General features: G+C 71.5%; 51 protein-coding genes (2 of these 51 only partly in view). 24 read left to right on the top strand and 27 right to left on the bottom strand.

Annotated features, from left to right (window positions below; genetic code table 11):
- Positions 1-349: the 3' portion of a TMEM165/GDT1 family protein gene (locus tag ACZ69M_RS02945; protein WP_470046131.1), read on the top strand. 233 nt of this gene lie to the left of the window's left edge; the window shows 349 of its 582 coding nt (coding positions 234-582); the start codon falls outside the window, past its left edge; its stop codon occupies positions 347-349.
- A 242-nt stretch (positions 350-591) separates the two neighbouring features.
- Positions 592-1,251 carry an HAD family hydrolase gene (locus ACZ69M_RS02950; RefSeq protein WP_470046132.1) on the top strand — a complete coding sequence of 220 codons (660 nt, stop codon included), beginning with the start codon at positions 592-594 and terminating at the stop codon, positions 1,249-1,251.
- A 633-nt stretch (positions 1,252-1,884) separates the two neighbouring features.
- On the opposite strand, the gene ACZ69M_RS02955 is transcribed toward ACZ69M_RS02950, so the two are convergent.
- Complete coding sequence (locus tag ACZ69M_RS02955; protein WP_470046133.1) at positions 1,885-2,850, bottom strand: peptidoglycan-binding domain-containing protein; 966 nt, start codon at positions 2,848-2,850, stop codon at positions 1,885-1,887.
- A gap of 360 nt (positions 2,851-3,210) precedes the next feature.
- Between ACZ69M_RS02955 and ACZ69M_RS02960 the strand changes: the two genes are divergently transcribed.
- Complete coding sequence (locus ACZ69M_RS02960; protein WP_470046379.1) at positions 3,211-5,172, top strand: DHA2 family efflux MFS transporter permease subunit; 1,962 nt, start codon at positions 3,211-3,213, stop codon at positions 5,170-5,172.
- Between the two features lie 33 nt (positions 5,173-5,205).
- Here ACZ69M_RS02960 and ACZ69M_RS02965 read toward each other — a convergent pair whose 3' ends face one another.
- Complete coding sequence (locus ACZ69M_RS02965) at positions 5,206-5,700, bottom strand: GNAT family N-acetyltransferase (RefSeq protein WP_470046134.1); 495 nt, start codon at positions 5,698-5,700, stop codon at positions 5,206-5,208.
- Positions 5,701-5,842: 142 nt separating this feature from the next.
- Here ACZ69M_RS02965 and ACZ69M_RS02970 point away from each other — a divergent pair, with 142 nt between their 5' ends.
- Together ACZ69M_RS02970 and ACZ69M_RS02975 are read left to right on the top strand one after the other, a co-directional pair.
- A complete protein-coding gene (locus tag ACZ69M_RS02970) occupies positions 5,843-6,511 on the top strand; it encodes a hypothetical protein (protein WP_470046135.1) in 669 nt (222 codons plus the stop codon).
- Between the two features lie 13 nt (positions 6,512-6,524).
- Positions 6,525-7,265, top strand: coding sequence for a hypothetical protein (locus ACZ69M_RS02975; protein WP_470046136.1), 741 nt, complete (start codon positions 6,525-6,527; stop codon positions 7,263-7,265).
- 133 nt (positions 7,266-7,398) lie between these two features.
- On the opposite strand, the gene ACZ69M_RS02980 is transcribed toward ACZ69M_RS02975, so the two are convergent.
- Entirely contained in the window at positions 7,399-7,803 is a 405-nt protein-coding gene (locus tag ACZ69M_RS02980; protein WP_470046137.1) for a DnaJ family domain-containing protein, read from the bottom strand.
- Positions 7,804-7,940: 137 nt separating this feature from the next.
- On the opposite strand from ACZ69M_RS02980, the gene ACZ69M_RS02985 reads away from it, so the two are divergent.
- The gene (locus tag ACZ69M_RS02985; protein ID WP_470046138.1) at positions 7,941-8,336 is read left to right on the top strand and encodes a hypothetical protein; all 396 of its coding nucleotides are present in this window, start codon (positions 7,941-7,943) and stop codon (positions 8,334-8,336) included.
- A gap of 67 nt (positions 8,337-8,403) precedes the next feature.
- Here the strand turns inward: ACZ69M_RS02985 and ACZ69M_RS02990 are convergent, their stop codons facing one another.
- Both ACZ69M_RS02990 and proP read right to left on the bottom strand, forming a co-directional pair.
- The gene (locus ACZ69M_RS02990; protein ID WP_470046139.1) at positions 8,404-9,075 is read right to left on the bottom strand and encodes an O-methyltransferase; all 672 of its coding nucleotides are present in this window, start codon (positions 9,073-9,075) and stop codon (positions 8,404-8,406) included.
- A 55-nt stretch (positions 9,076-9,130) separates the two neighbouring features.
- Positions 9,131-10,510: a glycine betaine/L-proline transporter ProP gene (gene proP, locus ACZ69M_RS02995; RefSeq protein ID WP_470046140.1), complete on the bottom strand. Its 1,380-nt coding sequence runs from the start codon at positions 10,508-10,510 to the stop codon at positions 9,131-9,133.
- A 375-nt stretch (positions 10,511-10,885) separates the two neighbouring features.
- On the opposite strand from proP, the gene ACZ69M_RS03000 reads away from it, so the two are divergent.
- Positions 10,886-12,937 carry a bifunctional glycosyltransferase 87/phosphatase PAP2 family protein gene (locus tag ACZ69M_RS03000; RefSeq protein WP_470046141.1) on the top strand — a complete coding sequence of 684 codons (2,052 nt, stop codon included), beginning with the start codon at positions 10,886-10,888 and terminating at the stop codon, positions 12,935-12,937.
- Here ACZ69M_RS03000 and ACZ69M_RS03005 read toward each other — a convergent pair.
- Complete coding sequence (locus ACZ69M_RS03005) at positions 12,891-14,519, bottom strand: hypothetical protein (protein ID WP_470046142.1); 1,629 nt, start codon at positions 14,517-14,519, stop codon at positions 12,891-12,893. The genes ACZ69M_RS03000 and ACZ69M_RS03005 overlap by 47 nt on opposite strands.
- Before the next feature lie 206 nt (positions 14,520-14,725).
- Positions 14,726-15,961: a cytochrome P450 gene (locus ACZ69M_RS03010; protein ID WP_470046143.1), complete on the bottom strand. Its 1,236-nt coding sequence runs from the start codon at positions 15,959-15,961 to the stop codon at positions 14,726-14,728.
- Between the two features lie 292 nt (positions 15,962-16,253).
- Between ACZ69M_RS03010 and ACZ69M_RS03015 the strand changes: the two genes are divergently transcribed.
- On the top strand, positions 16,254-17,423 hold the full coding sequence (locus ACZ69M_RS03015) for a steroid 3-ketoacyl-CoA thiolase (protein WP_060895837.1): 1,170 nt from the start codon (positions 16,254-16,256) through the stop codon (positions 17,421-17,423).
- On the opposite strand, the gene ACZ69M_RS03020 is transcribed toward ACZ69M_RS03015, so the two are convergent.
- Together ACZ69M_RS03020 and ACZ69M_RS03025 are read right to left on the bottom strand one after the other, a co-directional pair.
- On the bottom strand, positions 17,407-17,682 hold the full coding sequence (locus tag ACZ69M_RS03020) for a DUF397 domain-containing protein (protein ID WP_470046144.1): 276 nt from the start codon (positions 17,680-17,682) through the stop codon (positions 17,407-17,409). The two genes, ACZ69M_RS03015 and ACZ69M_RS03020, sit on opposite strands and share 17 nt — an antisense overlap.
- The gene (locus ACZ69M_RS03025; protein ID WP_470046145.1) at positions 17,642-18,490 is read right to left on the bottom strand and encodes a helix-turn-helix domain-containing protein; all 849 of its coding nucleotides are present in this window, start codon (positions 18,488-18,490) and stop codon (positions 17,642-17,644) included. The genes ACZ69M_RS03020 and ACZ69M_RS03025 overlap by 41 nt, the downstream gene beginning before the upstream one ends.
- A gap of 93 nt (positions 18,491-18,583) precedes the next feature.
- Here ACZ69M_RS03025 and ACZ69M_RS03030 point away from each other — a divergent pair, with 93 nt between their 5' ends.
- Positions 18,584-19,045 (top strand): ATP-binding protein, encoded by a 462-nt coding sequence (locus ACZ69M_RS03030; RefSeq protein WP_470046146.1) that lies wholly within the window; start codon positions 18,584-18,586, stop codon positions 19,043-19,045.
- Positions 19,046-19,175: 130 nt separating this feature from the next.
- The gene (locus ACZ69M_RS03035) at positions 19,176-20,447 is read left to right on the top strand and encodes an esterase/lipase family protein (RefSeq protein WP_470046147.1); all 1,272 of its coding nucleotides are present in this window, start codon (positions 19,176-19,178) and stop codon (positions 20,445-20,447) included.
- 112 nt (positions 20,448-20,559) lie between these two features.
- Here ACZ69M_RS03035 and ACZ69M_RS03040 read toward each other — a convergent pair whose 3' ends face one another.
- Positions 20,560-21,279 carry a YoaK family protein gene (locus tag ACZ69M_RS03040; RefSeq protein ID WP_470046148.1) on the bottom strand — a complete coding sequence of 240 codons (720 nt, stop codon included), beginning with the start codon at positions 21,277-21,279 and terminating at the stop codon, positions 20,560-20,562.
- 412 nt (positions 21,280-21,691) lie between these two features.
- On the opposite strand from ACZ69M_RS03040, the gene ACZ69M_RS03045 reads away from it, so the two are divergent.
- Positions 21,692-23,290: a PE-PGRS family protein gene (locus tag ACZ69M_RS03045; RefSeq protein WP_470046149.1), complete on the top strand. Its 1,599-nt coding sequence runs from the start codon at positions 21,692-21,694 to the stop codon at positions 23,288-23,290.
- 117 nt (positions 23,291-23,407) lie between these two features.
- Here ACZ69M_RS03045 and ACZ69M_RS03050 read toward each other — a convergent pair whose 3' ends face one another.
- The 8 genes from ACZ69M_RS03050 to ACZ69M_RS03085 all read right to left on the bottom strand — a co-directional run bounded on the left by ACZ69M_RS03050 (position 23,408) and on the right by ACZ69M_RS03085 (position 32,441).
- Positions 23,408-23,824 (bottom strand): aggregation-promoting factor C-terminal-like domain-containing protein, encoded by a 417-nt coding sequence (locus tag ACZ69M_RS03050; protein WP_470046150.1) that lies wholly within the window; start codon positions 23,822-23,824, stop codon positions 23,408-23,410.
- A 376-nt stretch (positions 23,825-24,200) separates the two neighbouring features.
- Positions 24,201-25,022, bottom strand: a complete 822-nt coding sequence (locus tag ACZ69M_RS03055; RefSeq protein WP_470046151.1) for an ECF transporter S component — start codon at positions 25,020-25,022, stop codon at positions 24,201-24,203.
- A complete protein-coding gene (locus tag ACZ69M_RS03060) occupies positions 25,019-26,722 on the bottom strand; it encodes an ABC transporter ATP-binding protein (RefSeq protein ID WP_470046152.1) in 1,704 nt (567 codons plus the stop codon). Before ACZ69M_RS03060 ends, ACZ69M_RS03055 begins: the two co-directional genes overlap by 4 nt.
- Positions 26,719-27,834, bottom strand: coding sequence for a CbiQ family ECF transporter T component (locus ACZ69M_RS03065; RefSeq protein ID WP_470046153.1), 1,116 nt, complete (start codon positions 27,832-27,834; stop codon positions 26,719-26,721). The genes ACZ69M_RS03060 and ACZ69M_RS03065 overlap by 4 nt, the downstream gene beginning before the upstream one ends.
- A gap of 15 nt (positions 27,835-27,849) precedes the next feature.
- Positions 27,850-28,521 carry an SCO2322 family protein gene (locus ACZ69M_RS03070; protein WP_470046154.1) on the bottom strand — a complete coding sequence of 224 codons (672 nt, stop codon included), beginning with the start codon at positions 28,519-28,521 and terminating at the stop codon, positions 27,850-27,852.
- Entirely contained in the window at positions 28,518-29,759 is a 1,242-nt protein-coding gene (locus ACZ69M_RS03075) for a prenyltransferase/squalene oxidase repeat-containing protein (RefSeq protein WP_470046155.1), read from the bottom strand. The genes ACZ69M_RS03070 and ACZ69M_RS03075 overlap by 4 nt, the downstream gene beginning before the upstream one ends.
- A 402-nt stretch (positions 29,760-30,161) precedes the next feature.
- Positions 30,162-31,346, bottom strand: a complete 1,185-nt coding sequence (locus tag ACZ69M_RS03080; RefSeq protein ID WP_470046156.1) for a serine hydrolase domain-containing protein — start codon at positions 31,344-31,346, stop codon at positions 30,162-30,164.
- A 66-nt stretch (positions 31,347-31,412) separates the two neighbouring features.
- Entirely contained in the window at positions 31,413-32,441 is a 1,029-nt protein-coding gene (locus ACZ69M_RS03085) for a PP2C family protein-serine/threonine phosphatase (RefSeq protein ID WP_470046157.1), read from the bottom strand.
- A gap of 259 nt (positions 32,442-32,700) precedes the next feature.
- Between ACZ69M_RS03085 and ACZ69M_RS03090 the strand changes: the two genes are divergently transcribed.
- Positions 32,701-34,794, top strand: coding sequence for an ATP-binding protein (locus tag ACZ69M_RS03090; protein WP_470046158.1), 2,094 nt, complete (start codon positions 32,701-32,703; stop codon positions 34,792-34,794).
- On the opposite strand, the gene ACZ69M_RS03095 is transcribed toward ACZ69M_RS03090, so the two are convergent.
- Both ACZ69M_RS03095 and ACZ69M_RS03100 read right to left on the bottom strand, forming a co-directional pair.
- A complete protein-coding gene (locus tag ACZ69M_RS03095) occupies positions 34,773-35,228 on the bottom strand; it encodes a nuclear transport factor 2 family protein (RefSeq protein WP_470046159.1) in 456 nt (151 codons plus the stop codon). The two genes, ACZ69M_RS03090 and ACZ69M_RS03095, sit on opposite strands and share 22 nt — an antisense overlap.
- Positions 35,229-35,269: 41 nt before the next feature.
- A complete protein-coding gene (locus tag ACZ69M_RS03100; protein ID WP_470046160.1) occupies positions 35,270-36,307 on the bottom strand; it encodes an MBL fold metallo-hydrolase in 1,038 nt (345 codons plus the stop codon).
- Between the two features lie 192 nt (positions 36,308-36,499).
- Between ACZ69M_RS03100 and ACZ69M_RS03105 the strand changes: the two genes are divergently transcribed.
- Positions 36,500-37,957 carry an aldehyde dehydrogenase gene (locus ACZ69M_RS03105; RefSeq protein WP_054230942.1) on the top strand — a complete coding sequence of 486 codons (1,458 nt, stop codon included), beginning with the start codon at positions 36,500-36,502 and terminating at the stop codon, positions 37,955-37,957.
- A gap of 2 nt (positions 37,958-37,959) precedes the next feature.
- Positions 37,960-38,193, top strand: a complete 234-nt coding sequence (locus tag ACZ69M_RS03110) for a ferredoxin (protein ID WP_099941092.1) — start codon at positions 37,960-37,962, stop codon at positions 38,191-38,193.
- Positions 38,194-38,486: 293 nt separating this feature from the next.
- Here ACZ69M_RS03110 and ACZ69M_RS03115 read toward each other — a convergent pair whose 3' ends face one another.
- Complete coding sequence (locus ACZ69M_RS03115; RefSeq protein WP_470046161.1) at positions 38,487-39,131, bottom strand: TetR family transcriptional regulator; 645 nt, start codon at positions 39,129-39,131, stop codon at positions 38,487-38,489.
- Positions 39,132-39,381: 250 nt separating this feature from the next.
- Between ACZ69M_RS03115 and ACZ69M_RS03120 the strand changes: the two genes are divergently transcribed.
- From ACZ69M_RS03120 to ACZ69M_RS03130, 3 genes are read left to right on the top strand one after another with little or no spacing between them, the layout of a single operon-like run.
- Entirely contained in the window at positions 39,382-40,983 is a 1,602-nt protein-coding gene (locus tag ACZ69M_RS03120) for a glycosyltransferase family 4 protein (protein ID WP_470046162.1), read from the top strand.
- A complete protein-coding gene (locus tag ACZ69M_RS03125; protein WP_403687670.1) occupies positions 40,977-41,723 on the top strand; it encodes a class I SAM-dependent methyltransferase in 747 nt (248 codons plus the stop codon). Before ACZ69M_RS03120 ends, ACZ69M_RS03125 begins: the two co-directional genes overlap by 7 nt.
- Entirely contained in the window at positions 41,720-42,796 is a 1,077-nt protein-coding gene (locus ACZ69M_RS03130; RefSeq protein WP_470046163.1) for a prenyltransferase/squalene oxidase repeat-containing protein, read from the top strand. The genes ACZ69M_RS03125 and ACZ69M_RS03130 overlap by 4 nt, the downstream gene beginning before the upstream one ends.
- 82 nt (positions 42,797-42,878) lie before the next feature.
- Here the strand turns inward: ACZ69M_RS03130 and ACZ69M_RS03135 are convergent, their stop codons facing one another.
- Positions 42,879-43,172 carry a hypothetical protein gene (locus tag ACZ69M_RS03135; protein WP_352045653.1) on the bottom strand — a complete coding sequence of 98 codons (294 nt, stop codon included), beginning with the start codon at positions 43,170-43,172 and terminating at the stop codon, positions 42,879-42,881.
- 156 nt (positions 43,173-43,328) lie between these two features.
- Here ACZ69M_RS03135 and ACZ69M_RS03140 point away from each other — a divergent pair, with 156 nt between their 5' ends.
- The 4 genes from ACZ69M_RS03140 (at position 43,329) to ACZ69M_RS03155 (ending at position 47,708) form a co-directional block, all read left to right on the top strand.
- On the top strand, positions 43,329-43,892 hold the full coding sequence (locus ACZ69M_RS03140; RefSeq protein WP_470046164.1) for a hypothetical protein: 564 nt from the start codon (positions 43,329-43,331) through the stop codon (positions 43,890-43,892).
- A 162-nt stretch (positions 43,893-44,054) separates the two neighbouring features.
- Complete coding sequence (locus ACZ69M_RS03145; protein ID WP_470046165.1) at positions 44,055-45,362, top strand: hypothetical protein; 1,308 nt, start codon at positions 44,055-44,057, stop codon at positions 45,360-45,362.
- A complete protein-coding gene (locus ACZ69M_RS03150) occupies positions 45,359-46,945 on the top strand; it encodes a substrate-binding domain-containing protein (RefSeq protein WP_470046166.1) in 1,587 nt (528 codons plus the stop codon). Before ACZ69M_RS03145 ends, ACZ69M_RS03150 begins: the two co-directional genes overlap by 4 nt.
- Positions 46,932-47,708, top strand: coding sequence for a hypothetical protein (locus ACZ69M_RS03155; RefSeq protein ID WP_470046167.1), 777 nt, complete (start codon positions 46,932-46,934; stop codon positions 47,706-47,708). The genes ACZ69M_RS03150 and ACZ69M_RS03155 overlap by 14 nt, the downstream gene beginning before the upstream one ends.
- A gap of 11 nt (positions 47,709-47,719) precedes the next feature.
- On the opposite strand, the gene ACZ69M_RS03160 is transcribed toward ACZ69M_RS03155, so the two are convergent.
- The 5 genes from ACZ69M_RS03160 to ACZ69M_RS03180 form a co-directional block, all read right to left on the bottom strand.
- A complete protein-coding gene (locus ACZ69M_RS03160; protein ID WP_470046168.1) occupies positions 47,720-48,730 on the bottom strand; it encodes an LLM class F420-dependent oxidoreductase in 1,011 nt (336 codons plus the stop codon).
- Between the two features lie 127 nt (positions 48,731-48,857).
- Positions 48,858-49,694, bottom strand: coding sequence for a hypothetical protein (locus ACZ69M_RS03165; RefSeq protein WP_470046169.1), 837 nt, complete (start codon positions 49,692-49,694; stop codon positions 48,858-48,860).
- 158 nt (positions 49,695-49,852) lie between these two features.
- Positions 49,853-50,854, bottom strand: coding sequence for an N-acetylmuramoyl-L-alanine amidase (locus ACZ69M_RS03170; protein WP_470046170.1), 1,002 nt, complete (start codon positions 50,852-50,854; stop codon positions 49,853-49,855).
- A 22-nt stretch (positions 50,855-50,876) separates the two neighbouring features.
- Complete coding sequence (locus ACZ69M_RS03175) at positions 50,877-51,527, bottom strand: class I SAM-dependent methyltransferase (protein ID WP_470046381.1); 651 nt, start codon at positions 51,525-51,527, stop codon at positions 50,877-50,879.
- Positions 51,528-51,710: 183 nt separating this feature from the next.
- Positions 51,711-53,456 (bottom strand): MFS transporter, encoded by a 1,746-nt coding sequence (locus ACZ69M_RS03180; protein ID WP_470046171.1) that lies wholly within the window; start codon positions 53,454-53,456, stop codon positions 51,711-51,713.
- A gap of 235 nt (positions 53,457-53,691) precedes the next feature.
- Between ACZ69M_RS03180 and ACZ69M_RS03185 the strand changes: the two genes are divergently transcribed.
- The 3 genes from ACZ69M_RS03185 to ACZ69M_RS03195 all read left to right on the top strand — a co-directional run.
- Positions 53,692-54,894: a lipid-transfer protein gene (locus ACZ69M_RS03185; RefSeq protein ID WP_470046172.1), complete on the top strand. Its 1,203-nt coding sequence runs from the start codon at positions 53,692-53,694 to the stop codon at positions 54,892-54,894.
- A 63-nt stretch (positions 54,895-54,957) separates the two neighbouring features.
- A complete protein-coding gene (locus tag ACZ69M_RS03190) occupies positions 54,958-56,385 on the top strand; it encodes an MFS transporter (protein WP_470046173.1) in 1,428 nt (475 codons plus the stop codon).
- A gap of 76 nt (positions 56,386-56,461) precedes the next feature.
- Positions 56,462-56,759 carry the 5' portion of a SigE family RNA polymerase sigma factor gene (locus ACZ69M_RS03195; protein ID WP_054230928.1) on the top strand. Its footprint extends 242 nt past the window's final position, so only the first 298 of its 540 coding nucleotides appear in the window; it begins with the start codon at positions 56,462-56,464; its stop codon lies beyond the right edge, outside the window.

A 56,759-nucleotide genomic window follows, 5' to 3' on the forward strand; every position in this document is an offset into this window, starting at 1 on the left:
CGCCGGTGCCGCCGTGCTGCTCCTGAAGAAGGGCGAGGACGAGGAGGAGATCCGCGACCCCGCGAACCAGAGCTTCTGGAAGGTCTCGGGGGCGGGCTTCATGCTCATCCTGGTCGCCGAGTTCGGTGACCTCACGCAGATCATGACGGCGAACCTCGCGGCCCGGTACGACGACCCGCTCTCGGTCGGCCTCGGCGCGGTGCTCGCGCTCTGGGCGGTGGCCGGACTCGGCATCGTCGGCGGCAAGGCCCTGATGAAGCGGGTTCCGCTGGAGCTCATCACCAAGGTCGCGGCCATGCTGATGCTGGCGCTGGGCGTCTGGAGTCTGTACGAGGCGGTGGCGGCCTGAGCCACTGGTGCCCCGCTCGCCGGGGCGTCGTCGGGGCCTCGGTCGGGGCGTCGCCGAAGGGCCCGGCGGTCGTCCCGGTCGAAGGTGGTGGCGCCGGCCCCTCTCGTTTTGTATCGTAGAGAAACAAAGTGGCTCCCGTCCGCACTCCCTGACCGGCGGGCGGGGCCGCCTTGTCCCCGGGGGACCCGGTGCTGATCCAATGGACGCCCCCGGCCCCTTCCCCCATGCTCTGGAGCCTGCCGATGACGGCCACCACCGTTCTGACCGCCCGCGCCCTCCTGCTCGACATGGACGGCACCCTCGTCAACTCGGACGCCGTGGTCGAGCGCTGCTGGCGCCGCTGGGCCGAGCGGCACGGGCTGGACGGGGACGAGGTCATGAAGGTCGTCCACGGGCGGCAGGGGTACGCGTCGATGGCGGTGCTGCTGCCGAACCGGCCCATGGAGCAGAACTACGCCGACAACGCGCGCATGCTCGCCGAGGAGACCGCGGACATGGACGGGGTCGTCGCGATTCCGGGTGCCGCGGAGTTTCTTGCCTCGCTGGACGGGGTGCCGCATGCCCTTGTCACTTCCGCGGATGTGGGGCTGTCCACGGCGCGGATGGCTGCCGCCGGGCTGGGGCTGCCGGATGTGCGGGTCACCGCGGAGTCCGTCGGTGCGAGCAAGCCTGATCCGGAGGGTTTTCTGAAGGGTGCTGCCGAGTTAGGTGTGGCGCCTGAGGAGTGTGTTGTCTTCGAGGATTCGGGGGCCGGGATTTCCGCTGGGCGGGGGGCCGGGATGCGGGTGGTCGGGGTGGGGCCCCGGGCCGGCTTTCATCGGCCGGATGTCGTGGTGCGGGATCTGACGCAGGTGCGGGTGGAGGTTGGCGGGGGCGGGACGATACGCCTGCACATCGCCTGACACCGACTTTCCTCGCCCCCGCCGCCCCTACCCGTCCCATCCCAGGGGCTCCGCCCCCAGACCCCCCATCGGCCTGAACGGCCTCGTCCTCAAACGCCGGACAGGCTGAAAGACACGCGCCACCGCCCTCAAGAGACACGAGGAACTACGCACCCGCCCCCGCCGGGGCCGCAACGGAAGAGCTCCAGGCGACCGGGAATCGCGGGGTGAAGCCCCCGCCTCAGGGGCGCGGGGAACTGCGCGATCGGCCCCCGCCGGGCCGCAGTCGAAGAACTCCGAGCGGCCGGGGAATCGCGGGGTGAAGCCCCCGCCTCAGGGGCGCGGGGAACTGCGCGATCGGCCCCCGCCGGGCCGCAGTCGAAGAACTCCGGGCGGGTGGGGAATCGCGGGGTGAAGCCCCGCCTCAGGGGCGCGGGGAACTGCGCGATCGGCCCCCGCCGGGCCGCAGTCGAAGAACTCCGAGCGGCCGGGGAATCGCGGGGCGAAGCCCCCGCCTCAGGGGCGCGGGGAACTGCGCGATCGACCCCCGCCGGGCCGCAGCCGAAGAGCTCCGGGTGGGTGGGGGGCGTGGGGGACTGCGTGAACGGTCCCCGGTGGGGTGCGGCCGGTGAATCAACCGGATCCGCCGGACGCCTACGGCGTCCGCGTCTCGCCCTCGAGGCTCGCACGCGTCGCCGCCCCGTACTCCCCGGACTTGTCGCCCGTGATGCCACGGGCCCACTGGTAGCGGCGTACCGCGTCCTCGACCTGGCCGGAGTACCTGCCGTCGGCCTTACCGGTGTAGAGGGACAGCTGGCGCAGGCGCAGTTGGAGTTCCGTGACCTCGGAGCCCTGGTCACCGCGGCGCAGGGTCTGGACGGGCTGATCGCCCGTGGAGCCCTGGCCCGGCGCCAACGAGGCAGCCGTGGTGGGCGTGGGTGTGGATGACGGTGAGGGTGCGGGCGGCTGCGATCGCGTCGCCGACGCCGAGGGGGACGGACTGCCGCTGGGCGATGGGGACGGAGGCGTCGCTGTCGTTGCCGTCGTCGTGGGGGATGCGGCGATTCCGGGGGCCGTCCCCGAGCCCGATCGCGGCGACGGTGACGACGTCGGCGTCGACGTCGGCGTCGGTGACGGGTCCGGCACGCTCGCCCGTACGTCGTCCGGCAGCGCCCGGTCCCGCGCGGGGGCGTCGTACGAGAACAGCCCGCTCGCGAACCCCGCCGCCGCCACGACCGCCACCGCGGCCCCGGTCACGGCCAGCAGGGCCGTACGCCGTCGCCGCCGGGGAGGTTCCTCCGAGAGGGGGAGTGGGGGTGGGGGTGGTTCCAGGAGTTCGTTCCCGGAGTCGACGTGTCGTGCGGCACCGAGGGCCTCCGACGGCACCGTACGCAGGCGCATGGTGGCCGGGGCGGACTCGTTCGCCGTCAGGTCCACGGCCGGCAGATCCACGTAGGGGCGGATGCGCAGGGGATCGAAGTCCTCCGCCGCTGCCGCCTCCGCGGTGCGCGCGTCGCGCAGGGCGTCGGACGCGCGCCGGGTGCAGGCGCAGGACGGGGTGCCGTCCGGCGTCCGGGGCGCGGCGCACTCGGGGCAGACATGCCCGTTCGGATCAGTCACGCGTTGGGTCCCTCCCCCTGAGACTCGCCCCCTCGGAACTCCCGAGGTTAGCCACATCCACCACACCCTCTCCCAGGAGCCCCCGGAATCCCTCCTTCCGCACCCGTTACAAGCTTCAACAGGCCATAACCCGCCATACCGACCACCATGGAGGGTGACCGAGACCCCAGGGGCTCATGGGAGGTCCGCATGACGGGCGAGATACCCGGTGATGTGCACGACCCGGACGCACCGCCGCACGACCCCCCGTACGGTGTGAACGAGTCGGCCGTGCGGAGGCGCTCGGCGGCAGCCGTCGACGCCAAGGAGGCGCCGGTGCACGGCAGCGTCGTCGTCTCGATCGGCGCGCTGCTGCTCGGCATGCTGCTGGCGGCCCTCGACCAGACGATCGTGTCGACCGCGCTGCCCACCATCGTCAGCGACCTGGGCGGCCTCGAACATCTGTCGTGGGTGGTCACCGCGTATCTGCTCGCGTCGACCGCGGCCACTCCGCTGTGGGGCAAACTCGGCGACCAGTATGGCCGGAAGAAGCTGTTCCAGGCCGCGATCGTGATCTTCCTCGTCGGGTCCGCATTGTGCGGAATGGCGCAGAACATGGGCGAGTTGATCGGCTTCCGGGCCCTTCAGGGCCTCGGCGGCGGTGGGCTCATCGTGCTGTCCATGGCGATCGTCGGCGACATCGTCTCGCCGCGCGAACGGGGCAAGTACCAGGGGCTGTTCGGGGCCGTCTTCGGTGCGACGAGCGTGCTCGGGCCGCTGCTCGGCGGGCTGTTCACCGAGCACCTCAGCTGGCGCTGGGTCTTCTACATCAACCTGCCGGTCGGCGTGGTCGCGCTCATCGTGATCGCGGCCGTCCTGCACATCCCGAGGAAGTCCGCCCGGCACGTCATCGACTACCTCGGCACGTTCCTCATCGCCGCGGTCGCCACCTGTCTCGTTCTCGTGGCCTCGCTCGGCGGTACCACCTGGGGGTGGAGCTCGCCGCAGATCATCGGTCTCGCGGTGCTCGGTGTCCTGCTCGCCGTGGCCTTCGTGGCGGTGGAGCAGCGGGCGGCCGAACCCGTCCTGCCCCTGCGGCTCTTCAGTATCCGCACCTTCACCCTCTCCGCCGTCATCAGCTTCATCGTCGGTTTCGCGATGTTCGGCGCGATGACCTATCTGCCGACCTTCCTCCAGGTCGTCCGGGGCGTGAGCCCCACCCTGTCCGGCGTGTACATGCTGCCGATGGTGTTCGGGCTGTTGCTGTCCTCGACCGTCTCCGGGCAGATCGTCAGCCGTACCGGACGCTGGAAGGTCTTCCCCGTCGCGGGCACCGGTGTCACGGCGATCGGTCTGCTCCTGCTCCACAAGCTCGACGAGCACAGCAGCACCGGCGAGGTGAGCGTGTACTTCCTCGTCTTCGGCCTGGGCCTCGGCCTGGTCATGCAGGTCCTGGTCCTGATCGTGCAGAACGCGGTCTCGTACGAGGATCTGGGCGTCGCCACCTCCGGCGCCACCTTCTTCCGCTCTATCGGCGCCTCGTTCGGCGTGGCCATCTTCGGCACCGTCTTCGCGAGCCGCCTCGGCGACAACCTGGTGGCCGTGCTGAGCGGAAGGCACCTGCCCGCCGGCATCACGCCGGACAGTCTCAAGGCCGACCCGAAGGGCATCGCCGACCTGCCGTTCGCGCTCCGCCAGCCCGTCCTGCACGCGTACGCCTCGTCGATCACCGACGTCTTCCTGTACGCCGCCCCGGTCGCCCTGCTCGGCTTCGTCCTGGCCTGGTTCCTGCGCGAGGACAAGCTGCGGGGTTCGGTCACGGCACCCGACATCACCGAGACGCTCGCCACCAATCCGGTGGAGCGGTCGTCGTACGACGAGGTGTGCCGCGCGCTGTCCGTGCTCGGCACCAGGGAGGGGCAGCGGGAGATCTACGTGAAGATCACCGAGCGGGCCGGGTACGACCTGCTGCCCGCCGCGAGCTGGCTGCTGCTGCGGATCAAGAAGTACGGCTGGGCGGAGCCCGCGCTGCTGGCCGAGCGCAGCACCGTACCGCTGCCCGTCGTGCTGGCCGCGGCCCGGCAGTTGGAGGAGCGCCGTCTCGCCGCCCGCGAAGGGCTCGACCTCGTCCTCACGGACGAGGGCCGCGAGGTCGCCGGGAAGCTGGCCGAGGCCCGTGAGGAGTCCCTGGCGGAGCTGCTCGGCGACTGGTGGGGACCGGACCGCCCGACCGATCTGACCAAGCTGGTCAAGGAGCTGAACGGCGAGCTGTGCGGGTCCGACGCGGAGCGGCCGCACGACGGGACGGTGCCGCGTACGCATCCGCGCGGGACACCGGCGTGAGTCCGGACACCGGCGTGAGTCCTGCGTCGGACTTCACGGCGTCAGCTTCTTCGTGAACCAGTGGTCGGCGTAGGTCTCGTCGTTGTGCGGCTCGGTCTCCTCGTAGCCGTGCCGCGCGTACAGGGCACGTGCCTCCACCAGGTCGCCCCGGGTGTCGAGGATCAGCCGCTCGGCGCCGAGGCCGCGCGCCGCCTCCTCGGCCGCCGTGAGCAGCAGCGCCGCACCACCTTTTCCGCGCAACCGCTCGCGCACGAACACGCGCTTCAGCTCACCCGTCGTGGCGTCGAGCATCCGTACTCCGGCCATGCCGCCGGGGTCGCCGCCGTACCGCGCGACCAGCAGTACCCCGCCGGGCGCCCGGAACTCGGCACCCGGGGTCGCCGCGATCTCCCGCTCCAGTTCCCCGGGGTCGGTCGGGTGCCCCTCGTGCAGCAGGTACCAGCGGTCGCTGACCTCCGTGTAGTACGCGCGCCACAGCGCGGCGGCGACGGGCGAGTCGAAGGGCTCGGGGGCGATGATCCAGGTCATGGCGGTCATTGTCGGGAGGCGCGGCCCCCTGTTCGCAAGCGGATTTCGGCGGGGCGCCGGTGAGGGGTTCGTTTGAGTGCGGGGTTCCGGGCAACCCGGTCCTCGAACCGGCCCGTCGGGTCGAGAACCCGGGAAGGCACCCATGTCCACAGGCCTCATCATCGCTTTGATCGTGATCGTGGCGGTCGCCGTCGTCGCGGCCGCGCTGATTCTTTTGGCCCGCAGGCCGCAGGGCGGGCGCACACTGCGGCGGCGCTTCGGGCCCGAGTACGACCGGGCCGTCGCCCAGCACGACGGCGACGCCAGGGCCGCCGAGCGTGACCTCGCCGAGCGGGTGAAGCGACACGGCTCGCTGCGTGAACGGCCTCTGGAGCCCGCGGCCCGCGACGAGTACGCGGCCCGCTGGGGGGCCGTTCAGGAACGCTTCGTCGACTCGCCCCAGGAGGCGGTGGCCGAGGCGGACCGGCTGGTCGCCGAGCTGGCCGGCGCACGCGGCTTCCCCGACGGCGAGCGCTATGAGGAGCAGCTCGACGCGCTCTCCGTCCACCACGGACACCATCTGCACGGCTACCGGCGCGTCCACCAGGCCAGGTACGCCCGCACCGCGGGCGCCGGCGGCAGCACGGAGGAGCTCCGCTCGTCCATGGTGGAGGCCCGCGGTCTCTTCGAGGAGCTGCTGGCCCCGGTGCGCGAGGACGCCCGCCAGAACACCGCCGACACCGCCCCTGCCGCGGCATCCGTCCCGGACGGGCGCTCCCAGCGAGCCCATGTTCCGTCGGTACTGACCAGGCGTCATGCGAAGGGGAGTTGAGGAAGTGAAGAAGATGACTTCGGACAACGGAAATGAGAACACTCCGCGTCGTGAGGCGATGACGGATCGCGGCGACGTCGACCCCCTCGTCCACCGGCACGCCCAGGACGCCCAGGTCGCTCCGCAGCCCGGACCCGGCACCCCCGCCGACCCGGCGGTCCGCGACACCCGCGCCGGACAGGACGCCGACATGCGGGCCGGACAGGACGCCGACACCCGCGCCGGACAGGACGCCGACATGCGGGCCGGGCAGCGGGAAGACATGCGCTTCGCGCGGCCGGATTCCGCCCGCTCCGGGCAGGAGGGTGACCCCACCCGGGCCGGGCAGCGGGAATCCATGCCCGCCGAGGAAGCGGAGTTCGCCCGCGGTGGTGCGCGGGATGAACGCACTCGTGCCGGGCGGCAGGAATCGGCTGTCGGGCAGAGCGGCCCCACCCCCGCGGAGCAGCGCGGTGCCGCTCCGCGGGGGGACGGCGACGGGGCGTTGCTGCCGCACGACGAGTGCGACAAGTACGCGTTGCGGATGCAGCACGCCGTCGGTGGGTTCGTGGACGGCCCGCGGGCGTCCGTCGAGGAGGCGGACCACGTCCTGGAGGAGCTGACCACCGAGTTCACGGACGCCATGACCCGGCGCCGCCGCAGTCTGCGGACGACCTGGCAGGCGGCCGGTGAGAGCGACACGGCCGACACCGAGAAGCTGCGGCTCGCCCTGCGCGACTACCGCGAGGTGACCGAGCGACTCCTGCACCTGTAGGTGACCGAGCGACTCCTGCACCTGTGGAAGACCGAGCGCCTCCCGCACCGGTCGGGAGGCCGAACCGTCGAGTACCACCGAGAGGCCGCGCCCCGGACCATGTTCCGGGGCGCGGCCTCACCCGTTGACGGGGTCATCCGGCCCGGCGCTCGCGCCACTCCCGGACGATCTCGTCCACGTCGTACGGCTTGAGGCCGAGGGGCGGTCCCGGCGGCGGCTTGAACATGACCTCGCGGATCTTGGCGTTGATGTCCTCGACGATCCGGCGCACGACGCGCTCCGAGGGCGCCACCGAGGCCGCCGCGAGCGCGTCCTCTGCCTCCTTGCGCAGGGCCAGCGTCGGCGGCAGCACCGACAGCCCCTCGCGGGCCATCTTCCGCTTGATCCACCACAGTTCGTCGTACGGAGCATCGGACACGGCGGGCATGGGTTTGCCCGCACCGGGCAGGTCCGCGAACTCGCCGCGGGCCTCCGCCTCACGGATCTGTCGGTCGACCCAGGTCTCGAAGCTGACCCCGGGTGGCTTCCGTTCGGTCATGCGTCCATTGTGCCGTACGACACACGATCGGACGATCGGGAGATTTATCATGCGGCGGCGGCGCGTCAACCACACTCGGTACCAGGAGGGTTGAGGCGCCGCGGCCCGGATGAACGCTGGAACTCGAAGGAGCGCACGTGCTCGAACTCACCATGGCCTCGGTCACCGGGGCGGACGCTGGTGCGACGGCCGGAATGCTGATGGCCGACGCGCCGAGCGACCCCGGAGCCGTGCTGCGGGTGGGCCGGGACCGGGCCGTGTGCCGGCTCGCGACCCCCGACGACTGGCTGTTCGTCTCCCGGGTCCACCTGGAGTTTCTCTGCGGCCCGGACGGTACCTGGCAGGTCACCTGGCTGCACGGATCACGCCCGGAGCCTTCCGCCGAGGTACGGCTGACGCTGGCCGGACTGGCGACCCAGGCCGTCCCGTACGGCGGGACGGCGAAGCTCCCCGCGGGCGGTTCGGGGGAGATCGTCATCCTCGACCGCACAGGACCGAACAGCGTGAACGTGGGTTTCTATCACGAGACCTGAGCCCCCTGGAGCGCGAGCCTGAGCCCCCGGAGCGCGAGCCTGAGCGCCCCGGAGGGAGAAGCGGGCGTCAGGCCAGCACGCGCGCCAGCGCGAACCCGTCGTACCCCTTGCTGCCGACCGTCTGGATCGCCGTACCGCTCAACTTCGGGTGGGCGGCGATCAGTTCGAGAGCGGCTCGGGTGCCCCGCACGCTCGGTTCGGTGCTGCCCACCTCGGTGACCCGCCCGCTGCGCACGACGTTGTCGACGACGATCAGGCTGCCGGGGCGGGTGAGCTTGAGGGCCCACTCGACGTAGTGCGGGTTGTTCACCTTGTCGGCGTCGATGAACACGAAGTCGAACGGCTCCGGGTTCTCCTCGGCCAGCTTCGGCAGCGACTCCAGCGCGGGTCCGACCCGCACCTCGGCGATCTTGTCGAGGCCCGCGCGGGCGAGGTTGCGGCGGGCGACCTCGGCGTGCGTGGCGTCGTACTCGAAGGTGATCAGCCGGCCGTCGGACGGGAGCGCGCGGCCCAGCCAGATGGTGCTGTAGCCGCCGAGGGTGCCGATCTCCAGGATGCGGCGGGCGCCCTGGATCTCGGCGAGCAACTGGAGCAGCTTGCCCTGGTTCGGCGCGACAGCGATCTGCGGCAGCCCCGCGGCGTCGCTGTCGCGCAGGGCCGCCGTCAGTGACTCGTCGGCGGGGGCGAGGAGGGTGGCGAAATAGTCGTCGACTTCGTTCCAGAGCTGCGACTCGCTCATGAACCATGCCTTTCGTATGCCTAGTTAGATCTCCTAACTAGTCCCGCGGCCCAACCTACACGGCGGGTGCGGAGCCCGGCAGCGGGCGACCCGCGGACTCGGTCATGAACCACACGGCCACGCCACCGACGACGGCCGCGGCCATCATGTAGTAGGCGGGCATCATCATGTTCCCGGTCGCCCCGATGAGCGCCGTCGTCACCAGCGGGGTCGTACCGCCGAAGAGCGAGACGGAGACGTTGAAGCCGATGGACAGCGAGCCGTAGCGGACCTTCGTCGGGAAGAGCGCCGGGAGTGCGGCGGGCATCGCGGAGGTGAAGCAGACCAGCAGCAGGCCCAGTGCGCCCATGCCGAGCGCGACCGCGAGCAGACTGCCCTGGCGGATCAGCAGGAGTGCCGGGACGGACAGGGCGAGGAAGCCGACGCAGCCCGCGGCGATCACCGGGCGGCGGCCGATCCGGTCGGTCAGCGCGCCCGCGAAGGGCTGGACGATCATCATCAGCGCCATCACGCCGAGGACGACCAGCAGGCCGTGCGTCTCGTCGTACTTCAGCTCGCTCGTCAGATAGCTCGGCATGTACGACAGCAGCATGTAGTCGGTGACGTTGAAGACCAGCACCAGGCCGACGCAGAGCAGCAGCGCGCGCCACTGGCCCGCGACCATCTCGCGCAGCCGCACCTTGGGGCGGTCCGCCTCCTTCTTCGAGGCCTTCGCCAGTTCCGCCGCGAACGCCGGGGTCTCCTCCAGGCGCATCCGCAGATACAGGCCGATGATCCCCATCGGGCCCGCGATCAGGAACGGCACGCGCCAGCCCCAGGACAGCAGGTCCTCGGTGGACAGGAAGGCGGTCATGAGGGTGACCAGGCCGGCGCCGCCGATGTATCCGGCGAGCGTGCCGAACTCCAGCCAGCTCCCGAAGAAGCCACGCTTCTTGTCGGGCGCGTACTCGGCGATGAAGGTGGAGGCGCCCGCGTACTCGCCGCCGGTGGAGAAGCCCTGGACGAGCCGGGCCGCGAGCAGCAGCAGGGGAGCGCCGACGCCGATCGTGGCGTACGACGGGATCAGGCCGATCGCGAAGGTGCCCGCCGCCATCATGATCATGGTGAGGGCGAGGATCTTCTGGCGGCCGACGCGGTCGCCGAGCGGGCCGAAGACCATGCCGCCGAGCGGGCGGACGAGGAAGGCCGCGGCGAAGGCGCCGAAGGTGGACAGCAGCTGCGCGGTGGGGTTGCCGGAGGGGAAGAAGACCTTGCCCAGCGTCACCGCGATGTAGCTGTAGACACCGAAGTCGAACCACTCCATCGCGTTGCCGAGGGCGGCCGCCTTGACGGCCCGCCTGACCAGGGCCGGATCGGTGACGTAGGCCTCGGGCGGCGCGGGGGTCCGGGGTCGGGGTACGGCGGGGGCGACTGCTGTGGCGGACGGCAAGGGCATGCCCTTCGTAGGGGACGGGGACGTGGCTCACCCGGAAGTGGGCCGAAAAACGACCATAGGGGCACTCCTTGGCATCACGTGCCGTAGGCAACTCGATGCATGCTGCAAGTAAATGCGCCCTACGCAGGGGTGTCGGCCGGATCGCGCGCCGCTTTTCCGGGGCTCCTTTGTGAGCTAAGTCGCGAACGGAGGGGGGAACCGGAATCGGGCGCGGACTATCGTCATCCGGACAAAAGGCGGGAGGCCGTCAGGTGAAGAGGGGGTTGCCTGCGTCTCTCAATCGGGGCGTGCGAGCCTCGTAAGGTCCGGGCCGGGCCCGGACGTACGGGGCGCGCGGGACGAACGGGACAAACGGGGTGGGAGGGTCGGCGGGGCGTGGCGAACGTTGAGCACGGCGGGACAGCGGGCAATGCCTTCGGGGCGGGGGCGGCGGAATCGGCGAGAGCGAGACTGCGCGCGATCCGGATAGGGCTGTGGCTGATCGCCGCGGTCCTGGCGATACGGCAGCTCACCGTCGTGCTGAGCACCCCGAAAGGGGAACGGCTGACGGACCTGGAGACCTGGGTCGGACCCAACGGCGTCCTGCATGTGAAGGGATCGCTGTACGACTCGACGCAGTTCACCGGGACCCCCTTCGGAGGACTCGTCCTCAAACCCCTCACCCGCGCCGCCGAACAGGCGCTCGGCTGGGGCTGGACCTTCGGCAGTCTCTCGCTGGTCGTCGTGCTCGGCCTGGTCGTCGCACGCGCCCTGCCCCAGCCGGTGAGCCGGCGCACCGCCCTGCTCGCCGCGCCCGTCGCGATCAGCCTGCTGATGCTGTCGCTGCCGGTGCGCAACGCCCTCTACCTCGGCCAGACCAGCATCATCCCGGTGCTGCTCGTCCTGCTGGGCTGCTTCGCCGTCCGGGGCGAGCGCGCCAGTGGCCTGCTGATCGGCGTCGCCGCCGCCCTCCAGCCCACCATGCTGCTCTTCGCGCCGCTGCTCTGGTTCACCGGGCGCCGTCGCGCCGTCGAGTCCACCGCGATCACCTTCGCCGGCCTCGGCGCGCTCGCCTGGGCCGTGATGCCGCACGACTCCACCACCTACTGGGTGCACCACCTGGCGGGCGTCGGCCTCGGCGGGGACGCCGACGCCCTCTCCAACCAGTCGCTGCACGGCGCGCTGCTGCGGCTCGGCCTCAACGGCCCGCTGGAGATCACCCTGTTCCTGCTGCTGGGCGCCGCGGTCGCCGCCCTCGGCCTGCGCCGCGCCATCCGCTACGCACGGGACGGGCAGCTGCTGCTGGCCGTGGCGATCACCGGCTGCGTCGCCGTCGTCGTTTCGCCCACGTCCTGGCAGCATCAGCTGCTGTGGGTGCTGCTCGCGCTGGTCGGCAGGGTCGGCAAGAAGACCTCGGACCGCCCCATGTGGCCCGTCGCCGTCATCCTTGTCATGACGCTGCCCGCGAAGATGATGCTGCCGAACATGGCGGCGCTCTTCCCGCTGCGCGACAACCTGGTGCTGCTCGCCGCGCTCGCCGCCGCCACGATCGTGCCGTTCCTCTCCCGCACCTCGGAGTACTACCGGGCGCCGATCCCCACCGACTACGCCCGGTCCGTCCCCACGCGCTGGAGGCGGGTGCCGCTGCTCCCCTTCCTGGGCCGGGTGTTCACCCGCCCGAACCTGCTGCTCGAACTGCTCCTGATACGCGTCGGCTACTCCGCCTACCAGCAGGTCAGGCTCGCCGCGACGGGCGGCACCAACGCGGGCGGCCGGGCCACCGCCGAACACCACGGCGACCAGATCCTCTCCATCGAGCGGTTCCTGCACATCGACATCGAGCACTGGGTCAACCACGCCGTGTTCAAGGTCGAGTGGCTGCGGGCCTTCTTCGACTTCTATTACGAGTCGTTCCACTTCGTCGTCCCGCTCACCGTCCTCGGCGTGCTCTACGTCCGTCGCCCCGGCGACTACCGCTGGGCGCGCTCGGCGCTGGGCTTCGCCACCCTGATAGCGCTCCTCGGCTTCTGGCTCTTCCCGCTCGCCCCGCCGCGCCTGATGCCGGGCCTCGGCGTCATCGACACCGTGCACGGCGTGCAGGACTTCTCCAAGCCGGACTACGGCACGCTGACCGCGCTGACCAACCAGTACGCGGCGATGCCCTCGCTGCACTTCGGCTGGTCCCTGTGGTGCGGAGTCGTCATCGCGGTCCTGGCGCCCAAGTGGTGGATGAAGGCGCTCGGCCTGCTGCACCCGCTGTTCACGGTCTCCGCGATCGTGGCGACCGGCAACCACTGGGTGCTGGACGCGGTGGGCGGTGCGGCCGTCGTCGGCGCGGGCTTCGGCCTGACCCACCTCCTCCAGGGGCCGCGGCCGAGGCCGCTGATGAAGCCCGTGGAGGTCAGCACGAAGGATCCGGTCCCGGTGACGGGCCGTACCCCGAGCTGATCCGGTACTCACCCGGCTCGGTCACCGTCAGCCGTGTGAACTCGCCGTCCCGGGTCAGGCAGCCGCCCGGCGCGCGCAGCCACGGCGAGTACGCGATCCGCACGGTCACCGGGCCGGGCACCGGCACCCGTACGTACACCTCGGCGCTCGTCGTGCGCAGCACGGAACCGGGCGCCGACACCAGCGGCACGGCGTCGCGCACCCGCAGCACCTGCCAGTTGGCGTCGCTCCACACCGGTTCCAGCCACGCGGGCCGGCTCCTGACCAGCCGCGCCTCCGCCTCGGCGAACCCGTCCGGCTTCCCCGCCGGCAGCACGACGAACCCCACCGCCCAGCGGTCCAGCCAGGCCCGGTAGGTCGCCTCCGAGAACGTGCCGTCGTAGAAGAGCCGCCCCCGCTCCATGTCCAGCTGACGGTTCCAGCCGCGCGCCAGGTTCACATGCGGGGCGAGCGTGGAGGCCTCGCGGTGGTTGCGGGCCGGGACCACCTCGACACGGCCACGCCCGGCGCCGAGCCGCTCCAGCGTCCGTACGACGCCGTGCGTGTCGGCGGCCCAGGCGGGCACGGACGTGGACACCTCCAGGTCGTCCACGGTCTTCTGCCCGACCCAGGCGACGGAGAGCACGAGCGCCACCACCAGCGCGACGCGCCGCACCATGTGCAGCCCCACGGGCGCGGTGAGCAGCGCCGCGAGGAGCGCGGCGGGCGCGAACAGCTCCGCGAACCGCTCCACGTTCGTCCCCACCGGGGAGGCGATCAGATACGTCAGCACGGTCCCGACCGCGTACACGACCCCGCACCACCGGGCCACCCGCCAGCCGCGCGGGGCCAGCGTGGCGACGGTCAGCCCCAGCACCACGGGCGGCCAGATCCGGCCCGAGGGCATCAACTGCTCTCCGGTGAAGGGGAACAGCAGCGTGGTCGCCCCGACGACGACCACCGGCGGCACCAGCAGCACCCCGGCCCGCACCCGGTCCCGTACGGCGAGATGTCCGGCGCCCACCACCACCAGGAACAGTCCGGCCACCGGGCTCGCCATGGTCGCCAGGGCCGCGTACGCCGCCGCCGGCAGCGTCCGCCGCTCGCCCGTCAGCAGCACACAGGCGGCGAGACCGAGGGCGACGCCCAGCGCGAAGGTGGTGCGCCCCGAGGCGACGTTGCACCACAGCGCGAGCGAGGCCAGCAGCGCCGGGCCCACCGGCCGCCGTATCCCCGTGCGGGCGATCAGCACGGCGGCCAGCCAGGTGGCGGCGAGCCCGGAGACGACCGTCACCGGGCGCACACCCAGCGCCGCCATCAGATACGGCGAGATCAGGCTGTAGTTGGCGGTGTGCATCCCGCCGTACCAGAAGAGGTTGTACGCCGATCCGCCGTGCCGCGCCACGAACTCCGCCCACGCCACCTGGGCCGCGAGATCGCCGCCGCCGGTCGCGAGGAAGGCCCACCACACCGCGTACAGCGGCAGCACGGGGAGGGTGACGAGGAGGGGGAGACGGTGGCGGAGCCAGAACGCGTGATGCGGGCGTCTTCTGCGAACGGCCGGGTGATCGGGCCGGACGGGGAGCAGCTCGGCAGAGACCACGGTGCACCGGTTCCGTTCGAAGCGTCGGTTGTCTTCGGAGGTGGGGGGATGGCTGAGCCACCGTTGAAGACGCGAAACGGAACGGAGACGTTCATCGGAGATTCGTCTCGGGGGAGGCAGGGGCGGGGCGTAGGAGGGATGCCCCTGCCTCCCGCGGGACGGGCCGACGGACACCGGGAGTCCGTCGGCCCGAGCGTGCGGTGCGGTCAGCCGGCGTCGACCTGGAGTTCCTTGACGCCGTTGATCCAGGCGGAGCGCAGTCGGCGCGGGTCGCCGACCAGGCTGAGGTTCGGCATCGCGTCGGCGATCGCGTTGAAGATGAGGTCGATCTCGAGGACGGCCAGGGACTTGCCGAGGCAGTAGTGGGGGCCTCCGCCGCCGAAGCCGAGGTGGGGGTTGGGGTCGCGGGTGATGTCGAAGGTGTCCGGGTTCTCGAAGACCGCGGGGTCGTGGTTGGCGGAGGAGTAGAAGATGCCGACGCGGTCGCCCTTCTTGATCTGCTTGCCGCCGAGTTCGGTGTCCTGGGTGGCGGTGCGCTGGAAGGAGACGACCGGGGTCGCCCACCGCACGATCTCCTCGGCCGTGGTCGCCGGGCGGGTGCTCTTGTACAGCTCCCACTGCTCGGGGTGGGTGAGGAAGGCGTGCATGCCGTGGGTGATGGCGTTGCGGGTGGTCTCGTTGCCGGCGACCGACAGCATCAGCACGAAGAAGCCGAACTCGTCGGAACCGAGGTTGCCCTCGTCCTCGGCCGCCACCAGCGTGCTGACGATGTCCTTGGCCGGGCACTGCTTGCGCTCGGCGGCCATGTTCATGGCGTACGAGATGAGCTCGGCGGCCGACTCGGCGCCGACCTCCTCGGTGATGGCGTACTCCGGGTCGTCGTACGCGATCATCTTGTTGGACCACTCGAAGATCTTGATGCGGTCGTCCTGGGGGACGCCGATCAGCTCGGCTATCGCCTGGAGGGGCAGTTCGCAGGCGACCTCGGTGACGAAGTCGAAGGGTCCCGAGTGGGCGCGGGCGCCCTCGACGATCGCGAGGGCGCGGGTGCGGAGCCGTTCCTCCAGCGCCCGGATGGCCCTTGGCGTGAAACCGCGTTGCACGATCTGGCGGACGCGGGTGTGCTCGGGTGGGTCCATGTTGAGCAGGATCAGCCGCTGGGCGTCGATCGCGTCGCGCTGCATGTGCTCGTGGAAGCGGATGATCGCGGTGTTGAGGTAGGAGGAGTAGATCTCCGGGTGCGTGGAGACGTACTTGACGTCCGCGTGCCGGGTCACCGCCCAGTAGCCCTCGTCCTGGAAACCGGCCAGACCGGCCGGCTGGGGGATCCAGCGGACGGGTTCGGCCCGGCGCAGTTCGGCGAACTCCGGCAGGGGCACGCGGTGGTGCAGCAGATCGGGGTCGGTGAAGTCGAACCCGTCGGGCAGCGCGGGACAGGGCATCGGCGACCACCCACCATTCTGACGGTCCATCAGGAATCCGGAATTGCCGTGAAGGTAGTAACGGGTTCTACAAGTCGCAAGAGGTACGGCGCCCCGAATTCCGTGGGGAGTTCGTGCAGATCACGACTTCGGGCGCTGCACGACCCTTGCGGCGCGGGGGCTCCGATCCGCAGACTGCACACAGAACTGGTACGCGTTCTAGTTCTGCGCGGTGGGTGGGCCGGGACGCCCCGCGCTGCGCGGGTCAGCAGGGCCTGGCCGCCGGACAGGCCTGAGGAGAGGACGAGCCCCCATGGCCGCGGAACCCGTGATCGTCGAAGCCGTACGCACCCCCATCGGCAAGCGAGGTGGCGCGCTCGCCAACCTCCACCCCGCCTATCTCCTGGGCGAGACCTACCGTGAACTCCTCGGCCGCACCGGCATCCACGCCGACTGCGTCGAGCAGATCGTCGGCGGCACGGTGACGCACGCCGGCGAGCAGTCCATGAACCCCGCGCGCACGGCCTGGCTCGCCATGGGCCTGCCGTACGAGACGGCGGCGACGACCGTCGACTGCCAGTGCGGCTCCTCGCAGCAGGCCTCCCACATGGTGGCCAACATGGTCGCGGCGGGCGTCATCGACGTCGGCATCTCGTGCGGCGTCGAGGCGATGTCGAGGGTGCCGCTGGGCTCCGGCTCCAAGCACGGCCCCGGGAAGCCGTTCCCGGACGAGTGGAACGTGGATCTGCCCAATCAGTTCGAGGCCGCGGAGCGCATCGCGCGCCATCGTGGCCTGACGCGCGAGAACGTCGACTCGCTCGGCCTCGTCTCCCAGGAGCGCGCCGCGAACGCCTGGGCGGAGGAACGCTTCAAGCGCGAGACCTTCGCCGTCCAGGTGCCGACCACCGAGGACGAACAGCGGGCCGGACAGGGCATGTGGCGCCTCGTCGACCGCGACGAGGGACTCCGCGACACGTCCATGGAGGCGCTGGCCGGCCTCAAGCCGGTGATGCCCACGGCCGTCCACACGGCGGGCAACTCCTCGCAGATCTCGGACGGTGCGGCGGCGATCCTCTGGGCGTCCAAGCGGATGGCCCGGGCGCTGAAGCTGCGCCCGAGGGCACGGATCGTGGCCCAGGCGCTGGTGGGTTCGGACCCGCACTTCCACCTGGACGGTCCGATCGACGCGACGCGTGCGGTGCTGGGCAAGGCGGGGATGTCTTTGAAGGACATCGACCTCGTGGAGATCAACGAGGCGTTCGCTTCCGTGGTGTTGAGCTGGGCGCAGGTCTTCGAACAGGACCTGGAGAAGGTCAACGTGAACGGCGGTGCGATCGCGCTCGGGCACCCGGTCGGGGCGACGGGTGCCCGGCTGATCACGACCGCCCTGCACGAACTGGAGCGCCGGGACAAGGAGTTCGCGCTGATCACGATGTGCGCGGGTGGTGGACTGGCCACCGGCACGATCATCCAGCGGTTGTAGCCCAGGAGACGAAGGTGACGAAGGTGGCGGGGGCGATCGTGAGGATCGGTCCCGCCGGGTTCTTCGAGTCGCGTACGGCGATGGTGGTGGCCGGGGTTTCGGCGATCTCTACGCACTGACCGCCCTGGTCGCCGCTGTACGTGGACTTGCGCCAGACCAGGGGGCCGAGGGGCGCGCACTCCACGCACTCGCCGCCTTGATCGCTGCTGTAGCTGGACTTACGCCACTGGACCGCCGTCAGAATCGCGTTGTTCTCCATAGCGTTCCTCCATCACGCGCCGGATCAGCTCCGCCGAGTCCCTGAGGGAGAGCGCGGAAGCTCGGAGATGATCGTAACGGAGCGAACAGTCCTTGGCGGTGTCCGGGCTGGCGGTCGGATGCCCGCTTCCGTAGCTCTCGGTGTAGACGATGGTCGGGTCGCTCGCGAAGCGGTAGAGGTCGAACGAGCCTTGCAGTCCGGCGTGTTCTCCAGCCGAGAACGGCAGCACTTGGACGTTGATCCGGGAGTTGTCCTTGAACGACAACAAGTGGGCGAGTTGCTCTCGCATGGTCTTCGGGCCGCCGATCTCCTGGTGCAGCGCGGCTTCGCTGAGGACTGCCCAGAAGACCGGCGGTTCCCCCTTCTCGAAGATGCGCTGGCGGGCCAACCGTACGGCGGTGCGGTCGTCAAGGTCGTTCTGGTCCAGTGCGCCCAGCACGGCACGCGCGTATGCATCGGTCTGGAGGAGGCCGAGGATCATGTGTGTCTGGAAGGAACAGATCTCGACCGCCCGCGCCTCCAACTCCGCCACCTGTTGGAACCAGGCCGGTAGTTGACTACGCATCACCAGCCCGACCAGTCGGGACAGTAACCCGCCCGTCCCCAGCGCCGCGTCCACCCGATCGCTGAACTCCGGCGTCGGCAGCTTCCTCGCCGTCTCGATCTGGCCGACCAGGGAGCCGGTGTAGTTGACGATGTCGCCGAGCTGCCGCTGTGTCAGTCCGGCCGATTCACGATGGCGTCGCAACTCGAACCCGTAGTAGTCGAGCGGCGAGGCGCCCGGGTCGAGGATGTTGATATGGGTCACGTACGGCCCCTCTCGCGCGCAACTCGGTCCACTCCGGGACCCGTTGTATTCGTTCCGTAGCCGAGCGTAGTCGCGCGAGGTCAGTCTCGTAACGTGAACGAACACATTCCCCCCACCCTCCTGGGCCCCCGCCCCGCCCAGTACGCGATGCGGATCACGGTCGGCGCGCACTCGGCCCGGCACATCCGGCGGATCGTCAGGTCGCTGCTGGAGGAGTGGGACTTGGCCGAGCTGACCGACTGCGTGGAGCTGGCCGTGACCGAGCTGGTCGCCAACGTCGTACGTCATGTCCCGGACCGACGCTGCGCGTTGCTGGTGCTGCGGCAGACGGCAGGGGTGAGGGTGGAGGTCGCGGACGGCTCCCCGCAGCCACCCCGCGTGCCCTCCGAGTTGTCGCCGGAGGCGGAGGGTGGGCGCGGGCTCGTGCTGCTCGACGCGGTGGTCGACAAGTGGGGCGTGGGGCCGGGGCCGGGGGGCGGCAAGACGGTCTGGTTCGAGTGCGCGCCGGCTCGGCCGCCGGGCCAAACCCGTGCGGCTGGGAATCACTCATGGTGATGATGATCGCGCGAGGGAACCCGAACATCCGTTTTTGTCCGCTGATGATGAGCCTTACATCCAAGTCGCACAGCCCCGGGGCATATGCCCCGGGGTCTTCGTGCGGCCCGAAGGAAGGGGATCAATCGCAGTGAGCAAAGAGAAGGCGGCCCGCGAGCAGCAGTACGTTGGTTCGATCGGGCTGATGGCCCCGCTGGACCAGCCGAAGCCGCCACCGGCCCCGGCGCCGGACGAGACGTGGCACTTCGGACGGCACCTGAACGCCGACGAGGAGGGCCAGGAAGGCTACGTGCCGGTCTACGACGGCACCGCCTGGGTGTACTACGGCAAGGGCCACAGCGGTGTGCGGCGGCCGGTGCTGATGTCGGACGGCTTCAACATGGGGCCGAGCAGTCTGGACGAGCTCTACCACGGCTTCGAGCGGGGCGAGTACCCGCTGATGAGCCAGTTGCGCGAGCGCGAGCGGGACGCGGTCATCTTCGGCTACGGGGAGCGCTCCGCGTCGATCCTCGACAACTCCGGGTATGTGATCGAGGCGATCACGAGGCTGATCGACGAGCGCACGGGCGACGAGCCGCTGGTGGTCGGCGGGTTCAGCATGGGCGGTCTGGTCACGCGCTATGCCCTGGCGCGCATGGAGACCCAGAAGATGGACCACCAGACCGGGATGTACTTCTCCTACGACAGCCCCCACCGCGGCGCGTGGGTGCCGATCGGGCTGCAGGCGTTCGCGCACTACATCAAGCGCGGCAACCCGGCCAACAGCGCGCTGTCGGACCAGATCAACAGCCCGGCCTCCCGCGAGCTGATGTGGCGGCACATCGAGACGGTGGACGGCACTCCCGGGCAGGACAAGGCCCGCTCCGACTTCCTCGCCGCCCTGGAGCGCGTCGGCAACTGGCCGACGGGACCGCGGAAGATCGGCGTCGCCAACGGCACCGGAAACGGCCGGGGCACGGGGATCGCGCCCGGCGCGGAGGCGTTCCGCACCACCGGGATTCTGTTCCCCGGCACCATCATCTACACCCAGTCCGAGGGCGACGACGCCGTGGTCGCCGAACTGAAGGCGACCTTCGGGAAGAACGAGACGATCACCACCGACGGGTTCCCGGAGATCGACGGCGCTCCCGGCGGGACGCTGGCCTCCTTCGGTATCGCCGCCAACACCATCAACAAGCTGATCCCCGGCAGCGCCGTGGCCCCGGTCCCCGAGATCTGCTTCGTGCCCTCGGTCAGCGCGGTGGCCATCCGCAACCTGGACACCACCGCCCTGCTGAACACCGACATCGACGCCCTCGACCCCAGCGAGAGTGAACTCGACGCGTTCCTGTGCGCCTCCCGGAACGAGGGCCACACCAAGATCACCGAAGAGCTGTGCACCTGGCTCCTCGACCAGCTGTAGCCCGGCCCGCCCGCAGGCCCCGGCCTCCGTCACGGAGGCCGGGGCCTGCGCGCGCGTCGAGGGACTCCGCGTCCCTCTGGTCACGGACTGCCGCACGTCCGTGCGGACCCCGTCACTCCCGACCGGACGTGGTGACCGCCAGTAGCCCCGCCAGTACGGCCGAGAGCAGCAGAGGGATGCCCAGGCCGTGGTGGATCACCAGCCATGCGCCGAGTGCCGCGCCCGCCAGCATGGCGAGGACGGACGCCGTGCGGCGGGGAGAGCGGTGGCCCGAGCCGTCGCCGGCCCGGGACTCGGAAGCGAGGCCGGTCAGGGTCATCGTCAGGACGGTGGTCGTGAGGTCCGGCACACCGAGTTTGCGGACCGTCGCGTTGCGCAGGCCCATGGCGAAGGCCGTAAGGGCGATCACGGCGTAGGTGGTCGCGGTGGCGCCCGGCGCGGCGAAGGCGACCACCGCGGAGGCGCCCACGAACACCGTCTCCGCGGCGAGCGTGATCTGTGCCCAGGTCCGGCGTGAGCCGCCGCCGAACCGCTTCGCGACCCGGCCCCCCACCGCGGCGCCCACCAGGAAGAAGGCCAGCGAGGCCGAGGTGTGCGGGACGGAGAAGCCGGGGGCGCCGGCCGCGGCGAAGCCGAGTACCACCACGTTGCCGGTCATGTTCGCCGTGAAGACATGCCCGAGTCCGAGATAGCTCACCGCGTCGATCAGCCCGCTGACCACGGTCAGCGACAGCAGCACCACCACCAGACGCACCCCGCGCGCCTCGGGGTCGACGGGCGGCGGCCCGCTGTTCTCGGCGCCCTCCGCGCCCTCTGCGCTCTGTTCGCTCATGGGGGCTCCGGGGGGAGGCGGCGGGCACGGGTGCGTTCAAGTCCACCACGGACGCGGGGGGACTCCCGGACACCAGGGCGCCCCGCGTGTCCGTCCGGTGCGCCGTGCCCCGGGGCAACCGTGCCCGTGAGGTCCCGCGTGCTGCCCCTTGTGTCCTTCCGTCCGGGTACGCCCCGGAGTCACGATGACTCCTTATACCTCTGGGGACAACGGAAGCGGGCGCTCAGGCGTACGGCGGGAGCCCGGTGGATGAAGAGGTGGGTGGAGGCGTATGGACAGGCGGCAGTACGGCGAGGGCGGACGCTCAAGGGCGGGATCACCGGCACGTACCGCGCCCCTGCCACGCCCAGCCTCCCCGGGCCCTCACCAGGCCCGGACCGGTGCGGAAGCCACGCCCAGGACGCCCGCCGAGATGGCGGTGATCCAGCGCGCGGCCGGCAACCGGGCGGCGTCCGAGACCCTGCAGAGGGTGGCGGAGTCGAGCACGAGCGCGCCGTCCGCCGCCGAGGAGTCCGGCCGGGAGGACCAGGGCGCGGCCGTGATCACGCGGCTGAGCCGGTCGATCGAGGGCCATGTCGTCGTGGCGAAGATGAAGGTGAACCCCCTGGCGCCGGGCACGTGGTGGCCGGAGCACTGGATGCCGGACGGGCCCGCGCGCCTGAAGCGCACCCTGGAGCGGCGGGTGATCAGCGGTGAGCTGTTCGGTGCCCAGGACCTGGAGGACATCAGGACGCTCTCCCAGCTGAACCCCCAGTGGCTCGCGAAGGTGGGTATCGGCACCTTCAAGGAGTCCGAGGACTACATCAAGGGCGACCACAAGGACTGGCTGCGGAACCTTCCGGGCAAACGCATCCTCGCCGCCACCCTGGCCTTCCAGCAGAACGCGCCGGGCGCGCGCGCGGCGGGCGCGCCCACCCCGATCGCCCCGGACTACACCCTCGGCCGTTTCATGACCACCAAGGCTCCCGGAGTCCCGGACGAGGAGAAGCAGCCCCTGCGGGCCGAGCGGGACGAGCAGATCCGGCAGACCGCCGTCGACACCCTGCACCCGGCCGGACTCCCGCCCGAACGCCGCCACCCCGACGCGGACAAGCCCGAGACGGTGAAGCACGCGGCGAAGGACGCGAAGGCCCGTGACGTCTTCACCTCCGTCCTGCTCCTGCTCCAGCACGGGCTGAAGACCTACGACCCGGGGGAGGGCGTGGCCGCGCATGTCGACTACCGCGAGGGTGATGTCGTGCGGGCGCTCGCCCACGGCGGCCGCGTCAACATCCGCATCCCCGCCCTGCGCGCGGGCGAGTCGCCCCAGTCGCTGACGGACTTCCTGGGCGTCACGGACCAGGGCCGACGCGCGGGGTTCGTCGACAAGCGTGATTTCGCCACGCACCGCACCGCCATCGAGAAGAACAAGAAGGGGGGCGAGCCGGGCAAGTTCCAGGAGAAGGGCGGCATCGGCGCGTCCGTCGCGAACTATCTGACGCCGGCCGTGCCCCATGTCGGGCCCGAGCGTCCGCAGCTCATGGGCATGGACATCTCCGGCGGCGGGTTCGGCTCGCGGGACTGGAACGGCGACGTGGTCCTGCCGAACGGCTCGTACGGCCACATGCTGCTGATTCTCACCCCGCCCACCGCCGTCAAGGACGGCTCCCTGCTGGTCGGCATCGAGACGATCAAACCCCATGCCGAGAGCCCGGTCGGCTATGTGCACAACGCCCGGTCCACCGAGGCCACGGCCAACCCCGAGTCGGTCCTGCACGGTCACAAGGGGGACAAGGTCGGCAGCGGCGGGCTGAAGCACAACGAGCGCCTGGTGGAGCTGCGGGAGCTGGGGAAGGCCCAGGGAAGCGGGGACTGGCGCGCGTTCCTGGACCAGGTCAAGCGGGAGTGGCTCGACGAGCTGGAGAAGAACAAGGACGACGTCGCCGAGCAGCGGAAGATGTACGAGCGGCTCGTCGGTCGGCGGCAGCACTTCTACGAACAGGCCGAGCAGACCGACGAGCAGACCGAGTAGCCCGAGCAGGCCGACGGTGTCGATGGGCATGGCGAAGGCGGCGGCCCCGGGGATCGGGGGGCCGCCGCCTTCGCGTCTGCGGGTGCCGTGGGGCGCCGGTGGTCACCGGTGGGCCGCTCAGTACCAGTTGTGGGCCTGCCAGAAGCTCCAGGCGGCGGCCGGGCTGCCGTAGCGGGAGTTCATGTAGTCCAGACCCCACTTGATCTGGGTGGCCGGGTTCGACTTCCAGTCGGCACCGGCGGCCGACATCTTCGAGCCGGGCAGGGCCTGGACCAGGCCGTAGGCGCCGGAGGAGGAGTTCGTGGCGCTGGGGTTCCAGCCGCTCTCGTGCTCGACGATCTTGCTGAAGGCGGTGAACTGCGCGGCGTCCGGGATCATCTGGTGCGCGATCGCCTGGGCGGAGGAGGCCTGGCCGGTGGCGGCCTGAGCGGGGCTCGCGGCGAGGACCATGCCGGTGGCGGCGGCAGCCACGGCGGCGGTGGTGAGGACCTTCTTCGGGGAAGCGGCGATGTTGCGGATGAAGGAGACGGACACGCGGAGAACCTCTCTTAGGAAACAGGGCGGTCGCGGTGCGCCGTGACCACACGACGTGTGGTGGGGGCGTACGTCGGCGCCGCGACCCGGGTGGGTTCGTGGCGCCTTGCGACTGCTTCAGAGAAACAGGCTCAGGGGGATGTCCGCAATGACCCCTTTTACTAGTGGTGGTCGCATCCGAGGGAAACGTCCGTCATGTGACCTGGGTCTCAAACCCCAGGTCAGAGGGGTTGACGACGCGCGCATGTCAGGGCTTCGGGGCTACTAGCCCGCTTCGTATGTGACGTGGGTCCTATGGGGTGCTTCACCCCGCGGGTGACAGAAGGTGTACGGGTGACCACGGGACGCGTCCGGGTGGTGTGACCTGGGCCGCACGTCACCGGGGTTCGAAGGTGACCGGGGTCTCAAAGGCGGCCCGCCGCGTCGCCCGGCGCAGCGCCTTGAGGAGGGTCGCGCCGAGCGCGAGGGTCAGGGCGACGGTGACGACGGCCCGGCCGAGGTCCCAGCCGAGGGAGGTGGCCAGGCAGTAGGCGAGGAAACGGGCCAGGTTGGCGGTCACGTCGGCGTGCGGGTCGAAGGCGACGTTCGAGGCCAGCGCGCCCATGAAGGGCCAGCCGGCCAGGTTCATGACCGTGCCGTACGCGAACGCGGCGCAGAACCCGTACACCGCGAGCAGGGCGAGTTCCCCGCGCCCGCGCAGCCGGTCGGGGCCCGGCAGCAGCCCGGCGCCCATCGTGAACCAGCCCATCGCGAGCATCTGGAACGGCAGCCACGGACCCACCCCGCCCGTGAGCAGCGCGGAGGAGAACATGGTCACGGACCCGAGCACGAACCCGAACCCCGGTCCGAGCACCCGGCCGCTCAGCACCATCAGGAAGAACATCGGCTCGATCCCGGCCGTCCCGGCGCCGATCGGCCGCAGCGCGGCGCCGGTCGCGGCCAGCACCCCGAGCATGGCCACCGCCTTCGGGCCGAGCCCGGACTCGGAGATCGTCGCCGTGACGACGGCGACGAGCAGCACCAGCAGCCCCGCGAACAGCCAGGGCGCGTCCTGCGCGTGCGCGGCGACCTGCGAGGTGGGATCGGCGAAGAGCGGCCAGCCGAACCCGGCGACCCCGACGGCGCTCACGAGGCAGAGCGCGGCGAGGGAGCGGGGCCCGAGGCGGACGGCTCCGGTCCGGACCTCCGGTGTCGTCATGCGAGGGCCTCCCTGACCTGGGTGACCGTGAGCCACGGCTGCGGCGCGAGCACCTTCGTGACCTGGGGGGCGAAGGACGGGGAGGCGACGACCACCTCGGCCGTGGGGCCGTCGGCGACGATCTCGCCGTCCGCGAGGACGACGACACGGTGCGCGAGCTCGGCGGCGAGTTCCACGTCGTGGGTGGCCAGGACGATCGCGTGGCCCTCGGCGGCCAGGCCGCGCAGGACCGTGACCAGACGGGCCTTCGCCGCGTAGTCCAGGCCGCGGGTCGGTTCGTCGAGGAGCAGGAGCGGGGGGCGGGCCGTCAGGACGACGGCCAGCGCGAGCGCCAGCCGCTGCCCCTCCGACAGGTCACGGGGGTGGGTGTCGTCCCCGATGCCCGGCAGCAGCTCGGACACCAGGGCCCGGCAGGTACCGGGCTCGCCCCCCGCGTCCTCGTCGGCCGCCGCGCACTCGGCGGCGACCGTGTCGGCGTAGAGCAGGTCGCGCGGTTCCTGCGGTACGAGACCCACCCGGCGTACGAGGTCCCGTGGTGCCGTCCGGTGCGGGACCGCGCCCCCGACCAGGACCGAACCGGCCGCCGGTGCGACCAGCCCGACCAGCGTGCCGAGCAGGGTGGACTTCCCGGCCCCGTTGCGGCCCATCAGCGCGATGATCTCGCCGGGGGCGGTGGTGAGGTCGACGCGCCGGAGCGCCTCGACGCGGCCGTGGCGGACGGCGAGGGCCTCGATCGAGGCCGGGGCCGTCGCCTGGGGAACCGTCGCCCGCGGGGCCCTCGGCTGCGGGGCCCTCGGCCGCGGGGCTGTCGGCTGCGGGGCCCTCGGCCGCGGGGCTGTCGGCTGCGGGGCTGTCGGCTGCGGGGTCCTCGGCTCGGGGACGAGTTCCGTGAGCCGCTCCCGCAGGGACCCCGCCCTGCGCCGTGCGTCGCGCACCGTGAGGGGGAGCGGGGACCAGTCGGCCAGCCGGCCCAGGTCCACCACCGGCGGGTACACCGGGGAGACGGCCATGATCTCGGACGGGGTGCCGAGCACCGGCGCGGCGCCCGGGGACGGGAGCAGGGCGACCTGGTCGGCGTACTGGATGACCCGTTCGAGGCGGTGTTCGGCCATGAGGACGGTCGTGCCGAGGTCGTGGACGAGGCGCTGCAGGACGGCGAGGACCTCCTCGGCGGCGGCCGGGTCCAGGGCCGAGGTGGGCTCGTCGAGGACCAGGACGCGTGGGTGGGGGGTCAGGACCGAGCCGATGGCGACGCGCTGCTGCTGACCGCCGGAGAGCGTGGCGATCGGGCGGTCGCGGAGGTCCGCCAGGCCCAGCAGGTCCAGCGTCTCCTCGACGCGGCGGCGCATCACGGCCGGCGCGAGGCCCAACGACTCCATGCCGTAGGCGAGTTCGTCCTCGACCAGGTCCGTCACGAAGTGGGACAGCGGGTCCTGGCCCACCGTGCCGACCACGTCCGCGAGCTCGCGCGGCTTGTGGGTGCGGGTGTCCCGTCCGGCGACCGTGACCCGGCCGCGCAGGGTGCCGCCCGTGAAGTGCGGCACGAGACCGGAGACCGCGCCGAGCACGGTCGACTTGCCGACGCCGGAGGGCCCCACCAGCAGGACGAGTTCACCCTCCGGGACCTCGAAGTCCACGCCCTGGACGGTGGGTCCGACAGCTGCGTCGTACGTCACGGAGACGTCCTCGAAGCGGATCATGAAGGGTCCTTGGGGGTGGAGGATTCCCGCGCGTGGGGTGTCGGGGCCACGAAGGCGGGGAGCAGGCCGAGCAGGATCGCCGCCGCGGGCCAGAGGGGCAGGGCGGGGGCGGTCAGCGGGAGGACGCCGGGGCTCAGGGCCGAGGCGTCGTACGCGGCGGAGGCGATCAGTCCGGCGGCGACCGCGACTCCGGAGCCCGTCACCAGCCAGGCCCGTACGCCCCACACGTCCGGGCGGTAGCGCGTGCGGACCGAGCGGCGCCCGCCCAGCCACAGCCCGCCGAGCGCCGCGGCCACTCCGGCGAGCAGCACGGGCAGGCCGTAGGTGCCGCCCTCGGCGGTCAGCACTCCGTACGTCCCCGCGCAGACGCCGAGCAGACCGCCCAGCGTCAGAACGGTGGTCGTACGGCGGACGGCGGGCGGTACCTCGGCGGTGCGGCCGTAGCCGCGGGCGTCCATCGCCGCCGCGAGGGCGACCGAACGCTCCAACGCGCCCTCCAGGACCGGGAGTCCGACATGCAGCAGGCCACGCAGCCCACGGTCGGGGCGGCCGCGCAGACGGCGGGCGGCGCGCAGCCGTTGGACGTCCGCGATCAGGTTCGGCGCGAAGGTGAGCGCGACGACCACCGCGACGCCCGCCTCGTACAGGGCGCCCGGGAGCGACTTCAGCAGCCGTGCCGGGTTCGCGAGGGCGTTCGCCGCGCCGACGCAGATGAGGAGCGTGGCCAGTTTCAGGCCGTCGTACAGCGCGAAGAGCAGGCCCTCGGCGGTGACCCGGCCGCCGACACGGATGCCCTGGGCCCAGTGGGGGAGGGGGAGTTCGGGGAGGGTGACGAGGACGTGGGTGCCGGGGATGGGGGAGCCGAGGAAGACGGCGAACGCCAGCCGGATGCCGAGGACGGCGACGCCGAGTTTGACGAACGCGGTGTAGGAGCGGGCCCAGGGGGCGTCGGTCCGGCGGGCGCCCACCACATAGCCGGCCACGGCTATGAGGAGGGCGAGCAGGAGGGGGTTGGTGGTGCGGGAGGCGGCGGTTCCCAGGCCCAGGGCCCAGATCCACCAGGCACCTGGGGGGAGGGCGTTGGAACGGTGTGCCTTCGGCGCGCGTGTCATCGTCGGTCGCCGTACTCAGGGCCGGCGGCGGCGGGTCTGCCAGACCGCCGCCCCGCCGAGCGCGGCGACCGCGACGACTCCCGCGAGCAGGCCGAGCGACGGGCCGTGCCGGTCCGGCTCGGACTTGGCGTTGTCCTTGGCGTCGGCGTTGGCCTTCTTGGTGGCGGAAGGCGTGGTGCGTGACGTCGTGACCTGGTCGCCGCAGCCCTTGCCCGGGTAGCCCGCGATGGCGCACAGGAGGGCGTTGGTGTCGTACCGGAGGGGCTTGGCGACCGTCGCGAGCGCCTCGGCCGTGGTCGCGTCGGCGGGGACGCGGGCGCAGACCGTCCGCGGTGCGGGCGGCGTCTCGCCGCCCGGGGCGTCCGCGGTCGTGCCGGAGTCGATGACGAGCGCCACCCGCTTGTGGCCCGCCTGGGCGGGCGTCTTCGCGCAGATGGACGCGAAGTCGGCGTGGCCGCGCGGCTCGGAGGCGTCCTGCGAGTCCGCGCTCACCGCGAAACGGAAGCCCTGTACGTCGCCGTCGGACGGTCGCGTGGTCGACGGGCCCTGCGTCGCGTACGTCCACTTCCCGCCGGTCAGGTCCCAGAACGACCAGTAGCGGTAGCCGACGGCCTGGGCCTGTCCCGCGCCGCCGAGTACGAGCAGGAGCAGGGACAGGACCAGTGCGCACGTCCGACGGCGGTTCACGGCTGCTGCTTCTTGTTGCGGGCGCTGATCAGGAAGCCGATGCCGATGCCGCCGACGAGACCGACGCCGATGATCCACCAGACGCTGACGCCGCCGTCGTCCTTCTTCTTCGCGGATTCCGCGGCGGACGCGGACGCGGAGGCCGTGGACCCGGCCGGGACGGACGCGGGCGCGGGGCCGGTGGCGTTGAGCTGCTTGACGAGGTCCTGGCCGCCGAAGTCGCGCGGGTCGAACGTCGCCGCGTCGGCGGCGAGGACGAGCTGCGCGTACGCGGCGGGTCCGGCCTGCGCGGCCCACTGCGCGGAGTGGGTCTCCAGCCAGCGCATCGTGTCGGCCGCCTTGTCGCCGTGCCCGGAGGTCGCGAGCGCGACGACCGCGTCCGCCGTGTTGCCGTAGTCGGGCTGGTTCTTGGCGCCGGGCATCACCGACGTGAGGTGCTGGTCCTTGGCGAGCGCCTCGACGAGGTACACGGCACCGTTCTGGGCCGCCTTCTCGGGGCTGTCGGCGGTCCCGCAGGAGAGGGGGCCGGCCACGGGCTTCAGGGGCTCACCGGCGAGGCCCTTGCCCAGGGCTCCGGCCACGGCCGCCGCCGTCGCGTCCGCGTTGGCCGCGAGCTTGCCCTTCTTGTCCGGCTGGTAGGCGAACGCGCCCCCGTCGGCCCCGCCGCACGGGATCGACAGCTTCACGAGGGCGTCGTACGGCGACTTGCCGTCCTTGGAGACGTCCGTCGGCCTGGTGCCCACCGCCGCCAGCGCCCCGATCACCACGGACGTGGAGTTCGCGTCGCTCGCGCCGCCCGCCGTGTAGCCCCAGCCGCCGTCCTTGTTCTGCACGGACTTCAGCCAGGCGACGGCCTTGCCCGTCTCGCCACCGTGGCCGCCGAGCGCGGCGAGGGCCTGCACGGCCGCCGAGGTGCTGTTGGTGTCCACCATCGTCTTGGCGTCGCACTTCGCCGACGCGTCGGCGCGGTACGCCGCGAACGCCCCGTTCGCGCACTGCTGCCCGGCCAGCCAGTCGACGGCCTTCGCCGCGGGCTTCACACCGACGGTGTGCTGGGCGAGCAGCGCGAGGGACTGCCGCCAGACACCGTCGTAGGTGGGGTCGGAGGTGCCGTAGAGGCCGGAGGGTATCGCCGGGGCGGGCGAAGGCGAGGCGCCCTCGGCCACGGCGGCCGGGGCCAGGGCCGTACCGATCACTACGGTGGCGGCCAGTACCGCGGCGCTGCGGCGAACAATCATGACTCTCCCTGCGGAAGCCGGGCAGCACCGGGCGCAGGCTTGGCCCCGAGCGGCTCCGGCCCCGTATCCCTCGACGGTGCCGGCCACCGACGGGCTGCCGGTGGCACGAGCCGGTCACGTCCCGGACGAGGCGATCCGGCTCGCCACGCTCTGTGGGTGGCTCACGCATGGGGCCTCCCCTGCTCGAGCGCAGTCGAGAGCTTGGGGAAGGGGCAGCGCCGGAATTGCACCGGCTTCTCCGCGTACGGGTGTGATGACGACCTGCTTACTGTACCGGCCCGTAGGAAACGCCTGAGGAGTGGCCGTGAGCGCCCCCTCGCGGGCCTGTGCTGCGCTCTCGATCATGAGCGCACGTGAGGTCCGACTCCTCGGCGATGCGCAGGAGTTGATCCGGGCGTTGCTTCACTGAGCGGTGCGGCGCCAGAAGTCACGCATCAGCGGGGTCGGCGTCGGGTTCTGCATGGCCACCTGGGTGAGGAGCAGGGTGACGGTGCCGGTGGCGGGGACGAGGTGGCCGGTGGTGCCGGTGCCGCCGGTCCAGCCGTAGCGGCCCGGGACGTTCCAGGGGTCGGTGGGCGCGATGTCGACCTGGGCGCCGTAGCCCCAGCCCTGGCCCTCCATGAAGAGGGCGCCGATCTCGCGCTGCGGCCGGGTGAGGTGGTTGGTGGTCATCTGCCCTACCGAGGCGCGGGAGAGGAGCCGGCGGCCCTCGGCCGTGGTGCCGCCCGCGAGGAGCAGCCGGGCGAAGGCCAGCCAGTCGTCGGCGGTCGAGACGAGTCCACCGCCGCCGGACGGGAACGGCGGCACACCACTCCACTGACCGTCGGGCGCGTCCGCCGGCTCCAGACCATGGCCGTCGGGCGCGATGCGGTAGGAGCTGGTGAAGCGGTCGCGCTTGGCGGCCGGTACCTCGAACGCCGTGTCCGTCATGCCGAGCGGCTCGAAGATCCGCTCGGCCAGGAACTCCGGCAGTGAACGGCCCGTGACCCGGGAGACCAGCACGCCCTGGAGGTCGGAGCAGGTGCCGTACAGCCAGGCCTCGCCCGGCTGGTACAGCAACGGGATCCGGGACAGGTCCGCCAGCCACGCGTCCGGCGCCGGGAAGCCCTGCGGTTCGCGGCCGTCCTTCTGGACCTCGAACAGCGCCTGGACCTGCGGCAGCGTGAAGTCGGACGGGAAGCCCCAGCCCGCCCGGGAGGAAAGCAGGTCGGCGACGGTGAGGGGACGGGCGGCCGGGACCACGTCGTCGACCGGACTCGACGGGGTCCGTACGACCATCGGCTTCGCCAGCTCCGGGAGCCAGGTGTCGACGGGGTCGTCCGACGCGATCTCGCCGTCGTCGATCAGCATCATCACGGCCGCCGCGGTGATCGGCTTGCCGATCGAGGCGATACGGAAGATCGAGTCCCTGACCATCGGGGCGCTGCCCTCGACGTCGACGGTGCCGACGGCCCGGACCTCGACCGCGTCGCCGCGGGCCACCAGGCCCACGGCTCCCGGCACCTTGCCCTCGTCGACGTACGCCTTCAGGAGGTCGTGCAGGCCGCTCGCCGGCATCGGGTCCGGGTGCGGCATCGGGTTCGGCATCGGTTCGCCTTTCTGAGGGGTGCTGCTTCGGTGTCTACGACTCCCGTCGCGTCGCGGATTCATCGGTCACGGCACCGGTGCCGGAACCGTTGCCTCCATGGGCTGGCACAGGACCAGGGCGAGATCGTCGGCGAGAGCGGTACCGGTGTGGGCGAGCAGGCGGGCGTGCAGGGCCCGCAGGGCCTCGTCGGGCAGCGCCTCGCGCAGGGCGAGGGCCGCCTCGCCGAGGAGGGGGAAGGGGGCGCCCTGCGCGTCACGGGCCTCGGTGAGGCCGTCGGTGTAGAGGAGCAGCCGGTCGCCGGGCTGGAGCCGTACGCGGTACTGGCGCGGGTCGGGACCGAGGCCCAACGGCGGGGTGGGGACGAGGGGTTCGAGGAGTTCGATGCGGTGGCCGGAGCGCAGCGGGGGCGGATGGCCGCAGTTGACGAGCCGCACCTCGCCGGGCGCGAACTCGGCGAGCACCGCGGTGACGAAGTCCTCGGGGCCCAGTCCGGGCGCGAGAAGGGCGTCGAGTTCGGCGGTGAGGGTCGTCAGGTCGGGTGCGGCGTGGGCGAGTTCACGGAAGGCCGTGATGGTGTCGGCGGCCAGCCGGAGCGCCTCGACACCGTGGCCGCGTACGTCGCCGACGAGGACCCGCAGGCCGTACGGCGTCACCGCGACGTCGTACAGGTCGCCGCCGACGGCCGATTCGTGCGAGACGCTGTGGTACCGGGTACAGACCCGGGTGCCGTCGAAGGTACGGGAGATGGGCCGCAGGACCGCCGTCTGGGTGACCCGGGCCACCTCGCGGGCCCGCGCCAGCCGGTCGTGGAGGCGGTCGTGCTGCCGGGCCGCGTACACGGTGAGCGCGCAGCCGACGAGAAGTCCGCCCCAGCGGATGCCGAAGCCGGCGCTCGGCACCGCGTCGTCGCCGATCCCCATGGCCAGGCCCAGGACCGCCGACCAGCAGCACACCAGCACGGTGTGCCGGACGCCGAGCCGGGCGCAGGCCAGCAGCGGGCCGATGAGCAGCAGGGTGATGAGCGGCGGTACCCGGTCGAAGAACAGATCCGGGACGGCGATCAGCAGACAGGTGACGAGCGGCGCGAGCAGCATCCGGTGTTCGGGCCGCTCCGGCCGATCCCACTGTTCTTGGTGTCCTTGGTCGTGTTGGCGTTCTCGTCGATCTCGCTGCCCCTGCTCCCTCGTGCCCATCATCCGACGATCTCCGAACAGAGACCGCCGCATGCTCACCAACAGGGAGTTGATCGCATCTCGTCGAAAGGTGCCCGGAACTGTCGTGGTGCCGACGCCTTTCTGTCCGAGTTCCCGGACAGTCACCGGAGCCGGTCATGATCCGTCCAGACTGGTCGCTGTGTCCGACAAAACGACCGAGCCGACGCATCCGACCGGCGGCGGCCCCGGCAATCTGCCGCCCGAGACGCACAGCTTCGTCGGGCGGCGGGAGGAACTCCATTGGCTGGCGACGGAGTTGGACCCCACGGTGGGCGTACACCGGCTCCTGAGCGTCGTCGGCGTCGGCGGAGTCGGCAAGACCCGGCTCGCCCTGCGCGCCCTGGGCCGGGTCCAGGAGGCCTACCCCGACGGCGTCTGGCTGGTGGAACTCTCCCCCCTGCACACCGCGGGCCTGGTCGGCCTCGCCGTCGTGGAGGCGCTGCGGCTCACCGACCAGTCCACCGGCCCCGTCACCGAGGTGGTGGCCGAATGGGCCGACGGCAAACGGCTGTTGCTCGTGCTCGACTCCTGCGAACACGTCCTCGCGGACTGCGCCGCACTCGTCGAGACCCTGCTGCCCGCCCTGCCCGGCCTGCGTGTCCTCGTCACCAGCCGCGAACCGCTCGGACTGCCCGGCGAACTCGTACTGCCCCTGGACCCGCTGCCGGTCGCCGACGACGCGGTCACCCTGTTCGCCGACCGCGCCGCCCTCACCGGATTCACCCTCGACGACACCAACCGCCCCACCGTGGAGGCCGTCTGCCGCCGCCTCGACGGCATCCCGCTCGCCCTCGAACTCGCCGCCGCCCGCCTCTGCGAACTGTCCCTGGCCCAGCTCCACGGCAAGCTCGGCGAACGCCTGCCGTCCCGGCTCGACCTGCTCAGCGCCCCGCGGGACGGCGCCGGACCGCCACGCCACCAGACACTGCGCACGGCGATCGGCTGGAGCCACGAACTGTGCGCACCGCTGGAGCGGCTGCTGTGGGCCCGGCTCTCGGTGTTCGCGGGCGGCTTCTGCCTGGGCGCCGCCGAGGAGGTCTGCGCGGGCGGCCCGCTGCCCGGCGGACGGGTCGCCGCACTGCTCGCCCGGCTCGTCGAGCAGTCCATCGTGCAGCGCCACCGCACCGACCCGGCCCGCTTCCGACTCCTCGACACCGTCCGGGAGTTCGGCGCCGACTGGCTGCGCGCCCTCGGCGAGGAACACGCCGTGCGGCTGCGCCACCGCGACCACTTCCGGCGGCTGGTCCGCCAGGGATGGACCGAGTGGAACACCGGACGGCAGATCGCCTGGTGCGAACGCACCCTCACCGAACACGCCAACCTGCGCGCCGCGATGGACTGCGCGCTCACCGACCCCGACCGCCGGATCGCCCTGGGGATGGCGGCCGACCTCGGCTTCCTGTGGCGGCACTGCGGGTCTCTGCGCGACGCCCAGCACTGTCTGGACCTCGCGCTCGCCGCCGACCCGCCGCCCGGACCCGACCGCACCCGCGCCCTGTGGGCACGCGGCGCGGTGGCGCTGCTCCAGGGCGACCTGGAGGTCGCGGCGGACTGGGCGGAGCGCTGCACGGACGCGGCGGACACCCAGGCCGACCCGGTGGCCGTGGTGGCCGCCGCGTATCTCACCGGGGGCCAGCTGGCGCTGAGCGGACGGCTGGGCGAGGCGATCGACGTACTGTCCGCCACGCCCCGACTGCCCATCAGGCAGGACGGGTTCGGGGCCGCCCAGCTCCAGGTCCGGGTGGCGCTGTCCTTCTCGCACCTGCTGCGCGGCGACCACGACCGGGCGCGGACGGTGGCCGAGGAGGTGCGCGAGGCCAGCGTGGCGTGCGGGGAGTCGTGGGCGGGCGCCTTCGCCGACGGGATCGTCGCCCAGACGGACCTGGCCCGAGGAGAGGTCCGCGCCGCCGTCGACAACGCCCGCACCGCGCTCGCCGGGCACGGCCTGCTGCACAACACCGTCGGCGCGGCGATGGCGCTGGACGTCCTGGCCGCCGCGGTCGTCGCGGCCGGCGACGGCCCGCGCGCCGCCCGCCTCCTCGGCATCGGCGCACGCGTCTGGGAACTTACCGGCCGGGCCCAGATGGACTCGCCCGACCTCCTCGCCACCCGCCGTTCCCACGAACTGCGCATCCGTGCCGAGATCGGCGACCGCGCCTACCGCGCGGCGTACGAGGAGGGGTTCGGGATGCCGTACGAGGAGGGGCTCGACTACGCGGCGGAGGGCCGCTGACGGGGGGTGGGGCCGCCGAAGGGCAGGAACAGGGTGCGGGTCGAGAGCAGCCAGGTCCCGTCGACCCGGCGGAAGGCGTCCTCGTAGTGCCCGATCTGCACGGGGGGTCCGGCCGGGACCATGCCGCCGGTGTGGCCGTCGACCCGGTAGGTGGTGAAGTACGAGGTGGCCCGCGCCTGGGTCGGTGAGTCCACGGTGACCAGGACGTTCGCCATCACGCGGCGCGAGAGCCGGTCCGCGGGGCGCGCGCCGAAGTACGCGCCCAGGGCCGCACGACCCTCGACGAGCCGATCGCCCTCCGGCCACCGCCAGACGCCGTCCTCGGTGAACAGCCCGGCGACGGAGGCGGGTTCACCGAGGTCGAGACGGTGGACGAAGTCGAGGACGAGACGCTCGCAGGCGCGCTCGGCCAGAAGTGCTTCCAGGGGGTCCATGAGCCGTTGCTATCAGCTGGGCCCCCGCCGTCTCCACCGCATTACAACGCCACGTACGTCACCGGATCGCTCCCCGCCACCGCCTCCGCCCGGCCCAGTTTCACCAGGCGGCGTACATGGGCCTCGGCCTCCGACACCGCGATGTTGCGGGAGGTGAAGGGGATCTGGTCCCACGGGCGGTTCCACTCCATGCGCTCGGCGAGCTGCCAGGCGGTGAGCGGGGCCGACAGGAGGGCGAGCAGGCCGGTGAGCCGGTCCTCGTGGTGTGCGAGCAGCTCCTGTACGCGGCCGGGCGCGTCGGTGAAGGCGTGCTGGTGGGCCGGGAGCACCTCGGCCGGGTTCAGCCGGCCGACGCGCTCCAGGGCGTCCAGATAGTCGCCGAGGGGATCGGCGACGGTGGCGTCGTCGGGATCCTCGTACAGGCCGATGTGCGGGGTGATCTTCGGGAGCAGGTGGTCGCCGGAGAAGAGGCGGCCGTTGCCGGGGAGAGCGGCCGGGTGGGTCTCCTCCAGGTGGAGGCAGACGTGGCCGGGCGTGTGGCCCGGGGTCCAGATCGCGCGCAGGCGGCGGCCCGCCAGGTGGAGGAGCTCGCCGGGGACGATCTCACGGTCGGGGAGCGCGGGGGCGAAGCCGGGCAGGCCGGTGGAGAGCCGGGCCGTGCGGGCCGCGCGCAGCAGGGCCACGTGCTCCTCGGGGGCGCCGGAGGACGCCAGCTTGTCCGCCATGTAGGAGAACCAGCGGTCGGGCCGGTTCTCCCGGGTCCGCCGCACGATCGCGGTGTCCAGCGCGTGCATCGCGATCCATGCCCCGGAGGCCTCCCGCACCTTGCCCGACAGACCGTGGTGGTCGGGGTGGTGGTGGGTGATGACCACGCCGTGCACCTCGGCGACGGAGACGCCGCAGGCGGTGAGCCCGGCGGCGAGGGCGTCCCAGGAGGCCGGGTCGTCCCAGCCGGTGTCGATCAGCACGGGGCCCAGGTCGGTGTCGACGAGATGGACCAGCGTCGTGCCGAGCGGGTTGTCCGGGATGGGGACCCTGATCGACCGTACGCCCCCGCCGTGATCGGTCACCTGCGTCATGGGTTCCCACCAATCGCCGTGTTCTCGCCACTATAACTAGAACCGATTCCATTGGGTGCTCGAACCAACCGTTCTGTGGGCGTGCGTGAGTCGGTGCGCGAGTCATGGGTCCGGCCCGTGGACTCCGTCGACCGGAGCTGGTATCAGTTCTCATATCTGATGAAGCGTCAGAAACCAGGGAGGCGGTCGGTCATGACCGAGCTCGTGGAGCACGGACAGCTGTTCATAGGCGGGGAGTTGACGGACCCCCTGGGCAAGGACGTCATCGAGGTGATCTCGCCGCACACCGAGGAGGTCATCGGACGCGTCCCGCACGCGTCGACCGAGGACGTGGACCGGGCGGTCGCCGTCGCGCGCCGGGCGTTCGACGAAGGGCCCTGGCCCCGGATGAGCCTCGACGAGCGGATCGAGGTCGTCACCCGGATCAAGGACGGGATCGCGGTACGGCACGAGGAGATCGCCCGGGTCATCTCCTCCGAGAACGGCTCCCCGTACTCCTGGAGCGTCCTCGCACAGGCCCTCGGCGCGATGATGGTGTGGGACGCGGCGCTCACGGTCGCGCGGAACTTCACGTACGAGGAGACACGCGACGGCGTCCTCGGGCGGATCCTCGTGCGACGCGAGCCGGTGGGCGTGGTCGCGGCCGTGGTGCCGTGGAACGTGCCGCAGTTCGTGGCGGCCGCCAAGCTCGCGCCCGCGCTGCTGACCGGCTGCACGGTCGTACTGAAGCCGTCGCCCGAATCGCCGCTGGACGCCTATCTGCTGGGCGAGATCGCGAAGGAGGCCGGGCTGCCGGAGGGCGTTCTGTCGATCCTGCCCGCCGACCGCGAGGTCAGCGAGTACCTGGTCGGACACCCCGGCATCGACAAGGTCTCCTTCACCGGATCGGTCGCGGCCGGCCGGCGCGTGATGGAGGTCGCCTCGCGCAATCTCACCCGTGTGACGCTGGAGCTGGGCGGGAAGTCGGCGGCGGTGGTCCTGCCGGACGCGGACCTCGCCACCGCCGTCCCCGGGATCGTCTCGGCGGCCTGGATGAACAACGGGCAGGCGTGCGTCGCGCAGACCCGGATCCTGCTGCCGCGCTCGCGCTACGACGAGTTCGCGGACGCCTTCGCCGCGGCGGCGGGCGCGCTGGTCGTCGGGGACCCGCTGGACCCGGCCACCCAGGTCGGTCCGCTGGTCGCCAGGCGCCAGCAGCAGCGCAACCTCGACTACATCCGCATCGGCCAGGAGGAAGGCGCCAAGATCCTCACGGGCGGTGGCCGTCCGCACGGGCTCGACCGGGGCTGGTACGTCGAGCCGACCCTCTTCGGAGACGTCGACAACTCCATGCGGATCGCCCGGGAGGAGATCTTCGGGCCGGTGATCTGCCTTCTCCCGTACGGCGACGAGGACGAGGCAGTGAAGATCGCCAACGACTCCGACTACGGGCTGAGCGGCAGCGTCTGGACGGCGGACGTCGCGCACGGCATCGACGTCGCGCGGCAGGTCCGTACCGGCACGTACTCCGTGAACACCTTCAGCCTCGACATGCTCGGCCCCTTCGGCGGCTACAAGAACTCGGGGCTGGGGCGGGAGTTCGGGCCCGAAGGCTACGGCGAGTTCCTTGAGCACAAGATGATCCACCTGCCGGCCGGCTGGGAGGCCTGACGATGGGTGACCGCTGGGGGGTCGAGGTCGACCGCTCCGTCTGCATCGGCTCCGCCCAGTGCGTCCACCGCGCCCCGGAGGCCTTCCGGCTCGACACCGCCATGCAGTCGCATCCGGCCGAGGCGGAGACCGACGCGAACGAGAGGATCCTGGAGGCGGCGGAGAGCTGTCCGGTGGAGGCCATCATGATCACGCTGCTGGGCAGCGGGGAGCCGGTGTTTCCGCCGGAGGACTGAGGCGGTGGGCACGGCCGGGCGCGATGTCGAAAAAAAGTCCCTCTTTGGGTGGTTTCATTCGGCTGTAGGCGTTCTATGCTGGTAATGGCCTACGAGGCGAGTGAGGGAGTTCAACCGGAGTAGCCGACTTTGGCGAGAGGCAGCAACTTCCGCCGGGGCCGACGTCGACGGTCGGGCTGAGAGGCCTGAAGGTAGTAGTCGGACCCGAAGGCGACCTCCATTACCTGATCCGGACCATGCCGGCGAAGGGAACCCGTCTCGTAGGTTTTCACGCGCCTTCGTGCGCCCAGGGCCTAGGGCTTCCCGGTCGGCTCCGTCAGGTCGATCAGGCGGCACACCGTCTCGATGTCGATCTTGACCTGGGCGATGGAGGCGCGGCCGGAGAGCCAGGTGATCAGGGCCGAGTGCCAGGTGTGCTCGATGACCCGGACCGCGGAGAGCTGGGCGGGGCTCGGGTCGTCCAGCCCCATCGCGTCCAGGATGATCACCGTGGTCTGCCGGGACACCTGGTCGACCTCGGGGCTCACACTGCGGTCCGCGAAGGTCAGCGCGCGGACCATGGCGTCCGCGAGGTGCGGCTCGCGCTGCAGGGCGCGGAAGGCCCGCATCAGCGTCTCCGCCACCCGCTCCGCCGCCGTGTCCCCGGCCGGCGGCTTCTTGCGGAGGGTGCCGTGCATGTGCTCCAACTGGTCCTGCATGGTGGCGACCAGCAGATGGACCTTCGAGGGGAAGTAGCGGTAGAGCGTGCCGAGGGCGACCTGCGAGGACTCCGCGACCTCGCGCATCTGCACCGCGTCGAAGCCGCCCCGGCTGGCCAACTGCGCGCTCGCGTGCAGGATCCGGCGGCGGCGTGCCTCCTGCCGCTCGGTGAGCGGGGGAGAGGCCGGCTGCGCGGCGGGTCGCGCGGACTTGGCTTCCACCTTGACTTCCGCAGGCATGGGTCCCGTTCCGTGGTTCAGCTGGAGGAGCGACGAGACAGCATGGCAGACACTTCCGTGGGTCAGAACACATCCGTCATGTCATCCGCTGCGACGCTTCCGTCGTGGCGCGGATCACCTGATCCACTGCTCACAGAGACGCTACCTGCCGGTAGATTCAGTGCTCCTCGAACGATCAAGTCTGAAACTTGTTCTAGATTAGCGTCCCGGCGTAATCTCGCGGGAAAGTGCAGGGAGAAGGGGGCCGTAAGTGACCGCTGAGGCCATGGAGGCGGGCCCCGGAGCGGGCGCGGCCACCAACGGTGACGGACCGTTGCGCATCGCGCTCCTCACGTACAAGGGGAACCCGTTCTGCGGCGGTCAGGGCGTGTACGTACGGCACCTCTCGCGCGAACTGGCCCGCCTCGGCCACCGGGTCGAGGTCATCGGATCCCAGCCGTACCCCGTGCTGGACGAGAACCTCCCCGAGCTGAGCCACAACCTCACCCTCACGGAACTGCCCAGCCTCGACCTGTACCGCCAGCCGGACCCCTTTCGCACCCCGAAGCGCGAGGAGTTCCGCGACTGGATCGACGCGGTCGAGGTCGGCACGATGTGGACCGGCGGCTTTCCCGAACCCCTGACCTTCTCCCTGCGCGCCCGCCGCCATTTGCGTGCCCGGCGCGGGGACTTCGACGTCGTGCACGACAACCAGACGCTCGGGTACGGGCTGCTGGGCGACGTCGGCGCGCCGCTGGTCACCACCATCCACCACCCCATCACCGTCGACCGCCAGTTGGAGCTCGACGCCGCCGAGGGGCGCAGGCGCCGCGCGTCCGTGCGCCGCTGGTACGCCTTCACGCGCATGCAGAAGCGTGTCGCGCGCCGTCTGCCCTCCGTGCTCACCGTCTCCGGCAGCTCGCAGCAGGAGATCGTCGACCACCTGGGCGTCGCCCGGGACCGTGTCCACGTCGTGCACATCGGCGCGGACACCGACCTCTTCTCGCCCGATCCGTCCGTGCCGCAGGTGCCGGGCCGGATCGTCACCACGTCCAGCGCGGACGTGCCCCTCAAGGGGCTCATCCACCTCGTGGAGGCCCTTGCCAAGGTGCGCACCGAGCACCCCGGCGCGCATCTCGTCGTCGTGGGCAAGCGTGCCGAGGACGGGCCGGTCGCCCAGGCCATAGAGCGCTACGGCCTCGAACGCGCCGTCGAGTTCGTCAAGGGCATCTCGGACGCGGAGCTCGTCGACCTCGTACGGTCCGCCGAGGTCGCCTGCGTGCCCTCCCTGTACGAGGGGTTCTCCCTGCCCGCCGCCGAGGCGATGGCCACGGGGACGCCGCTGGTGGCCACCACCGGCGGGGCGATCCCGGAGGTCGCCGGACCCGACGGCGAGACCTGCCTCGCGGTTTCGCCCGGCGACTCGGGGGCGCTGGCCGCCGCGCTGAGCCGGGTGCTGGGCGACCCGGAACTCGGGGCTCGGCTCGGCTCCGCCGGACGCGCGCGGGTACTGGACCGCTTCACCTGGGCCCGTGCCGCCGAGGGCACGGTGGCCCACTACCGCGAGGCAATGGCCCTCTCCCACGCTCGGCTCCGCTCGCGCGGGACCCTCGTCGCGCCGGGTACCGCCCTGCCGGGTGCTGTGGTCCCGGACCCGCAGGTGTCCGCCGTGGTGGCGGCCTCCGCCCGCGAGGCCGCCGTGGCGGGTGCCGTCGCGCCGGACGCCCCCGCAGCCGTCGCCACGGCCGGTGCGGGCGCTGTCTCCACCCCCGGCACCGGCACCGGCGCCGCAGGGACCCCCGGCCCCGTAGATTTCGGCCCGGCGACGGGCGTCACCCCCACCTCCGATCGTGAAAGCAGGGCCACGTGCTGACCGTCGACTTCTCCCGGTTCCCGCTCGCCCCGGGCGACCGCGTACTGGACCTCGGATGCGGTGCCGGCCGGCACGCGTTCGAGTGCTACCGGCGCGGCGCCCAGGTCGTCGCGCTGGACCAGAACGGCGAGGAGATCCGCGAGGTCGCCAAGTGGTTCGCGGCGATGAAGGAGGCGGGCGAGGCCCCGGCCGGCGCCACCGCGACCGCGATGGAGGGCGACGCGCTCGCACTGCCCTTCCCCGACGCGTCCTTCGACGTCGTGATCATCTCCGAGGTCATGGAGCACATCCCGGACGACAAGGGCGTCCTCGCCGAGATGGTGCGCGTGCTGAAGCCGGGCGGGCGCATAGCGATCACCGTGCCGCGCTACGGACCGGAGAAGGTCTGCTGGACCCTGTCCGACGCGTACCACGAGGTCGAGGGCGGCCACATCCGTATCTACAAGGCGGACGAACTGCTGGGCAAGATGAAGGAGGCCGGGCTCAAGCCGTACGGCACCCATCACGCCCACGCCCTGCACAGCCCCTACTGGTGGCTGAAGTGCGCGTTCGGCGTCGACAACGACAAGGTGCTGCCCGTGCGGGCGTACCACAAGCTGCTGGTCTGGGACATCATGAAGAAGCCCCTGGCCACCCGGGTCGCCGAGAACGCGCTGAACCCGCTGATCGGCAAGAGCTTCGTGGCGTACGCGACCAAGCCCCACCTGCCCCTCGACGCCGCCGCGGTGGACGCTTCGTGACGACTCCACGCACGCCCCGGACAGAACACCTCGTCCTGCCCGGGGTCCTCACCGCGGAGGAGGCCGCCGCCACGGTGCGGGCCGTCCTCGGGGTGCAGCGGCCCGACGGCGCCATACCGTGGTTCCGCGGGCACCACCTCGACCCGTGGGACCACACCGAGGCGGCCATGGCACTGGACGCGGCGGGGGAGCACGAGGCGGCCGAGCGGGCGTACGAATGGCTGGCCCGGCACCAGAACCAGGACGGTTCCTGGTACGCGGCCTACGCCGACGGGGACGCGGGCGACGTCACCGACCGCGGCCGGGAGACCAACTTCTGCGCCTACATCGCGGTCGGCGTCTGGCACCACTACCTCGCCACCGGCGACGACGCCTTCCTCGACCGGATGTGGCCCGCGGTCTACGCGGCCGTGGAGTTCGTGCTGCGTCTCCAGCAGCCCGGCGGGCAGATCGGCTGGAAGCGCGAGGAGGACGGCACGGCGGTCGAGGACGGCCTGCTGACCGGGAGTTCGTCCATCCACCACGCGCTGCGCTGCGCGCTCGCCATCGCCGAGCAGCGCGAAGAACCGCAGCCCGACTGGGAGTTGGCGGTCGGCGCACTGCGGCACGCGATCCGCAGGCACCCCGAGCGGTTCCTCGACAAGGACCGCTACTCGATGGACTGGTACTACCCGGTGCTCGGCGGCGCGTTGACCGGCGCCGAGGCCGAGGCCCGGATAGCCGAGGGCTGGGACCGGTTCGTGGTGCCGGGGCTCGGCGTGCGCTGTGTGGTGCCCAACCCGTGGGTGACCGGCGGCGAGTCGGCCGAACTCGCCCTGGCGCTGTGGGCCGTGGGCGAGTCCGACCGTGCGCTGGAGATCCTCCAGTCCATCCAGCACCTGCGCGACCCGAAGACGGGCCTCTACTGGACGGGCTACGTCTTCGACGCCCGGACGATCTGGCCCGAGGAACTCACCAGCTGGACGGCCGGCTCGCTGCTCCTCGCCGTCGCCGCGCTCGGCGGCGACGAGGCGACCTGCGCGGTCTTCGGCGGGGAGCGTCTGCCGCTGGGCCTCGACGCGGAGTGCTGCTAGGACCTGTCCGGCCCCTGGGCCCGGTCCGGCCCTGGGCCCGGTCCGGCCCGGTGGGGTATGTCGGCGGCGCGGCGGGGGTGGCTCAGTGGCGGTGCATGCGGTTGGCGATGGCGTGGCCGACGAAGAGGTACACGACGGCGGCCAGGCCGTAACCGGCGACCACGCGTGCCCACGCCCTGTCGAAGGTGAACAGGTCGCGGGACCAGCCGGCCAGCCAGCTCGCCACGTTGTGGACGAACTGGACCAGGTCGTTGGCCCGGTTCGCGTCCAGGAGGTACATCAGGATCCACAGGCCGAGGATGACGGCCATCACGTCGGCGACGATCGCGACGACCGTGCCCGCTTGGTTGGAACCGTTGCGATATCGAGGGGACATGACCTCCGGGTTGCCGCGTATCCGCGGATGAAACCCCTGGGGGACGGAACCCGAACGCCTCGCTCGAGTGGCGCGGCGGCCGTGTTCGGGTGAGCCTGCTGGAAGAGCCGTGTCTCCCGCTGGCCGGGAGAACCGTTCACTTCCCCGGAGGACACCGTGCCTGTACCGATACGGCGCCTCGCCGTGGCGCTCACCGTCTGTTGCGCCCTGCTCGCCGGCGCCACGGCCTGTGGCAGTGGCAGCAACGCGACCAAGAACACCGCCGCCGTCGTGGCGGCCGCCACCCCGTCCAGCAGCAGCACCGTGGAGAAACAGAAGCTCTCCAAGACCCGCTTCGTGGCGAACGCGGGCCTGGCCGCCGGAGCCACCTACCAGTGGATCGTGAAGCCCTGGAAGGCCGGCAAGTTCAAGAAGGGCGCCAAGGGCCGCAGGACCGCCCTGATCAAGGCGGCCGTGGCCGGCACGTTCGCCTACAACCGGCTCAAGGCCGCGAGCAGGAACGCCCAGGGCGACCCCACACTCTCCAAGGCCGTCGCCCCGCTCACCGCGGGCATCGACGCCCTCAAGAACCTGCCGTCCAAGCTCCGCAAGGGCGACTCGACGGACGCGACCGTGGGTTCGTTCGACGACATCATCAACAAGGTGAAGGACGCGGGCAAGAGCGCGGGCGCCCCGGTCACCGACAAGGTGCCGTCGGCCTCGCAGCTGTCCGGCGGCTGAGCCCCGCCCGTCCTACGAGCCCCGACCTGTCCGGTGCGGCAACACTGCCGCACCGGACAGGGTGGCCTTTGCCTCTCCTTCAGCTGGAGTTGAGGCTTCCGCAGGGTGTTGTTCGATGTCGTGCCTGACGATCCTTCCCCCGGGGGGAGAGGCAGGCAAGCGGTGTCCGAGCTCAGCAGACCGACCGCGATCGAGGAACCGAGACTCACCACCCGCCAACGGGCCGGACGCCGCCTCCCGCGTCACATCATCGTCGTACTGCCCCTGGCCCTGGCCGGGTTGATCGCCCTGTCCGTCTCGGGCAACGCGCTGCGGCCGTTCGACCGCATCACCACCATCGAGGCCAGGATGGCCTCCAAGTCGGACTTCTTCAAAGACCCCGAGGTGCGGCGGCTGTTATTGGAGCACGGCTTACGGGTGGACATCCACCGGCTCGGCTCCCGGGGCATAGCCACGCAGTCCCTGAAGGGCATGGACGTGGTCTTCCCGTCCGGCCAGCCCGCGGCGAAGCTGATCCTGAACCGGCAGGACCACTCGGTGAAGTCGGCGCGTCCCTTCGTGACTCCGCTGGTGCTGGCGACGTTCCGGGACTACGCCGAGACCCTGGAGCGGGCGGGCGTGGCGACCGCGCAGCGTCTCGGGAGCGGCACAGACACGCTCTACTACGACCTCGACATGCGGAAGTTCACCGGCCTGCTCAACGGCAGGGACGACGACGCCCGCACGGCCGGCGAGGCCGCCGACGTCTCCGGGGACGGCAAGGGCGCGAGCGTCGACACCTGGAACGGCATCGGCTACGGCGACACCGGCCGCAGCAACAGCGGCCGTGTCCTGGTCCGCACCTCCAGCGTCTGCGAGTCCAACTCCGCCGGGACCTATCTGAGCATCCTCGCGTTCGTCAAGAACGGAAACCGCACGCCGGGCACACAGCACACGAACGACCCCCAGGCGGCGGCCGACGAGGTGCGGAGCATCGCCCAGGACATCAAGCCGCTCATCAACCTCCAGGGCATGTGGGCCGACGAGCAGGCCGACAGCTACTTCTCCGACCTCGGCGAGAGCATCGCCCCCATCTCCGTGATCTACGAACACCAGTACCTGGCCCACCAGATCGAATACGTCGCCAAGCACAAGAAGCAGGACACCAGCCGCGTCCTCCTCTATCCCACTCCGTACGCCCTCACCGAGCCCCAGCTCATCTCCCTCAGCGACAAGGGCGACAAGCTGAGCGACCTGATCGAGTCGGACCCCGAACTGCGCCAGCGGGCCATCGAGCTGGGTTTTCGCGTCCGGTTCTCCGGCGAGGACGGCACCAGCGAGCAGCTGAACACGTACCTGCGCGAGCACGGCGTCCAGGTGCCGAGGCCGAACCGCGACCAGACCAAGGTGTACGAGCCCGACCTGGACGTCCTGGAGAAGATCATCGACTACGTGGGCAACTGCCCGCCGCCCGTGCGGGACACCCCGTGAGCCGCCGCGCCCGCGCCCTGACCGCCTGCCTGGCGCTGGTGCTCCTGGCCGCCCTCACCTCCTGCACCCGGGGCAGGGAGGACGTCACCCTCCGGGTCCTCGCCAGCCCCGAACTCGCCGACCTGGCCCCACTGCTGGGCGAACTGAAGGAGGACACCGGGGTCGAGCTGGACATGGAGTACGAGGCCACGGCCGACCTGGCCGGGCAGTGGCCCGCGGCCGGGAAGAAGTCCTCGTACGACCTGGCCTGGCTCGCCTCGGACCGTTCGTTCCTGCTGCGGCTCCAGGAGTCCGGCGAGCGGCCGATGCGCCCCGAGTCGACCCCGATCATGCGCTCGCCCGTGGTCGTCGGTCTCACCCCCGACGTCGCGGCCAAGCTGCGCGCCGGGGTCCCGGGCGGGCGGCTCTCGTGGGCGGACATCGCGGACGCGGCGGCCGACGGGACCGTGCGGTTCGGGATGGCCGACCCACGTCGCAGTGACACCGGCCGCGCCGCGCTCGTCGGGGTGGCCACCGCCGCCGCCGGGACGGGCACCGCACTGCGCGAACAGGACGTCTCCTGCGACCGGTTGCGCGGCTTCCGCTCGGGCCAGACCCTCACCGGCGCCAGTTCACACGACCTGATCGACAGCTACGTACGCGATCAGGGCCGGGCCAACGCGCTCATCGCCCACGAGTCCGAACTGCTGTCGCTGAACGCCGGCGGCAAGCCGGCCCACCCCCTGGAGATCGTCTACCCCGAGGACGGCATGGTGCTGTCCGACTTCCCGCTGCTGCTGCTCGACGGGAAGCAGCGGTCCGCGTACCACACGGTGGTGGACTGGCTGCTGCGCGACGACGTCCAGCGCAAGCTCATGGAGCGCACCTGGCGGCGCCCCGTCGATCAGGACGTCGAGCCCCTCCGGCGGCTGCGGGAGGCCGCCGTCGGCAACGCGTTGTCCTTTCCCGACCGGCTGTCCATCGTGCGGCGGCTCGTGGCCGACTACGGTGATCCGGCCCGCCGGACCACGGACCAGGTGGTGTTCCTGCTGGACTTCTCGCGCTCCATGCGGGGCGAGCGGATCGCCGAGCTGCGCGCCGCGTTCGCCGGCCTGAGCGGCGCCGACCCCACCTCCACCGGCAAGTTCGCCCGGTTCTACCGCGGGGAACGCCTCACGGTGGTCCGGTTCGGCGGCGGCGTCCTTCAGGAGCGGACCGTGACGGTGCACGACGACGGCGATCTCCGCACCCTCGACAAGGTCGTCGCAGACGGCGGCTTCGACGACTCCACCGCCGTCTGGTCGGCCCTCGACCGCGGTTACGCGATCGCCGCCGACGCGGTGGCGGACGAGCCGCAACGGCCCGTTTCCATCGTGCTGATGACGGACGGCGAGAGCAACGCGGGTATCGGATACGAGGAGTTCCTGCGCCGACACGGTCAACTGGGCGCCGCGGCACGTGAGGTGCCCACCTTCCCCGTCCATTTCGGAGAGGCCGACGCGGGGGCCCTGAAACGGGCCGCCGCCGCGACCGGCGGCCGCATGGTCGACGCCGGCCTCTCCTCCCTCTCCGACGCGTTCAAGGAGATCCGTGGGTGTCACTGACAGTCAGTGGTGGGGTCTGTGGTGGGGGTGGGTGGTCGTCTGGCTGCTCACCGCGGTCTGCTGCGTCGTCCTGCTCCGGTACGCGCTGGTGCGGTGGGGATGGCTGCGCCGCCGGCGCCGACACGGCGGACGCACGGTCCTCGGCATGTGTTTCTACCTGCACGAGGAGCGCGTCAGGGATCTCATCCTGAGCGGCGGCTTCGCGGTCCCCGTGGAGCAGGAGGTCGCCGACCGCACCCATTCCACCACCGGTTTCGGCCTGCTGGGCAAGCTGGGCTTCGGGGGCGGGAGGTTCCAGCGGGACGTCACCCGGGAGAGCGTCACCACGTACGTCCGGCAGAACACGCCCATCACGGTGATACGGCTGCTCATGGACACCATGCGCAAGGAGGACGTGGTCGTGGACGCCGACCTCACTACCGGCAGGCTCGTTCTCAACCGGGCGCTCGCCGAGAGCCTGCGGGACGGGCCCGAGCCCGGGAAGGCGCCGTTGAGCGCGGTCATGTCGGAGTTCGTCTCCGTCACCGGCCGTTTCACCGCACACCGCACGGACAGCGGTGACGTCGTGCTGCGTGCCCGGTACGGCAGCGGGGAAGCGTCCGCTCAGGTGAAGATCACCTGCGCCGGGTCCGAGGGGCGCGGGGAGTTCCGCAACGAGGACTACTACACCGGGGAGTTCCAGGCCCGGTGCCTGGGCAAGGTGCGCACCTGGATCAGCGGGACCGGGGAGCTGACCCTGGACCCGATCGCCATCTTCCGCTGAGCCGACAGGACCTAGGAGTTGAGCTCGGCGAGGACCCGTAGCGTGTGCGGGTCCGGTGACAGGACCAGCAGGTCCGTCACCGGGCCCTTGCGCCACAACTCCAGCCGCTCGGCGATGCGTTCACGCGGTCCGACGAGGGAGATCTCGTCGGCGAACGCGTCCGGGACGGCGAGCACCGCTTCCTGGCGGTGTCCGGCGAGGAACAGCTCCTGGATGAGCCGGGCCTCCTCCTCGTACCCCATCCGTGCCATCAGATCGGCGTGGAAGTTGCGCGCCGCGTGCCCCATCCCGCCGATGTAGAAGCCGAGCATCGCCTTCACGGGCAGCAGCCCCTTGGCGACGTCGTCGCAGACGCGGACATGGGCCATGGGCGCGACGAGGAAGTCGGCGGGGAGATCGCTCAGCGCGGCCTCGTAGGCACCTGGGCGGGTCGGCGACCAGTACAGCGGCAGCCAGCCGTCCGCGATCCGGGTCGTCTGCGCGATGTTCTTCGGCCCCTCGGCGCCGAGCAGGATCGGCAGGTCGGCGCGGAGCGGATGCGTGATCGGCTTCAGCGGCTTGCCGAGCCCGGTGCCGTCCTCGCCCCGGTAGGGGTGTCTGTGGAAGCGGCCGTCCAGCTCGACGGGCCCTTCGCGCCTGAGGACTTGGCGTACGACATCGACGTACTCCCGTGTCGCGGTCAGCGGTGACTTCGGGAACGGGCGACCGTACCAGCCCTCCACGACCTGTGGCCCGGACAGCCCGAGGCCGAGCATCATGCGCCCGCCCGAGAGGTGGTCGAGGGTGAGCGCGTGCATCGCGGTGGTCGTGGGGGAGCGGGCGGCCATCTGCGCGACGGCCGTGCCGAGCCGGATACGGGTCGTGTGCGCGGCGATCCAGGTCAGCGGGGTGAAGACGTCCGAGCCCCAGGACTCGGCGGTCCACACGGAGTGATAACCGAGCCGCTCCGCCTCCTGGGCGAGCGGCAGATGGTCCGCGGAGGGGCCGCGCCCCCAGTAGCCGAGTGCGAGGCCGAGCCGCATGAACCCTCCAGGCGTTTGGTTCTGACGGGACGTCAGTCACGTGCGGGCCAGCCGACTGTACGGCAACGGCCCCCCGCCCGGAAGGACGAGGGGCCGTAGGAGGCCGTACGGGAGCGGACGCGGCAGGTCAGCCGCGCTGGATCCCGGAGGTGTCCTGCAGCACGCCGCGACGGCCGTCCTGCGTCTGCGCCACCAGGTTCGCGCCGCGCTGCTCCACGGCCAGGTACCAGGTACCCGGCGCGAGTTCGGCGATCGGCGCCTGCGAACCGTCCTCCGAGAACAGCGGACGCGGCACCGGTACGGCGAACCAGAACGGCGAGAAGTCACCGGCGGGCGGCTGCGGTTGCGGGGCCGGCGCCTGCTGCGGCTGGCTGGGCTGACCACCGAACGCCTGCCCCTGCTGCGGCTGACCACCGAAGCCCTGACCCGGCTGCTGGGCACCGGGATACCCGTAACCCCCGGGCGGCTGGGCGCCGTACGGCTGGGGCGCGGCGGGCTTGGGAGCGGGGACGAGCGCGGCCTGGAGGGCCGGGACGAGGGGGGTCGCGATGGCGGCGGCGGCCATGATCAGCGTCGCGATGAACGCGAGGATGATGCCGGTGCCTGCGCTGACGCCCGCGTCCGTGGCGTTGCCGACGTTGTCGACGCCGCCCATCGGGTCGAAGACGTTCCCGAGCGCGCTCCACGCGGCGAAGACCGTGAAGGCGACGCCGAACTGGCCGAGGTCGAGTCCGACGATCTTGGGCACCTGCGGCAGGCCGTGGGAGACGATGACCAGCGCGGCCCCGATGATGCCGGCCAGGACCACGCTCAGCAGCAGCGGTCCGCTCGACCAGGCGCTGGGGATGCTGGCACTGCTAGAGGCCCCGTCGATCGAAAAAATGTCGAGGAACGACGCGATGAACAGCAATACCGCTGCTCCGATCACCACGCCGTCGCCTCGAGTGAGGGAGCGGATATTCACTTCAGGTCCTTCGTCAGTCGTCTCGTCGTCGGTGGAGGCGTCGCTGACACCATGTCGCCGTAAGGCCCTGGTGTGAAGCGCGGGGGTGGCCCCTCATCGTAGGGACGACACTATCGCCCGTCCGATCAGGGTGTCCGTCGGGTTCGATCCGCCGATCACTACCCGCGCAGGAAACTCACGATTCCCTCAGAGATCCCACGCGCCGCCTTCTGCCGCCACGCGCCGCTGGTCAGCAACGCAGCGTCCTTGCTATCGCGCATGTTGCCGCACTCGATGAACACCTTCGGAACCGTTGACAGATTGAGACCGCCGAGATCACTGCGGACGTCGAGTCCGGTGCCGTCGCCGATGTAGTTGGAGGGCGCGCTGCCGGTGTCGCGGACGAAGTTGCCCGCGATGCGCTCGCCGAGATCACGGGAGGGGGCGACGATCGCGCGGGTGTCGGCGCCGCCGGAGTGGACGGACGCGGGGAGGATGACGTGGAAGCCGCGGTTGCCGGCCGCGGAGCCGTCCGCGTGGATGGAGACGACCGCGTCGGCGTGCGCGTCGTTGCCGACGCGGGCCCGCTCGTCGACGCACGGGCCCCAGGAACGGTCGCCGTCCTGGGTGAACTTCACCGTGGCGCCCGCCTGTTGCAGGAGCGTACGCAGCCGGCGGGCGACGTCGAGCGTGAACCGGGCTTCGGTGTAACCCGCGTTGGTCGACGTGCCGGTCGTGTCGCACTCCTTCCAGTTCGTGCCGATGTTCACCTTTCGGTTGATGTCGGCCGAGTGCTGGAAGTTCCCGGGGTTGTGCCCGGGGTCGATGACGACGACCTTGCCCTTGAGGGGTCCCGCGGCGGCGGGCAGGTCCGAGGCCGCGGGAGTGGCGGGGCCGGAGAAGGTCGAGCTCGGCGGCTTCCCGTCGTCCGTCCCGGACGCGCTCGGTGTCCGCGCCGCGGCGGAGGCGGATCCGGGTGCCGCGGAGGAAGCCCCGGGTGTGCCGGAGGAGGTCGTCGACGTGGCGGACGTACTGCCCCCGCTGCCCGAGTCACCCACCGCCTGCCACACCAGCCACCCCACCAGCGCCCCCGGCACCAGCGCGGCCACCGCCAGCGTCATCGGCCCACGCCGGGAGCGACGGGGGTTGGGAGGATCGAAGTCAGGACCTACGTACGACACGTCTGCGACTCTAACCGCGCTCTCAGATCCCCGCTCCCGTTCGCCGCAGGACGCGCAGCGAGTCGGTCGCCGAGACCTCGGTGAACGCGCCGGACTCCAGGGCCCGGAGGTAGACGCGGTAGGGGGCCTGGCCGGTGAACTCGTCGGCCGGGTCGGGGAACACGTCGTGGATGAGGAGGAGGCCGCCCTCGGCGACGTGCGGTGCCCAGCCCTCGTAGTCGCCGGAGGCGTGCTCGTCCGTGTGACCGCCGTCGATGAAGACGAGACCCAGGGGTGTGCACCAGAAGGCGGCGATCTGCGGCGAACGGCCGACCATCGCGACCACCTGGTCCTCCAGACCCGCCTTGTGGAGGGTGCGGCGGAAGGTGGGAAGGGTGTCCATCCGGCCGATCTCGGGGTCGACCGTGGCCGGGTCGTGGTAGTCCCATCCGGGCTGCTGCTCCTCGCTGCCCCGGTGGTGGTCGACGGTGATCGCCGTCACCCCGGCCGCGCGCGCCGCGTCCGCGAGCAGGATCGTGGAGCGCCCGCAGTACGTGCCGACCTCCAGCAGGGGCAGTCCGAGCCGGCCCGCCTCGATCGCGGCCTCGTACAGCGCGAGCCCCTCATGGAGCGGCATGAACCCCTTCGCGGCCTCGAAGGCGGCCAGGATCTCCGGCTTGGGTGCCGCGGGCATGGGGTCCTGCATCGGGGGTCCTCCATCGGGTGCGAACGGCGGCGTCGCACGTCTGCCTGTGCCTGTGCGAGTGCGGGTGCGCGTGTACGTGCCTGTGAGCGCCCCATGGTGCACCACACCCCCGCCGCAGCGGCGACGGGGGTGTGGTGCGGCCGGGCCGGACCCCAGGGCCTGTCGTTCGGATCAGGCCTGGGCCGGAACGGTCTCGCTCGGCAGTGCGAGGTCCAGCTCGACGGGGCGGTCGTCGCCGGAGTGGGTCGCCGAGGAGGCGAGCGGGCCGTGGCCCGGTGCCCTGGCGGCGAGGACGTACGCGCCCTCGGCGGGCACGGGGAGCACGTAGCTGCCGTCCGCCTCGGAGAGCGTGGCGCCCGCCTGGCGGCCCCGCCGGTCGATCAGGGTGACCTTGGCACGGGCGACCGTGCCGCCGTCGGCGTCCAGCACCCGGCCGCGGAAGCCGCGGAGCACCTCTTGGGCGCGCTCCAGGGCCGCGTCCTCCTCGCTGCTCGCGCGCAGCTGCGGCTTGGTCGCCGGGCGCCGGCCCGGCAGCAGCAGGGCGAAGAGCAGACCGATGGCGACCGCGCCGGTGGCGATCAGGAAGGAGACCCGGAAGCCGTGCATGGTGGGGACCTCGACGCCACCGACGTTGTTCGCGGTGTTGGCGAGGACCATGCCGATGACGGCGCTGGAGACCGAGGTGCCGATCGAGCGCATCAGGGTGTTGAGGCCGTTGGCCGCGCCCGTCTCGGAGGCCGGGACGGAGCCGACGATCAGCGCGGGCAGCGAGGAGTAGGCGAGGCCGATGCCCGCGCCCAGGACCACCGAGATCACGATGGTCTGCCAGGCGGCGCTCATCAGACCGAGGCCGGCGCCGTAGCCGATCGCGATGATCAGCATGCCGAGGATCAGGGTGACCTTGGGGCCGTACTTGGCGGAGATCCGGGCGTAGACCGGCGCGGTGAACATCATCGTCAGGCCGAGCGGCGCCACGCACAGACCCGCGACCACCATCGACTGGCCGAGGCCGTAGCCGGTGGCCTTCGGCAGCTGGAGCAGCTGCGGCAGGACGAGCGAGACGACGTAGAAGGAGACGCCGACCATGATCGAGGCGAGGTTGGTGAAGAGCACCGAGCGCCGGGCGGTGGTGCGCAGGTCGACCAGCGGCGCCTTCACGCGCAGTTCCATCACGCCCCACAGGAGCAGGACGACGGCCGACGCGGCGAACAGGCCGAGTGTGGTGGTCGAGGTCCAGCCCCAGTCGCTGCCCTTGGTGATCGGCAGCAGGAAGAGGACGAGGCCCGCGGAGAGGCCCGCCGCGCCCAGTCCGTCGAAGGTGCCCTCGGCGCGCATCGGGGACTCCGGTACGGCGATGAGGGTCAGCACGATCGCCACGGCGCCGAGACCGGCGGCGAGGAAGAAGAGGGCGTGCCAGTCGGCGTGCTGCGCGACCAGGGCCGCGACCGGCAGCGCGAGTCCGCCGCCGACGCCGATGGAGGAGCTCATGAGGGCCATCGCCTCGCCGAGCTTCTCGCGGGGCAGCATGTCGCGCATCAGGCCGATGCCGAGCGGGATCGCGCCCATGGCGAAGCCTTGCAGGGCGCGGCCGACGATCATCACCAGCAGTGTGCTGGTGAAACCGGCTATGAGCGAGCCGACGACCATCACGGACAGGCTCGCGAGCAGCATCCGCCGCTTGCCGTAGAGGTCACCGAGCCGACCCATGATCGGCGTGGCCACGGCTCCCGCGAGCAGTGTCGAGGTCATCACCCAGGTGGCGTTGCTGGGTTCGGTGCCCAGCAGCTCCGGCAGGTCCTTGATGACCGGAACGAGCAGGGTCTGCATCACCGCGACAACGATGCCCGCGAAGGCCAGTACCGGCACGATCGCGCCGCCGGGCCTCCGGGTGGGCTGGGCGGTCGTCGTGTGCGTCATTGCGTGAGGCCTCCAGGCCAAAAGAGAGAGGGAGGAAGAAGGAGGAGAGGAGCGGTGGGCGATCCGTGCGGGATTACCTGCGGGGTTACGTGCGGGATACGTGCAAGAGGAACCCGGTGTGCCCGGGCAACTATTCCGATGCTTCGGCGTACTAACAAAATCTTGACCTTCCCATGAAGAACTGACCCGGTATCAGACCTGGCGAGTAAGTGAAACGTGTTCTAGTCTGCGCGCCATGAAGGCCTACGTCGCCGGGGTCGGGATGACCAGGTTCGAGAAGCCCGAGACCCGTGATTGGCAGTACTGGGACATGGCGCGGGAGGCGGGGAGTGCCGCGCTCGCGGACGCCGGGATCACATACGCCGAGGTGGAACAGGTTCCTGTCGGCTACTGCTTCCAGCCCTCGACCGCCGGCCAGCGCGCCGCGTACGAACTCGGTCTGACCGGCGTCCCCGTCTACAACGTCAACAACAACTGCGCCACCGGATCGAGCGCGCTGATGCTGGCCCGGCAGTTCGTCGAGGGCGGGGTCGCGGACTGCGTACTCGCGCTGGGCTTCGAGAAGATGAAGCGCGGGGCGCTGGGGGGCGGGGCGGACGGGGGAGACTTCTCGACGTCACCGGTGGCCCGCCACTACGGCGTCATGGCCGCCCGGCACGGCTTCGAGATGTCCCCGCCCACCGCGCAGATCTTCGGCGACGCGGCGCGCGAGCACATGGAGAAGTACGGCACCACCGAGGCGCAGCTCGCCGCCGTCGGCGCCAAGAACCACCGCCACTCGGCGAACAATCCCTACGCCCAGTTCCAGGACGTGTACGGGGTCGACGAGATCCTCGCCGCCCGGGTCGTGCACCGGCCGCTGACGAAACTCCAGTGCTCGCCCACCTCGGACGGGGCCGCCGCCGCGGTCGTCGTGTCCGAACGGTTCCTGGAGCGGCACGAGCCGGCGCGCCGGGCCGTCGAGATCGTCGCGCAGGCCATGACCACCGACACCGAGGAGTCCTTCGCGTCCGGCTCCTGTGTCGCCGTCGTCGGACAGCCGATGTCGCGGGAGGCCGCGCGCCAGGTGTACGAACGGTCGGGACTCGGCATCGACGACGTGGACGTCGTGGAACTGCACGACTGCTTCTCCATCAACGAGCTGCTGACGTACGAGGCGCTCGGGATGTGCGAGGAGGGGGAGTCCGGCAAGCTCGTCGAGTCGGGGGCCACGACGTACGGCGGGCGGTGGGTCGTGAACCCGTCCGGCGGGCTGATCTCCAAGGGGCATCCCCTGGGGGCGACCGGGATCGCCCAAGTGGCCGAGCTGGTGTGGCAGTTGAGGGGCGAGGCGGGACCCCGGCAGGTGCCGGGCGCACGGGTCGGGCTCGCCCACAACATCGGGCTGGGCGGGGCGGCGGTGGTCACGCTGCTCAGGGCGGCGGGCGGGTGGGCCTAGGGCCTGTGGCCCAGGGCGAGTGCGGCGAAATCCCGATGCAAGGACCGTAGGGTGGTTGAGAGCATGACACTCATGCTTCGAGCCGCGGAAGACACCCGAATATCAGCCCGCGTCGCGCCGCCCACCTGGCTGGTGGTGGCGCTCGCCTGCGCCGGACAGTTCCTCGTGGTGCTCGACGTGTCCGTCGTGAACGTGGCGCTGCCGTCCATGCGGACCGACCTCGGGCTGAGCGCGCCCGGGTTGCAGTGGGTCGTCAACGCGTACGCGATCGCCTTCGCCGGGTTCATGCTGCTCGGCGGGCGGGCCGGTGACCTGTACGGACGTAAACGGATGTTTCTGGTCGGGCTCGCGCTGTTCACGGGGGCCTCGCTGGGCGGCGGGCTCGCCCAGGCTGGCTGGCAACTGCTGGTCGCCCGGGCCGCGCAGGGGCTCGGAGCGGCGGTGCTCGCGCCCTCGACGCTGACGATCCTCACCTCGGCGGTCCCGGAGGGCGCCGCCCGCGCACGGGCCATCGCGACCTGGACGGCGGTCGGCGCCGGGGGCGGGGCGGTGGGCGGTCTGGTCGGCGGCCTGCTGGTGGACGGGCTGTCGTGGCGATGGGTGCTGCTGATCAACGTGCCGGTGGGCGCGGTGGTGCTGGCGGGCGCCGCACGGTGGCTCGTGGAGAGCCGGGCCGGGGACGGGCGGCGGCTCGATCTGCCGGGCGCGCTGCTGGTGACGGCGGGGCTCGCGACCCTCGCGTACGGGATCGTGCAGACCGAGGCGGAGGGGTGGGCGGCGGCCGCGACCCTCGTGCCGTTGTGTGCAGGGTTCGCGCTGATCGGCCTGTTCCTCGTGGTCGAGGCGCGGACGCGGGTGCCGCTGATGCCGCTGCGCCTGCTCGGTGTGCGGGCGGTGGCGTCGGCGAACGCGGCCATGTTCGTGTGCGGCTCCGCGATGTTCTGCATGTGGTTCTTCATGACGCTGTACGCGCAGAACGTGCTCGGCTACTCGCCGCTGGGCGCCGGGTTCGCGCTGGTGCCGAGCTCACTGGCGGTGGTCCTCGGCTCGAAGCTCGCGCCGCGGCTCATGCCGGTGGTCGGGGCGCGCAACGTCGCCGTCATCGGGTCGCTGGTCGCGGCGGCCGGCTTCGGCTGGCAGTCGAGGATGACGGCCGACGGCTCGTATCTGACGGCGGTCATGTTCCCCGGGATCCTGATGATGGCGGGCGCGGGGCTGGCCGCCACCCCGCTCGCCTCGCTCGCCACCTCCGGCGCGGCGCCGGCAGACGCCGGTCTGGTGTCCGGGCTGGTCAACACCTCCCGCACGATGGGCGGTTCACTCGGACTCGCCGTCATGTCGACCATCGCGGCCTCCCGGACCGGGAGCGGCTCGTCGGCCCAGGCCTTGACGGCGGGGTACGCGCTGGTCTTCCGTACGGGCGGGTACGTACTGCTCGGCGGGGTGGTGCTGATGCTGCTGTGGCTGCCCTCGAAGATCTCCGCTCGCTGAGCCACCGAAGATCTCCTGCCGTCGAGGCAACGAAGTCCGGTCCTCGTGGACTCCTTTGTACATCTAGGAGGTGCCCATGGGGGATCGGAAGCAGGCTCGGGACGAGGAGTTCCAGCGCTTTGTCATCGGCCGCTGGCCGCGGTTGATGCGTACGGCATTTCTCCTTACGGGGGAGCAGCACGCCGCCGAGGACCTGGTCCAGACGACGCTGGAGCAGGTCTATGTGGCCTGGCGCAGGGTCGGCGCGGCCGACGACCCGGAGGCCTATGTACGGCGCGTGATGATCAACGCGCATGCCCGGAAACACCGCAGAAGGCTCAAGGAGTTCCTGGCGCCGAAGGACGACTCGGGGCTCACGCACGAGCTGCCCGACC

The organism is Streptomyces sp. NPDC107454 (assembly GCF_055582885.1).

Excerpts from the sequence above, each read along its gene's own strand:
- ACZ69M_RS02950 (WP_470046132.1), top strand. The coding sequence starts at position 592 with ATGACGGCCACCACCGTTCTGACCGCCCGCGCCCTCCTGCTCGACATG.
- ACZ69M_RS02960 (WP_470046379.1), top strand. The coding sequence starts at position 3,211 with ATGCTGCTGGCGGCCCTCGACCAGACGATCGTGTCGACCGCGCTGCCC.
- ACZ69M_RS02965 (WP_470046134.1), bottom strand. The coding sequence starts at position 5,700 with ATGACCTGGATCATCGCCCCCGAGCCCTTCGACTCGCCCGTCGCCGCC.
- ACZ69M_RS02970 (WP_470046135.1), top strand. The coding sequence starts at position 5,843 with ATGTCCACAGGCCTCATCATCGCTTTGATCGTGATCGTGGCGGTCGCC.
- ACZ69M_RS02975 (WP_470046136.1), top strand. The coding sequence starts at position 6,525 with ATGACTTCGGACAACGGAAATGAGAACACTCCGCGTCGTGAGGCGATG.
- ACZ69M_RS02980 (WP_470046137.1), bottom strand. The coding sequence starts at position 7,803 with ATGACCGAACGGAAGCCACCCGGGGTCAGCTTCGAGACCTGGGTCGAC.
- ACZ69M_RS02990 (WP_470046139.1), bottom strand. The coding sequence starts at position 9,075 with ATGAGCGAGTCGCAGCTCTGGAACGAAGTCGACGACTATTTCGCCACC.
- proP (WP_470046140.1), bottom strand. The coding sequence starts at position 10,510 with ATGCCCTTGCCGTCCGCCACAGCAGTCGCCCCCGCCGTACCCCGACCC.
- ACZ69M_RS03010 (WP_470046143.1), bottom strand. The coding sequence starts at position 15,961 with ATGCCCTGTCCCGCGCTGCCCGACGGGTTCGACTTCACCGACCCCGAT.
- ACZ69M_RS03015 (WP_060895837.1), top strand. The coding sequence starts at position 16,254 with ATGGCCGCGGAACCCGTGATCGTCGAAGCCGTACGCACCCCCATCGGC.
- ACZ69M_RS03020 (WP_470046144.1), bottom strand. The coding sequence starts at position 17,682 with ATGGAGAACAACGCGATTCTGACGGCGGTCCAGTGGCGTAAGTCCAGC.
- ACZ69M_RS03040 (WP_470046148.1), bottom strand. The coding sequence starts at position 21,279 with ATGAGCGAACAGAGCGCAGAGGGCGCGGAGGGCGCCGAGAACAGCGGG.
- ACZ69M_RS03045 (WP_470046149.1), top strand. The coding sequence starts at position 21,692 with ATGGCGGTGATCCAGCGCGCGGCCGGCAACCGGGCGGCGTCCGAGACC.
- ACZ69M_RS03055 (WP_470046151.1), bottom strand. The coding sequence starts at position 25,022 with ATGACGACACCGGAGGTCCGGACCGGAGCCGTCCGCCTCGGGCCCCGC.
- ACZ69M_RS03060 (WP_470046152.1), bottom strand. The coding sequence starts at position 26,722 with ATGATCCGCTTCGAGGACGTCTCCGTGACGTACGACGCAGCTGTCGGA.
- ACZ69M_RS03065 (WP_470046153.1), bottom strand. The coding sequence starts at position 27,834 with ATGACACGCGCGCCGAAGGCACACCGTTCCAACGCCCTCCCCCCAGGT.
- ACZ69M_RS03075 (WP_470046155.1), bottom strand. The coding sequence starts at position 29,759 with ATGATTGTTCGCCGCAGCGCCGCGGTACTGGCCGCCACCGTAGTGATC.
- ACZ69M_RS03080 (WP_470046156.1), bottom strand. The coding sequence starts at position 31,346 with ATGCCGAACCCGATGCCGCACCCGGACCCGATGCCGGCGAGCGGCCTG.
- ACZ69M_RS03085 (WP_470046157.1), bottom strand. The coding sequence starts at position 32,441 with ATGCTGCTCGCGCCGCTCGTCACCTGTCTGCTGATCGCCGTCCCGGAT.
- ACZ69M_RS03095 (WP_470046159.1), bottom strand. The coding sequence starts at position 35,228 with ATGGACCCCCTGGAAGCACTTCTGGCCGAGCGCGCCTGCGAGCGTCTC.
- ACZ69M_RS03100 (WP_470046160.1), bottom strand. The coding sequence starts at position 36,307 with ATGACGCAGGTGACCGATCACGGCGGGGGCGTACGGTCGATCAGGGTC.
- ACZ69M_RS03105 (WP_054230942.1), top strand. The coding sequence starts at position 36,500 with ATGACCGAGCTCGTGGAGCACGGACAGCTGTTCATAGGCGGGGAGTTG.
- ACZ69M_RS03110 (WP_099941092.1), top strand. The coding sequence starts at position 37,960 with ATGGGTGACCGCTGGGGGGTCGAGGTCGACCGCTCCGTCTGCATCGGC.
- ACZ69M_RS03115 (WP_470046161.1), bottom strand. The coding sequence starts at position 39,131 with ATGCCTGCGGAAGTCAAGGTGGAAGCCAAGTCCGCGCGACCCGCCGCG.
- ACZ69M_RS03135 (WP_352045653.1), bottom strand. The coding sequence starts at position 43,172 with ATGTCCCCTCGATATCGCAACGGTTCCAACCAAGCGGGCACGGTCGTC.
- ACZ69M_RS03160 (WP_470046168.1), bottom strand. The coding sequence starts at position 48,730 with ATGCGGCTCGGCCTCGCACTCGGCTACTGGGGGCGCGGCCCCTCCGCG.
- ACZ69M_RS03175 (WP_470046381.1), bottom strand. The coding sequence starts at position 51,527 with ATGCCCGCGGCACCCAAGCCGGAGATCCTGGCCGCCTTCGAGGCCGCG.
- ACZ69M_RS03180 (WP_470046171.1), bottom strand. The coding sequence starts at position 53,456 with ATGACGCACACGACGACCGCCCAGCCCACCCGGAGGCCCGGCGGCGCG.
- ACZ69M_RS03185 (WP_470046172.1), top strand. The coding sequence starts at position 53,692 with ATGAAGGCCTACGTCGCCGGGGTCGGGATGACCAGGTTCGAGAAGCCC.
- ACZ69M_RS03190 (WP_470046173.1), top strand. The coding sequence starts at position 54,958 with ATGACACTCATGCTTCGAGCCGCGGAAGACACCCGAATATCAGCCCGC.